This is a genomic window from uncultured Campylobacter sp. (assembly GCF_938002845.1).
In the GTDB taxonomy this organism is placed as follows: domain Bacteria; phylum Campylobacterota; class Campylobacteria; order Campylobacterales; family Campylobacteraceae; genus Campylobacter_B.
Map to the genome: position 1 here is coordinate 1 of NZ_CALKZP010000022.1, position 57,671 is coordinate 57,671.

At 44.4% G+C, this 57,671-nt stretch carries 54 protein-coding genes, 1 other RNA gene, 2 pseudogenes and 1 CRISPR repeat array (1 of these 58 running past the window's edge); of the genes and pseudogenes, 7 read left to right on the forward strand and 50 right to left on the reverse strand.

What is annotated here, in order from left to right; all coding sequences use genetic code 11:
* Window positions 1–248: 248 nt before the first annotated feature.
* From Q0224_RS03115 to Q0224_RS03140, 6 genes and pseudogenes are all read right to left on the reverse strand, one after another.
* A pseudogene (locus tag Q0224_RS03115) lies at window positions 249–374 on the reverse strand (methionine ABC transporter permease); the annotation flags it as partial.
* A 139-nt stretch (window positions 375–513) separates the two neighbouring features.
* A complete protein-coding gene (locus tag Q0224_RS03120) occupies window positions 514–1,026 on the reverse strand; it encodes a pyridoxamine 5'-phosphate oxidase family protein (RefSeq protein WP_297949019.1) in 513 nt (170 codons plus the stop codon).
* Entirely contained in the window at window positions 1,027–2,187 is a 1,161-nt protein-coding gene (ftsZ, locus tag Q0224_RS03125; RefSeq protein WP_040303139.1) for a cell division protein FtsZ, read from the reverse strand.
* A 22-nt stretch (window positions 2,188–2,209) separates the two neighbouring features.
* The gene (gene ftsA, locus Q0224_RS03130; RefSeq protein WP_177389106.1) at window positions 2,210–3,577 is read right to left on the reverse strand and encodes a cell division protein FtsA; all 1,368 of its coding nucleotides are present in this window, start codon (window positions 3,575–3,577) and stop codon (window positions 2,210–2,212) included.
* Entirely contained in the window at window positions 3,570–5,027 is a 1,458-nt protein-coding gene (locus Q0224_RS03135; RefSeq protein ID WP_297949020.1) for a peptidylprolyl isomerase, read from the reverse strand. Before Q0224_RS03135 ends, ftsA begins: the two co-directional genes overlap by 8 nt.
* Window positions 5,028–5,159: 132 nt before the next feature.
* A complete protein-coding gene (locus Q0224_RS03140) occupies window positions 5,160–5,720 on the reverse strand; it encodes a class II aldolase and adducin N-terminal domain-containing protein (protein ID WP_297949025.1) in 561 nt (186 codons plus the stop codon).
* Between the two features lie 64 nt (window positions 5,721–5,784).
* Here Q0224_RS03140 and rsmH point away from each other — a divergent pair, with 64 nt between their 5' ends.
* The 3 genes from rsmH to Q0224_RS03155 all read left to right on the forward strand — a co-directional run bounded on the left by rsmH (window position 5,785) and on the right by Q0224_RS03155 (window position 9,691).
* Window positions 5,785–6,720 carry a 16S rRNA (cytosine(1402)-N(4))-methyltransferase RsmH gene (rsmH, locus tag Q0224_RS03145; protein WP_297949026.1) on the forward strand — a complete coding sequence of 312 codons (936 nt, stop codon included), beginning with the start codon at window positions 5,785–5,787 and terminating at the stop codon, window positions 6,718–6,720.
* A gap of 1,101 nt (window positions 6,721–7,821) precedes the next feature.
* Window positions 7,822–8,631 carry a hypothetical protein gene (locus Q0224_RS10955; protein WP_366939500.1) on the forward strand — a complete coding sequence of 270 codons (810 nt, stop codon included), beginning with the start codon at window positions 7,822–7,824 and terminating at the stop codon, window positions 8,629–8,631.
* Entirely contained in the window at window positions 8,621–9,691 is a 1,071-nt protein-coding gene (locus Q0224_RS03155) for a DNA recombination protein RmuC (protein ID WP_297949028.1), read from the forward strand. Before Q0224_RS10955 ends, Q0224_RS03155 begins: the two co-directional genes overlap by 11 nt.
* A gap of 850 nt (window positions 9,692–10,541) precedes the next feature.
* Here the strand turns inward: Q0224_RS03155 and Q0224_RS03160 are convergent.
* From Q0224_RS03160 to truD, 4 genes are all read right to left on the reverse strand, one after another.
* Complete coding sequence (locus tag Q0224_RS03160) at window positions 10,542–10,784, reverse strand: hypothetical protein (RefSeq protein WP_297949030.1); 243 nt, start codon at window positions 10,782–10,784, stop codon at window positions 10,542–10,544.
* Between the two features lie 862 nt (window positions 10,785–11,646).
* A complete protein-coding gene (locus Q0224_RS03165) occupies window positions 11,647–11,919 on the reverse strand; it encodes a hypothetical protein (RefSeq protein ID WP_297949031.1) in 273 nt (90 codons plus the stop codon).
* A gap of 37 nt (window positions 11,920–11,956) precedes the next feature.
* Window positions 11,957–12,273: RNase P RNA component class A (gene rnpB, locus Q0224_RS03170), an RNA gene on the reverse strand.
* Between the two features lie 461 nt (window positions 12,274–12,734).
* Window positions 12,735–13,847 carry a tRNA pseudouridine(13) synthase TruD gene (truD, locus tag Q0224_RS03175; protein WP_297949032.1) on the reverse strand — a complete coding sequence of 371 codons (1,113 nt, stop codon included), beginning with the start codon at window positions 13,845–13,847 and terminating at the stop codon, window positions 12,735–12,737.
* Between the two features lie 106 nt (window positions 13,848–13,953).
* Here truD and Q0224_RS03180 point away from each other — a divergent pair, with 106 nt between their 5' ends.
* A complete protein-coding gene (locus Q0224_RS03180; protein ID WP_297949034.1) occupies window positions 13,954–14,988 on the forward strand; it encodes a hypothetical protein in 1,035 nt (344 codons plus the stop codon).
* 202 nt (window positions 14,989–15,190) lie between these two features.
* On the opposite strand, the gene Q0224_RS03185 is transcribed toward Q0224_RS03180, so the two are convergent.
* From Q0224_RS03185 to Q0224_RS03220, 8 genes are all read right to left on the reverse strand, one after another.
* Window positions 15,191–15,589, reverse strand: a complete 399-nt coding sequence (locus Q0224_RS03185) for a hypothetical protein (protein WP_297949036.1) — start codon at window positions 15,587–15,589, stop codon at window positions 15,191–15,193.
* A 104-nt stretch (window positions 15,590–15,693) separates the two neighbouring features.
* The gene (locus tag Q0224_RS03190; protein ID WP_297949038.1) at window positions 15,694–16,179 is read right to left on the reverse strand and encodes a hypothetical protein; all 486 of its coding nucleotides are present in this window, start codon (window positions 16,177–16,179) and stop codon (window positions 15,694–15,696) included.
* 321 nt (window positions 16,180–16,500) lie between these two features.
* Window positions 16,501–17,187, reverse strand: a complete 687-nt coding sequence (locus Q0224_RS03195) for a 1-acyl-sn-glycerol-3-phosphate acyltransferase (protein ID WP_297949040.1) — start codon at window positions 17,185–17,187, stop codon at window positions 16,501–16,503.
* Window positions 17,168–18,460, reverse strand: coding sequence for an SH3 domain-containing protein (locus Q0224_RS03200; RefSeq protein WP_297949042.1), 1,293 nt, complete (start codon window positions 18,458–18,460; stop codon window positions 17,168–17,170). Before Q0224_RS03200 ends, Q0224_RS03195 begins: the two co-directional genes overlap by 20 nt.
* The gene (gene purQ, locus Q0224_RS03205; protein ID WP_297949044.1) at window positions 18,454–19,119 is read right to left on the reverse strand and encodes a phosphoribosylformylglycinamidine synthase I; all 666 of its coding nucleotides are present in this window, start codon (window positions 19,117–19,119) and stop codon (window positions 18,454–18,456) included. Before purQ ends, Q0224_RS03200 begins: the two co-directional genes overlap by 7 nt.
* On the reverse strand, window positions 19,116–19,352 hold the full coding sequence (gene purS / locus Q0224_RS03210) for a phosphoribosylformylglycinamidine synthase subunit PurS (protein WP_297949046.1): 237 nt from the start codon (window positions 19,350–19,352) through the stop codon (window positions 19,116–19,118). The genes purQ and purS overlap by 4 nt, the downstream gene beginning before the upstream one ends.
* Before the next feature lie 3 nt (window positions 19,353–19,355).
* The gene (gene purC / locus Q0224_RS03215) at window positions 19,356–20,075 is read right to left on the reverse strand and encodes a phosphoribosylaminoimidazolesuccinocarboxamide synthase (RefSeq protein ID WP_297896375.1); all 720 of its coding nucleotides are present in this window, start codon (window positions 20,073–20,075) and stop codon (window positions 19,356–19,358) included.
* 10 nt (window positions 20,076–20,085) lie between these two features.
* Window positions 20,086–21,375: a S41 family peptidase gene (locus Q0224_RS03220; RefSeq protein ID WP_366939502.1), complete on the reverse strand. Its 1,290-nt coding sequence runs from the start codon at window positions 21,373–21,375 to the stop codon at window positions 20,086–20,088.
* A 216-nt stretch (window positions 21,376–21,591) separates the two neighbouring features.
* Between Q0224_RS03220 and Q0224_RS03225 the strand changes: the two genes are divergently transcribed.
* Window positions 21,592–24,201 carry an AAA family ATPase gene (locus tag Q0224_RS03225; protein WP_297949047.1) on the forward strand — a complete coding sequence of 870 codons (2,610 nt, stop codon included), beginning with the start codon at window positions 21,592–21,594 and terminating at the stop codon, window positions 24,199–24,201.
* Window positions 24,202–24,905: 704 nt separating this feature from the next.
* Here Q0224_RS03225 and Q0224_RS03230 read toward each other — a convergent pair.
* From Q0224_RS03230 to dsbD, 14 genes and pseudogenes are all read right to left on the reverse strand, one after another.
* Window positions 24,906–25,448 carry a hypothetical protein gene (locus Q0224_RS03230; protein ID WP_297949048.1) on the reverse strand — a complete coding sequence of 181 codons (543 nt, stop codon included), beginning with the start codon at window positions 25,446–25,448 and terminating at the stop codon, window positions 24,906–24,908.
* Window positions 25,449–25,646: 198 nt separating this feature from the next.
* Window positions 25,647–26,273 carry a hypothetical protein gene (locus tag Q0224_RS03235; RefSeq protein WP_297949050.1) on the reverse strand — a complete coding sequence of 209 codons (627 nt, stop codon included), beginning with the start codon at window positions 26,271–26,273 and terminating at the stop codon, window positions 25,647–25,649.
* 214 nt (window positions 26,274–26,487) lie between these two features.
* Entirely contained in the window at window positions 26,488–28,308 is a 1,821-nt protein-coding gene (gene mrdA / locus Q0224_RS03240; RefSeq protein WP_297949051.1) for a penicillin-binding protein 2, read from the reverse strand.
* On the reverse strand, window positions 28,305–28,793 hold the full coding sequence (locus tag Q0224_RS03245; protein WP_297949053.1) for a hypothetical protein: 489 nt from the start codon (window positions 28,791–28,793) through the stop codon (window positions 28,305–28,307). Before Q0224_RS03245 ends, mrdA begins: the two co-directional genes overlap by 4 nt.
* Window positions 28,760–29,575, reverse strand: a complete 816-nt coding sequence (locus tag Q0224_RS10960; RefSeq protein ID WP_366939501.1) for a GNAT family N-acetyltransferase — start codon at window positions 29,573–29,575, stop codon at window positions 28,760–28,762. Before Q0224_RS10960 ends, Q0224_RS03245 begins: the two co-directional genes overlap by 34 nt.
* A 712-nt stretch (window positions 29,576–30,287) precedes the next feature.
* Window positions 30,288–30,587: pseudogene (locus tag Q0224_RS10965) on the reverse strand (GTPase); the annotation flags it as partial.
* Window positions 30,584–31,099 (reverse strand): lipopolysaccharide transport periplasmic protein LptA, encoded by a 516-nt coding sequence (gene lptA / locus Q0224_RS03265; RefSeq protein ID WP_297949056.1) that lies wholly within the window; start codon window positions 31,097–31,099, stop codon window positions 30,584–30,586. The gene lptA and the pseudogene Q0224_RS10965, both read right to left, overlap by 4 nt.
* A complete protein-coding gene (gene lptC / locus Q0224_RS03270; RefSeq protein ID WP_297949057.1) occupies window positions 31,063–31,596 on the reverse strand; it encodes an LPS export ABC transporter periplasmic protein LptC in 534 nt (177 codons plus the stop codon). The genes lptA and lptC overlap by 37 nt, the downstream gene beginning before the upstream one ends.
* A 55-nt stretch (window positions 31,597–31,651) precedes the next feature.
* Window positions 31,652–32,140 carry an HAD family hydrolase gene (locus Q0224_RS03275; RefSeq protein ID WP_297949059.1) on the reverse strand — a complete coding sequence of 163 codons (489 nt, stop codon included), beginning with the start codon at window positions 32,138–32,140 and terminating at the stop codon, window positions 31,652–31,654.
* A gap of 86 nt (window positions 32,141–32,226) precedes the next feature.
* Complete coding sequence (locus tag Q0224_RS03280; protein ID WP_297949061.1) at window positions 32,227–33,174, reverse strand: substrate-binding domain-containing protein; 948 nt, start codon at window positions 33,172–33,174, stop codon at window positions 32,227–32,229.
* A gap of 1 nt (window position 33,175) precedes the next feature.
* Complete coding sequence (locus Q0224_RS03285) at window positions 33,176–33,313, reverse strand: hypothetical protein (protein ID WP_297949063.1); 138 nt, start codon at window positions 33,311–33,313, stop codon at window positions 33,176–33,178.
* A gap of 8 nt (window positions 33,314–33,321) precedes the next feature.
* Entirely contained in the window at window positions 33,322–33,747 is a 426-nt protein-coding gene (locus Q0224_RS03290; protein WP_297949064.1) for a hypothetical protein, read from the reverse strand.
* Window positions 33,748–34,001: 254 nt separating this feature from the next.
* Window positions 34,002–34,580, reverse strand: a complete 579-nt coding sequence (hisB, locus tag Q0224_RS03295; RefSeq protein ID WP_297949065.1) for an imidazoleglycerol-phosphate dehydratase HisB — start codon at window positions 34,578–34,580, stop codon at window positions 34,002–34,004.
* Window positions 34,581–34,630: 50 nt separating this feature from the next.
* On the reverse strand, window positions 34,631–36,604 hold the full coding sequence (gene dsbD / locus Q0224_RS03300) for a protein-disulfide reductase DsbD (protein ID WP_297949066.1): 1,974 nt from the start codon (window positions 36,602–36,604) through the stop codon (window positions 34,631–34,633).
* A 108-nt stretch (window positions 36,605–36,712) separates the two neighbouring features.
* On the opposite strand from dsbD, the gene ppk2 reads away from it, so the two are divergent.
* Complete coding sequence (ppk2, locus tag Q0224_RS03305; RefSeq protein WP_297949068.1) at window positions 36,713–37,615, forward strand: polyphosphate kinase 2; 903 nt, start codon at window positions 36,713–36,715, stop codon at window positions 37,613–37,615.
* Between the two features lie 127 nt (window positions 37,616–37,742).
* Window positions 37,743–38,688: direct repeats of the CRISPR family, unit length 29 nt; unit sequence GTTTCAATTCCCAACGGGATGGAATTCTA.
* A gap of 384 nt (window positions 38,689–39,072) precedes the next feature.
* On the opposite strand, the gene cas1 is transcribed toward ppk2, so the two are convergent.
* The 18 genes from cas1 to Q0224_RS03395 all read right to left on the reverse strand — a co-directional run bounded on the left by cas1 (window position 39,073) and on the right by Q0224_RS03395 (window position 56,407).
* Complete coding sequence (gene cas1, locus Q0224_RS03310; protein ID WP_297949069.1) at window positions 39,073–40,071, reverse strand: CRISPR-associated endonuclease Cas1; 999 nt, start codon at window positions 40,069–40,071, stop codon at window positions 39,073–39,075.
* Window positions 40,072–40,087: 16 nt separating this feature from the next.
* A complete protein-coding gene (gene cas2, locus Q0224_RS03315) occupies window positions 40,088–40,366 on the reverse strand; it encodes a CRISPR-associated endonuclease Cas2 (RefSeq protein ID WP_291937660.1) in 279 nt (92 codons plus the stop codon).
* An 8-nt stretch (window positions 40,367–40,374) separates the two neighbouring features.
* Window positions 40,375–40,872 carry a Dna2/Cas4 domain-containing protein gene (locus tag Q0224_RS03320; RefSeq protein WP_297949070.1) on the reverse strand — a complete coding sequence of 166 codons (498 nt, stop codon included), beginning with the start codon at window positions 40,870–40,872 and terminating at the stop codon, window positions 40,375–40,377.
* The gene (gene cas3 / locus Q0224_RS03325; protein ID WP_297949071.1) at window positions 40,872–42,992 is read right to left on the reverse strand and encodes a CRISPR-associated helicase Cas3'; all 2,121 of its coding nucleotides are present in this window, start codon (window positions 42,990–42,992) and stop codon (window positions 40,872–40,874) included. The genes Q0224_RS03320 and cas3 overlap by 1 nt, the downstream gene beginning before the upstream one ends.
* 46 nt (window positions 42,993–43,038) lie before the next feature.
* On the reverse strand, window positions 43,039–43,752 hold the full coding sequence (cas5, locus tag Q0224_RS03330) for a CRISPR-associated protein Cas5 (RefSeq protein WP_297949072.1): 714 nt from the start codon (window positions 43,750–43,752) through the stop codon (window positions 43,039–43,041).
* A complete protein-coding gene (gene cas7b / locus Q0224_RS03335; protein ID WP_297949074.1) occupies window positions 43,753–44,670 on the reverse strand; it encodes a type I-B CRISPR-associated protein Cas7/Csh2 in 918 nt (305 codons plus the stop codon). It abuts the gene before it with no gap.
* Entirely contained in the window at window positions 44,670–46,463 is a 1,794-nt protein-coding gene (locus Q0224_RS03340; protein ID WP_297949075.1) for a TM1802 family CRISPR-associated protein, read from the reverse strand. Before Q0224_RS03340 ends, cas7b begins: the two co-directional genes overlap by 1 nt.
* A gap of 150 nt (window positions 46,464–46,613) precedes the next feature.
* The gene (locus Q0224_RS03345) at window positions 46,614–47,309 is read right to left on the reverse strand and encodes a CRISPR-associated endoribonuclease Cas6 (RefSeq protein ID WP_297949076.1); all 696 of its coding nucleotides are present in this window, start codon (window positions 47,307–47,309) and stop codon (window positions 46,614–46,616) included.
* Between the two features lie 71 nt (window positions 47,310–47,380).
* A complete protein-coding gene (glyS, locus tag Q0224_RS03350) occupies window positions 47,381–49,408 on the reverse strand; it encodes a glycine--tRNA ligase subunit beta (protein ID WP_297949077.1) in 2,028 nt (675 codons plus the stop codon).
* Window positions 49,392–49,526, reverse strand: a complete 135-nt coding sequence (locus tag Q0224_RS03355) for a hypothetical protein (protein ID WP_291937682.1) — start codon at window positions 49,524–49,526, stop codon at window positions 49,392–49,394. Before Q0224_RS03355 ends, glyS begins: the two co-directional genes overlap by 17 nt.
* Window positions 49,523–50,884 carry an endonuclease/exonuclease/phosphatase family protein gene (locus Q0224_RS03360; protein ID WP_297949078.1) on the reverse strand — a complete coding sequence of 454 codons (1,362 nt, stop codon included), beginning with the start codon at window positions 50,882–50,884 and terminating at the stop codon, window positions 49,523–49,525. The genes Q0224_RS03355 and Q0224_RS03360 overlap by 4 nt, the downstream gene beginning before the upstream one ends.
* Entirely contained in the window at window positions 50,872–51,360 is a 489-nt protein-coding gene (locus Q0224_RS03365; RefSeq protein WP_297949094.1) for a tRNA (cytidine(34)-2'-O)-methyltransferase, read from the reverse strand. The genes Q0224_RS03360 and Q0224_RS03365 overlap by 13 nt, the downstream gene beginning before the upstream one ends.
* Window positions 51,353–52,111 (reverse strand): hypothetical protein, encoded by a 759-nt coding sequence (locus Q0224_RS03370; protein ID WP_297949079.1) that lies wholly within the window; start codon window positions 52,109–52,111, stop codon window positions 51,353–51,355. Before Q0224_RS03370 ends, Q0224_RS03365 begins: the two co-directional genes overlap by 8 nt.
* Before the next feature lie 49 nt (window positions 52,112–52,160).
* The gene (locus Q0224_RS03375; protein WP_297949081.1) at window positions 52,161–53,282 is read right to left on the reverse strand and encodes a CCA tRNA nucleotidyltransferase; all 1,122 of its coding nucleotides are present in this window, start codon (window positions 53,280–53,282) and stop codon (window positions 52,161–52,163) included.
* Window positions 53,242–54,600 carry a hypothetical protein gene (locus Q0224_RS03380; RefSeq protein ID WP_297949082.1) on the reverse strand — a complete coding sequence of 453 codons (1,359 nt, stop codon included), beginning with the start codon at window positions 54,598–54,600 and terminating at the stop codon, window positions 53,242–53,244. Before Q0224_RS03380 ends, Q0224_RS03375 begins: the two co-directional genes overlap by 41 nt.
* Entirely contained in the window at window positions 54,593–54,835 is a 243-nt protein-coding gene (locus Q0224_RS03385; RefSeq protein WP_005869161.1) for a hypothetical protein, read from the reverse strand. The genes Q0224_RS03380 and Q0224_RS03385 overlap by 8 nt, the downstream gene beginning before the upstream one ends.
* 9 nt (window positions 54,836–54,844) lie before the next feature.
* Window positions 54,845–55,915, reverse strand: a complete 1,071-nt coding sequence (leuB, locus tag Q0224_RS03390) for a 3-isopropylmalate dehydrogenase (RefSeq protein WP_297949083.1) — start codon at window positions 55,913–55,915, stop codon at window positions 54,845–54,847.
* A 9-nt stretch (window positions 55,916–55,924) separates the two neighbouring features.
* A complete protein-coding gene (locus Q0224_RS03395; RefSeq protein WP_297949084.1) occupies window positions 55,925–56,407 on the reverse strand; it encodes a 3-isopropylmalate dehydratase small subunit in 483 nt (160 codons plus the stop codon).
* A gap of 407 nt (window positions 56,408–56,814) precedes the next feature.
* Between Q0224_RS03395 and rpoD the strand changes: the two genes are divergently transcribed.
* Window positions 56,815–57,671, forward strand: the 5' end (the start) of a protein-coding gene (gene rpoD / locus Q0224_RS03400; RefSeq protein ID WP_297949086.1) for an RNA polymerase sigma factor RpoD. 1,024 nt of this gene lie beyond the right edge of the window; 857 of the gene's 1,881 nt are visible here — the first part of the coding sequence; its start codon is at window positions 56,815–56,817; its stop codon lies off the right edge, out of view.

Genomic DNA, 57,671 nt, shown 5'->3' on the forward strand with positions numbered 1-57,671 from the left:
CTTAAAATTATAAAATTTTAAAACTGCTTGTCTTAGAATTTATAAGCAAAATTTCACGGCGAGGGTGCAATCTCATGAGCGAAAGCGGAGCCTTGCGAGTAAATGCCGAATCTCGCTAGCAAGTAGTAGAATCTCACAAGCAAACGCAGAATCTCAAGCAAAGATGAAATACTACAGTGAGAGCAGAATTCCACAGCAAAAGTAAAGCATATAAAATTTCATCATAAAATTCCGCCGCCCATATGCCCTTACTTTTTAGTAATTTTATAGAATAAATTTCCTATGCTTTGGATTATCTGCACAAGTACGATCAGGATCACGACGGTGTATGCCATTATATCGGGGCGGAAGCGCTGAAAGCCGTAGCGGATCGCCGCGGTGGTACCGATGCTAGTACCCACAAGAAGCTTTGTAATTTGGCGATACGAAATTTAAAATTAAAATTTATCTAGCATTAAAACTTGAAATTTTAAGAAATCAAGCAATTTAAATTTAGATTTCTTAAATTTAATTCTATAAAATTTTAGCCTTTGCGGTTACGGATTTTATTTTAAGCTCATATACTTTCGTGCGTTTTAGGGATGCTTTAGAGGCGAACTCCACGCGCGACATATAGTTTGGGGTGTATTTTTTGCAAAGTATCCGCAGAGCGTAAATTTTACGCTCGTCATCTAACACTTCGTTTGCTTCGCAAACGGCGATCGCGCTGCGGTACTCCGTCGTATAAACTCTAGAGCCTAAAGCGGCAGCGTCATTTGCGATAGATCGGTATTCTTCGTCGCTTGGGGTAGGAACGCGGTTGTAGCTAACAAAAACCGCCGTTACCGCACGTCCGTTTTGAAAGAGTTTCGCCTTTGTGCCGGCAGGTGCGCCGTGGATATAAATAACGTCTGCATCGCGCACCGGCGAGATAGGCACGCTAAAAATTTCGCCGCTCTCATCTATGCAGCTAAGCGTAGCGTATTCGCTCTCGTCGATGATTTTTAACGCCTCATCTTCGCTTAGCTGCCTATCTCGTCTGCGCATTTAGTCCATCTGGTTGCGTAGGAATGCGGGCTCGTCGAGCTCGTCGTAGGTCTCGTCTCCGTTAAAATCGCCGCTACTTACCTTTTGTCTAGAAAAGATAGAATTTCGACCCATGCTCTCTAAAAGCGCCTTCCTGCGATCCGCTACGTTATCGCTGGCGACCTGCTTTTTTTCCTCGATGCTCCTTTCAAAGCCGGTGGCGATGAGAGTAACCTCGACGCGGTTATTTTCCATCTTAGGATCGGTGGTGGTGCCCCAGGTAACGTCGGCATCCTTATCTACGGTATCTTCGATGATATTCATCGCAGATTCGATCTCAAGCAAGGAGCAATCAGGCGACATCTTAAAATGTACTAACACGCCCATAGCGCCGTGGATGGAGGTATTATCCAAAAGCGGAGATTGGATCGCGCTTTTTAGCGCTTCTTCTGCCGCGCCATCACCTTCGCTAACGCCGATACCCATAAGCGCCAAACCGCGGTGAGTCATTACCTTTTTGACGTCGGCATAATCGACGTTGATATCGCTATCGCCTGATTCTAAGATCACGGAGATCATACCGTTTACGGCTTGGAATAGGACATTATCTACGATTTTAAAGGCATCTTTTAGACCGGTTTTTTTATCGATGATCTTCAATAAATTTTGATTTGGGATAACGATTATGGAATCGCACTCTTTTTTAAGCTCTTCAAGACCCTCTTGTGCTAATCGCATGCGCTTTTTGCCCTCAAAACCGAAAGGGGTGGTAACGACGCCGATAGTTAGCGCTTTTTTCTCTTTCGCAGCTTTTGCAACGATAGGCGCAGCGCCCGTACCAGTACCGCCACCTAGACCGGAGCCCACGAAAACGATGTCGGAGTAGTCCAAGCGGTCTTTAAGATCGTCATAGTTCTCCTCCGCAGCCATCTTAGCAAGCGCTGGATCCATACCGCAGCCAAGGCCTTTGGTGGTGTTTTCGCCTAGTAAAATTCTAGTATTTGCGATCGATTTTTCTAACGCCTGCGCGTCGGTGTTAGCCACCATAAGCTCAACGTCGGTTTTGGTAAATCCTTCGCGGATCATATGATTTATCATGTTGCATCCGCCGCCGCCGACGCCGATAACCTTCATCTTGGCACCGTAGATGCCCTTTCTTTCTTCCATACTATATCCTTTCACGAGTATCTCCTTAGCTTAAAATTTAAAACCAATTTTTCATAGACGACCAAATTTTATTGAAAAAATTCTGTCCGTCTTTTTTGGGAAGTTGGATATTTAGATCCTCCTTCTTAGCCGCACCGCTATCCGCTCTGATGCCCTCTTTTTCTATCGCCTTGCTGACCTCTTTTTCATAATATTCGTTCACGTTTCGTTTCGGAGCCTTGTTTATAACTTCGTCTTTGTAGCGGAGTTTGCCGTTAGAGTCCATCTCGTAAGGGGTAAATTCGCCGAAGCCATACATGCAAAGTCCTAGTGCGCAAGAATTTGAAATATCATCAGCAATCTCGTGTAGACCGCCTACGCTTTTTGCTCTTGCAACCCTAACGGAAGTGTTATCAAAAACTATCGCCGCTAGATCGCGCACGTCATCCAGCTTCGCCATGCCGCCGGTGATCACGATACCTGCGCCTATGCGGTCTTTATAGCCGCTTCTTTCGATCTTATCTGCTATCATATCGAAGGTCTCTTTAACGCGAGCAAGGATTACTTGAGAGATGATCTCAAGGCTTATTATGTGATTTTCCGATTCGCTATCGCCTAAAGCAGGCAATTCAACTTCGCTATTGCCTTGATTAATTAGATCGTTGTAGGTGATCTTTATATTTTCCGCATATGGAAGCGGCGTGTGCAGAGCGCGCGATAGATCGTTAGTAACGTTATTGGAGCCGAACATCACAACATCGTTATAACGTAAGGAATTTCCCAGGTGGATGACTATATCGCATGTAGCGCCGCCCATATCGATCAGTACGACACCTAGCTCCTTTTCGTCTTTGCTAAGCGTAGATATGGAGGATGCGTAGCCTGAAAGGACGATGTTATCGACCTTTACGCCTGCCATCTCGACTGATTTTTTCAAATTCTTAATCGAGCTTTCCGGCGCGATGACGATATGTGTGGATACCTCTAGGCGCGTGCCACTCATACCGAGGGGGTCTTCGATGTGTTCCTGCTCATCGACTCTAAAATCATACGGAAGCACATGCAAGATTACGCTATCACTAGGCACGTTTGCTTGCGCTTCGGCAACCTGCATGGCACGCTTTATTTCATCTAGTCCGATCTCATTTTCCATAGTTATGACGCCGCGAGATTTGACGCTTTTGGCATATGAGCCAGAGATCGATATAATGGCTTTATCATAGCTTCTACCAGCGCCTTTTACTGCTGCTTTCACCGCCTGCTTTATTGAGCCCGCGGCCTGCTCTATGTTTGTTATGACGCCCTTTTTGATACCTAAAGTATCGGCTCCGCCAACGCCTAAGACCGTAAAAATGCCATCATTTTTAGCGATTATCGCGCGAATTTTAGTTGAGCCTATATCTAGACCTAAAATATACTCACTCACTGTCTTTACCTTTAAAATATCTTTCGGTTTTATAGCGCTTTTCTAGCATTTTGGTTAGATCGTCTTGCAGATTGGAATTTAATAACGTGGTTATCCTATCGGCTACGATCGTTTTTTCTTTATCTATCTCTTCGCTGCTACCTAGGCTCTGCTGTGAAATTTTATACACTACGGCTTTGTTATCAAACATCACTATCCCTTCTTTGGCAGGCTTATTAAACATATCAATAAGAAATTTATAAAATTCGTCATCGCTTAGCTTGGTATTGTTTTTACTACTTAGAGATAAGGTGCCGAAATCTTCGCCTTTGAAATTTTTAAGCGCATCTTGGGCTCTTTTTTCAAGTAGCTCTTTACGTTTTTTTGTTTCAAATTCTTTAGAAGCCAAAGACTTAGCTTCTTCGAAGCTCATCTGCCTAGGCTGTTCTACACCGTTTAGTTTAGCAATCAAATATCCGCCCTTGTATTCGAAAGGCTTGATGACATCTCCTGGCTTTGCCACCTCGATCTCAGATACTGGAAAATTGCTAGCCGTAGCAACTATGGTTTCATTAGTATCGATTTTGCCTTTTTTAATATCTGGAAAATCTTTTTTTGCGATTTTTTTAGCTTGATCCATTCGGTAATCTTTTAAGACGTTAGGTTTGGCTTCTGCAAAATCCAATAATTTATCATCCAGGCTTCTATATTCGCCTCTGTGTTCTTCATAAAATTTACTTAGTTCGGTCTCATTCACATCGGCATTGCTAGGCGCCACAAAATATGTTCCTAGAGTATATTTTTTCTCGGTCATAAAATGTGATTTCTCGCCTTCCCAAAATTTCTTTAGCTCGTCGTCATTAAAAGTGACGTTAGCATCGGCGTAGATTATCTCTGCAGAAACCTTATCCTGCATCAGCTGCGATGCTGCAAATGCTTCTACGATCTTAGGGTTAGGCGTTATTTTTAGCGCTTTGCCGAGCTTTTCTAAAGTTAGGACCTTTTGTAGATTGCGCTCAAATTCCTTTTTAGTAAGTCCTGAATTCCTTACGACATTATCGTAAAGTTCCTTACTAAATGCGCCATTTTCTTGGAAATTCGGCGAGTTTAGCACAAATTCCGCCACATCTTTATCACTAGCCTGAATGCCTAAATCTTTAGCAAAATTTAGAAAATACGCTTCGCCGATTAGCTGATCTACTGCGATCTGATCTAGATGCATATTTTTGGCTTGTTCTTGAGTAAATTGCCCATCGCTCATAGCGTTTAATCTATTGTATAACTCGGTTGATTTTATCTTATATTCTTGATTCGTTATTGAAATCTGCCCTACTCTAGCGATTGAGCCTGCGCGGTTAGCGTTCATATCATATGCGCCCCAGCCGACGAAGCCTGCGCCCACGAAGGCTATCGTGCTTATCCAGATCGTCGGTATAAGCGACTTCTTATGCTTTTGCATCCATTCTATCATCTAAATCCTTAAATAGCTAACTAAAGAAATTTTTTGTTAGTAATTATACAGATAAAACCTTATGAAAGGCTGAAAAATAGGCATTTTTGGCGAATTATAACGCGTTAGTAAATGATTTGGTATACATTAATCTTAGCTTAGCAAAAGTAGCTTCGAACTCATTTCTAAAATCGCTATTTTTTTCGCCATTTGCTGCGCGCTCCTTGCATGGGCAAAAACCCCATAGCCTCGGATCACCATTATATCGCTATTTTCATTTATCATATAGTTACAAATTTCATACGGCGCGCGCTCGTGCCAATCGTCGTAGTTCTTAGGATCGTAAATTTCAACGCGCTTAAATTTGCTTACCCCAAAGTAATCTCGTGGCAAAATAAAATCATGCTCCAGCGTATATGCGACAAGATACGGCGGTGTCGCGTAGGTTACGAATTTTGCCTCTTTTATATTTTTGTAGATATTTATATGTATATCGCTATCGATGCTAGCATCCTGCCAGCGGTAGTCTTTTTTTGAAAACAGCGTTATAAAATCATCCCTATCCAGGCTATCGAAAATCGCGTCTTTTTTGTTGATCAAAAATTGATTTTCTTTAATTTTTGCTGAAATCGAGCCGTGAAAGATTCCAAAAAGCCTATCTCTAAACATCGAAAGCGAAATTTTGCGTAAAATTTCATAATAATACTCGTCCATCTCTCGCCTTTGTAAAAAATTTCGCTATTATATAGGATTAGAAATTTCAAAAGGATAAATTTAAGTGCAAGCTCCACATATTCCGGTACTTTTTTCGCAGACGATCGCAGCATTTTCGCAGCTTGAAGACGGCTATGTTATCGACTGCACGCTAGGCTACGGAGGGCACAGCGAAGGCATTTTGACCGCTAATCCGCACCTTAAACTCATCGCTTGCGACAGAGATGCCGAAGCGATAGAATTTTCGCGCGAGCGGCTTGGTAAATTTAAAGATCGCATAGAAATCCACAAAGCAAAATTTAGCGAAATTTTAGAAATTCTGCCCGAGCAAAAGCTCCGCGCAGTTCGTGGGATCTTAGCCGACATTGGCGTTTCGTCGCTTCAGCTAGATAAAAACTGTCGTGGCTTCTCCACTAAAAGCGACGCGCTGGATATGCGAATGGACGAGAGCGCAGCGCTAGATGCGGCGTATGTCGTAAACCGCTACTCACAAGCGGATCTGGCGCGCATTTTCCACGAATATGGCGAGCTAACAAACGCTAACGCAATCGCTGCTAAAATAGCTACTGCACGAGCTAACGCACCGCTAACAAGCGCCAAAGCTTTGGCAAATTTAATCGGAATAAAGCCCGTTAAAGGGCGCAGCATCAGCACGGCTACGCTAGCATTTCAGGCGATCCGCATCGAGGTAAACGACGAGCTTGGCGAGCTAAAACGCCTACTTGATCTCATCGAACAAAAATCGCGCGATTCAATTCTAACTAATGCAACTGTCGCTATAATCTCGTTTCATTCGCTTGAAGATCGTATAGTAAAGGAGCGATTTAAGGCGTGGGAGCGCGATTGCGTCTGTCCTAGAGAATTTATGCGCTGCGAATGCGGCGGCGGGCATTCGTTAGGTAAAATCCTAACCAAAAGCCCTATAACGGCGGATGCGCAGGAACTCGCGCAAAATTCTCGAGCCGCAAGTGCAAAGTTAAGAATTTTTCGACTGAAATGACCGCCTTTGATTGCTATGAATTTTAAATTTTGACGAAATTTTGTAAAATTTACAGATTTTGCAGGCATTAAATTTTAAAATTTTACGGAATTTTGAAATTCAGCTTTCAAAGATTCGCTTTAGAATTTATAATATTTTTCAGTGCTATTTTGAGTACCTAATAGCTAAATTATAAAATTTAGCGAAAAATTTAACGTTGAATTTTACGCTAAATTTAACGTATAATTTTATGAGATTTAACTACTGCATATTTTAAAAACTAAGTAGTAGCATAATACGGAACCTAGCGAAAGTTAAAATTTGGCGCCTAAAGCAAGTGGCGTAATGCCAAATCTAAGTCCTTTGCTTTAACGAAATTTTGTAAGCGAGCAGTAGTTTCATTGACATTTTAGATGATAGAGCTTATCTTGCAAGCGATATCTTTCGCTTAGCGTTTTAAGGCGCATCGAAGACGCAGTAAAAATTTTAAGCGGTTTTTCAGATTATTTGACAAAATTTTATAAATAGTCAATCTCGGTAAAGTGAGCTCGATTTTTACCTGTCAAAATGAATTTCCCAAGTAGGCGGTGCAAATAGGCGAAGACATTAAAATTTCGCTTGCCAAGATAGAATTTTGCAGATAGATAGCGGGTGAGGTAAATGAAATTTCGCCGCAAATGCAAAAACTATCAACGTAAAAATTTTAAACTAGACAGCGGGACTCAGCAGATAACTCTGCTGCTGATATAAATTTTGCAAGCCGGCAGCGTATAAAATGGGTAAAATCAGCATAATTCTGCTCGTTACGGCGGAATTGATCTTTACCTAAATTCCACGAGCCTGCCGCCGGTGCAAAGAGCGAGCAAAATTAACAAAAATAGCCCGTTAAAGTGAAATTTTGCTTTTGCTGGCCGAGATATAATTTTGCGAGTTAAGATAAAATTCCATTTACCGAGGTAAAATTGCAAAGAAAAATTTTGCTCGTAGCTTTGCTTTTAAATTTTACCTGGCTCATTGCTGGGCGCAGGCGAGCTGCGGGTTTCGAGCTGAATTCATCTTGACGCAGGCGCTTTGGCGGCGAGTAAAGATAAGATCGTGGTTTTAAATTTATGGAGATTTAAAATGAACAAATATGAATATTTTGCCGACGACGATGACGGGCACGACTTCGCAGGAACATCTGATTTAGCGGGTATAGAGCTTGCGAAAAGACGAGCTATGGAGGATCTGACGGATGAGGAGCTAGAGGATAAGCTTGCCGCGGATCTTTCCGTAAAACGAAACTACGCGGGCGCAGCGGGCGGTTACGACGATTTTACCGGCTTGGAATTCGAAAGTTCAGGCTTTACAAATACCCAAAACTATCTAAATTCCGAAAGCGGCGGAACAAAATTTAATAAAAGCAACAAAGTCAAATTAAAAGGACGCGACGACGCAAATATTTCAGCCACTCGCGGCAGCGATAATTCCAGCGGAGCGAGCTACGGCGATTTTGCAGGTACCAATTTTGTCGGCAAGGCGGATTACGCGGCGTTTGCAGATGCAAGCTTTACAGGTACACAAAATCAAAATTACGCAGATCTGGGCGCGCATGATTATGCAAGCCTTGCCGCAGGGCGCAGCTATGGCAGTTTTGCTGGCGCACAAGACGAGCTACTACGCAACTACGATGCCGAGAAAAAAAAGGAGAAAAATCTCACGCTTTATCAGCTTTTAGTCGTTTATCTGCTGATCGGATTTGCGTTCTTGCTGACGGTGCCGGCGATTTACATCCGCAACGAAATTTATTACATCAGCCGCGACATCGCCGCGCTTCGCACTAAACACGAGGTTTTGCTTGAGGAAAATCGCGCGCTTAACAACGACATCGAATATCTGCGCTACAAAAATGAAATTTTAGATCCGCAAAGCGTGCAAGAAAATGGGCGCTGATGGGATTTTGCTCGCGGCGTTTGCATTTTTTGCTGCGCTAGTGCTTGCCCTGCTGATCGCGCTCGTGCTACAAAACCGCCGCATAAGCGATGCAAACTCCACGCTTAGCGAGCTTTTAAACGAAAGGCTCACAGCTCAAAGTGCAAGAGCAAGTGCCGAGCTTTTTAAGCTAAATCAAAGCCTAAACGACGGCTTTAACGATAAGCTCTATTATCTTAATAGATCCCTAGGCGAGGGTTTGCAGCGCCAAAATAGCGCGCTTAGCGAGAATTTAAGCTCGCTGGATCGCGGCTTTAAGGACATAGCGGAAAATTTAGCGCGAATGAGCGAGCAAAATAAAACTTCGCTTCAAGTGCGTGATGAAATTGCAAGGCTAAACGCGATTTTAGGCAACGTCAAGCTGCGTGGCAACTTCGGCGAGTACCGATTAGAGAGAATTTTATCGATGATTTACGGGCAAAACGCCGAGTTTTACGAGCTGCAAAAGCACCTACCAAACGGCAAGGTCGCAGACTGCGCGCTACATATCGCAAAAGAAAAAATTCTTTGCATCGACTCAAAATTCCCACTTCAAAGCTATGAAAAGATCATCGCCGCCTCCGCCTCAAACGACGCCGCAGCGCTTGCTAGTGCGGATAAACAGCTAGCTGCCGATATGAAAAAGCACGCCGCAGATATCGCGGAGAAATACATAATACCGCCTCTTAGCACGGAGTTTGCGGTGCTATTTGTGCCCAGTGAGGCGGTTTTCGTCTATGTCTGCGAGAAGCTGCCGCAGGTACTTGAATACTGCGCGCAAATCGGCATTTTTGCGGCATCGCCCACGACGCTGCTGGCGCTTTTAGGCACGATCCGCACCTTCGTAAAAGACGAGGCGCTCGCGCAAAATATAAAATCGGTAAAAGATGAAATTTACGCGCTAAAATCGGACTTTGAGACGCATGCTAAGTATGCGACGGCGCTTCAAACATACGCAGATAAGCTCGCCGCACAAGCGGAGCTTTTAAATAAAAATGCAAAATCTCTAAAAGCCCGCTTTGAGCGTTTTAGCGAGCTGTAAGGTGGGCAAACGTAGCGTACAACACGGCGCTTCGAGCGGCCTTAGCACGCCGTAACGCGGCGGAATTTTGCAGGCAGACGAGTGGCATTCAAATTAAATTTGCACCTCGCCTATTTTGCAAATAAAATTCCCATTTGGGGTAGATAGATAGAATTTAAAACTCAGCTTAATGGATTTGTTACGCGAGCGAGCAGAATTCAAAGGCTGTCTGACGCGCATAAAATTTGATTAACTAAATTTCATGGACGCACGAGCTAATTCAATCCGCCCAAGTATTAAACGCACACCCTCATCACGATGTGGCAAGATCAATCGCTACGCTTTCCGCCCCCAGAAATTCGGCGCTGCTATACCAAAACAAAATTTGACGCCACATTATTGCGTACGTAATTTGCGGTTGCAGGCAAAATTCTACATTTCAGAGGCAGAATTCATGATTCATGAGCGAAATTTCGTATTTTGGCAAAACTTTAAAAAGCGGCTTACAGGCCACTATGAATTTCAAACAGCAGCGCTGCGAGCAGGATTAGCCGTTTGACGCTAAGAAATTTATGGGCATTGCGCGGATATAATTTCATATTTTGACAAAATTTCAAAAAACTATTTGCAAGCGCGCAAAATTAATCCACAGTCCCGAAAGCTCATAAATTTGTATTTTACGGCGACACAGGAACCTCGCGCATTAAATCGTAGCCAAGATCAACATCGCGCTAATACGCGGTGGTGCTTTGGATGGTAAGTGCGAGCGAAAGCAAAAACCGCGGCTACTTGCAAACTCAAACCCTTGCTCCGTATAAACAAGCCAAATAAAATTCTACGCCGAATATTTTTTGTCACCGTTCGTAAAATTTCAACGCAATTTAGCTCGCGAAATTTTATCAGCCGCAGCAAGTGGCGTAAATTTTAAATTTAACTCGCGAAATTTTAAAGTCGTAGCATTTTGAGCAGCTAAATTATCGGCAAAGGCCTTAAACTCTTGCCTATCATAAGGCTTTAGCTTTTGCATTGCAGGCTTGCACGGCTTTCTAAAATTATCGCCGGGCAATTCGGCGTTTATTCGGAGTAAAATTTCAAAAACGGACGCGAATCTCAAAACATACGCCGTATTTAAAAAACAGAAAGATTAGGCGCGCAATCTTACGCGGCGGCAAGATGAAATTTTAAGTTCGACGCGGCGCCAAAACACACAAAATTCTCTTGCGAAATAATAAAATTCTAAGATTTCTCGACAAAGATTAAAGCCATAGCACCGCAAACCCACCGAAAACCTTCGCGCTAAAAACCCAAAAAATCTCGCTGCTATAGTCTCAAAAAACCGCGTATCTTAAAATTCTGCGAGTAAACTGAAATTACCAAGCGCCTTAAAACCGCATGCGCAAGCAAAAAAATCGCACTGCACCTTAAAGCTACCCTAACGATCTCGTTTTACCGCCTTTATATGCCGCGAAAATCGCGTAGCAGGTCAAAACCGAGCAATAGAATTTTAAAGGCTTGATTTTACGATCGATCCAAGCGCCTAGGCGCCAATTCAAATCCACTCGATGAAATATATATTTATATTGAGGCTGCGAGGCTTTGGCAGACACATAAACGGACATAACAGCCAACTCCACGTGACGGAATTTTTAGTGCGACTTTGCAACTTCAAGGCTTCGCGCCGATCCAATTAATAAATTGCATGCCCCTTAACCAATGCAGCGCGAGTATGTGGTGTCGTCATACGATTTACTGCAACCTTGACGCGCCAAACTAAATGCGGGCATGAATAGGCACCACGCTATGCTTCACACCGCGACTTTGCATAGCTAGATCCAAACGTGCGTAATAAATTTTAGATGCTTTTTTGCTTCGCGCAAAATTTTCAATAGTTTTTAGAGATTTTATAAAATTTTGAGCGCTTTGCACCGCTGCGCCGCAGTCATGTTTATACTAAATCACGCTCAATCCGCGCAAGTTTATTTATCGGTCGCGCAATTTTCATTGTAGTAGGCGATGGTGCGCTCGTACTCGTCGTAAGTCTGTATATAATCGTTCGCAACGCTTGGGTTTGCGTATCGATCCTCGACCGCTAAAAGCTCCGCTTCGAGCTCTTTGTAGCGCTCATAAACCTCTGCACAGGCGCGATCGTGAGCGTCGCCTTGCAAGATTATAGATTTATCGGAGCCCGCGCAGCCTCCGAGCCCTAAAACGACGGCGCAAAGCGCGCCGCATAAAATTAAGCTTTTCAAAATTTTTTCCTTATTCCAAGTAAATAAATTCGGCGTAAAAATAGGTGTGGTTATAAGCCGAGTTCCGTTACAGCGGTCATTTATCTAGACCGATTTTTGCAAATCGGTTCAAGCGAACGGTTCGAATATAAGACGAAACCACCCGTTCTTGCTGCAGGTTGGGTTTGCATTGCCGCCCGTGTCTCCACGCGCGCGGTGGGCTCTTACCCCGCCCTTTCACCCTTACCGCTTGCGCGGCGGTTTGCTTTCTGTTGTACTTTCCCTAGGGTTGCCCCCGGCGTCCGTTAGACGCAACCTTGTCTTATCGCAGCTCGGACTTTCCTCTCCTTGCGGAGCGACCGCACGCCACACCCGAGCGCAATTATAGCTTTTTTGGCTTAAATTTCAGGACTCGTGGAATTTAAGGGGTGGAATTTTTGCGTGAGCGCGGGATTTCGGTACGTGATCTGCGCCGCTGCGAAATTTCAGTGCGGCGAAACAGATCGTCGCGAAATAAAATTTTATCTGCGACCGAGCCGAATAAAATTTTAAATTTGAAATTCTATGACTTAGACAAAACGTCGCGCTTCCTGCGATAAAATTTTACGAAATTTCATAAAATTTCATCGCCGCATAAATTTAAACCCACGCAGTCGGTTTTAATATTTCGCAAAATTCTGCGCGGCGCGGCGCGATTTGACGTGGGGCGTGGCGTGGCGCGAGCCCTATTATGCAGCGCGGTGCGATGCGGCGTGACGTAGCGCAAGTGCGGCGTGAACCCTACCCTACGGCACCGTTTGGCGCGGCATGAGCCCTACTTCGCGGCTCGGTTCGGCTCAATCCTCGTCCGTCGCGGCGCCCTCGAATATATCTCGGTGCAAAATTTCTTCCAAAACGACCGTCGCGTAAGAGCCTTTCGGCAGGTAAAAACTGAAGCTAAAATGCGCATTTTGCGCATCGTAGGCGTGCTGTACGCGCTCCATAAAGCTCCACGCAAACCTGCGCGAGCCGTTCATCTGCGCCTCAAACTCGCGGGCAGGCGCGAAAATTTCATCTTCAAATCTGCCGCCAAGCCCGCTAGCTCGCAGCTTTGCTCGCCCCACGATAAGGCCTGCGCTCGTGATTTCTCGCCTCGAAAACCGCTCGCACTCAGCGCCCAGATCGTCGCAGCTAAAAAACGCGCCGTGCGGAAAATGTCCTAAAATCTCGCCCCTTAGCAGCTTAAAAAACTGCGGCTGAGCCGCGATCTCGCGTGCCTCATCTTTGCTTAGTTCGTAAATTTTAGCAAACTCGCCAAGGTTAAATTCAGCCGCAAATTTTGAAATTTCGACCCGCTTGCTGAGCCAGCGGTTGAAAAGCTCGCTCTGATAGGCGCTGATTAGAAAGTCACGCATTTTGGGGTTTTTAAGCCGCCTCTGTCCGCGCAGCACCTCCTCGCCCTGCGCTGCGTTGTCGCCGAACTTACCGAAGCGCTGATAGCCGAAATAGTTCGCAAAGCCCTCGCGCCCTAGCGTATCTAGCGCGGCTGCTAGCTTGACGGCGTCGGGCGGTAGGACCTTTTTTAGGCGGATGAAAAAGTCGTTGCCCTTAAGATGGCCGATTTTAAGCTTGTTTTTGTGCCTTTGCACGCTTAAAATTTTAAGGCTTTCGTGCGAAAATCCGCCCAGCGCGGGTTCAAATTTAGCGAGCATACTAACGTGCTGTGTCGTAAGACCCTGCTTGTCCTTAAGCCCCGCGTAGCCGAACTCGCGCATCTTAGCGCCCGTGTGTTCGCTTAAAATCCGCAACGCCTCGTGCGTGCTGATGCCCTTTTTTTGCAGCAGCAAAATGCAGTGCTCGCCCTCATTGCTAGGCTCGTAAAGCGGCACTTCGCGCACGACGAAATCGCTGGAGTTTTTACTAAAATGCGCATTTATCGGCGCGTGATTTAAGGTGTATAAATTTTTCATAGCCAGCCTTTGCGTTAATATAAGGCTCAATTTTATAAAATTGAGCCTAAAAAACTCATTATTAAGGCAAATTCTAGTATCATTCGACATAAAAAAAGGATGAAAAATGCTAATCAGGCTCTTTCGCTTCGATCCTCGCTGCGACGTCGCAAGCTACTTCAAGCCCTATGTTTATGAAAGCGCACCCTTTGCCGATCTTGCGGCACTGCTTGACGACATCTGCGCGCACGATCCCTATTTTAACGCGCAGGGAGTGGAATTTGTAAAAATCGGGGGTACCACCGTAAGCGTAAAAGAGCCGCTAGATACGCTTATAGCGCACTTTGGAAGCGAGCTAATCATTGCGCCTCTTAGCGAAAAAGAGGCGATTAAAGATCTGCGCTGCGAGCCGCGAGCATTTTTGGATAAATTTAAAGCCTTTGAGAGCATCGCGGACGTCTCTGATTTCGAGTTTTACAAAAGCCTCGCGCCCTATTTTTACTCGACGAAAATCCCCGCATGCTCGCAGGAGTTTTTAGGCAACAGCGCCTTTATCTTCGCGCACCGCCTGATGCAGACGCACCCGAGCGAGCGTATGAGGATTTTGGAGATCATCGAGCCGCAGATGGCGTATTTTACGAAGTGCGACGCCGTGGGGATGGAGTTTGACGACCGCGCGGCATACAGGGCGTTTTGCGATATTTTAAAATTTGAGCCTGCGCGCAGTAATAAAATTTTAAGCGCGCAGAGCATGGCGGAATTTGACGCAGCGGGCGCGAAGCACGATTTTAGAGGCTTTAACGTCGCCGTGTGGTACGACGAGGCTGCGGAGGGGCTCGCTATCAGGTTGGGCGCGCAGATCGTGCACTTTGAATGTGAAGGCGCGCCGCTTGGAGCGCAGATATATGAGCGCGAGCGGGAGTGCGCGCTGCGACTGGGCGGCGAAATTTTATTTGACGCGTTTGATAGCGGAAGCGACTTCTTGCTCCTGAATTCCAAGCTTGCGCTTGATTTTTTAGACGGCAGAAGCGATGAAATCCAAAGGCTTTTCGGCAGAGATCTCGCGGACTTTTATCTAATTGCGACGGATGAGCTCATCGCTCTAGCTCGCGGCGAGAGGCCCGACTTTTCGGCGCGCAAATTAAAGCCGACGCTGATTTAAGCGGACGGGGTTTTAAAATTCCAAAATTTTATCTATTTGGTTGCTTTTGGAATTTCACTACTTTAGCCGCCTTACTGTCCATAATTTTTTAAAAAATTATCCGCAAAATCGTGCTTACGACAAGCCCGAAAATGCTTAAATATACGCTAAGCCCCTTTTTAAAACAAAATTCCGACCGAAATTCTAATACACGCAAGCATTCTCAACCGTGCAGAAAAGTTACGACTTCGTGTTCTTTTGGTAAATTTTCTCTACCGTCAATACCGCGATTACCATATTCCGTTAGAGCTTCCTTTAAAATTTTATAAAGCTCGTCCAATGGAATTCCGTCAATACTAGAATTTATATTTTCTAGCTTATATTTGATAAAAAATGGATTATCGACTAGCATTTTACTTGTGGTTTCGTCATAAATTCGCCTTATATCAAGCTCGATAACATTGCCCTTATAACATAAAATATAAATCTCCTCGCCCGTAAATCCATCTCGTGGATCTGGTAAGCATGGATCGCAAACGAACATAAACCAAATATCTCTCTGCCTATCGACGACCCAATCAAGCTGTGCTCTATAGCTATATCGCTCAAAGGTGTTCTGCAACGATATTTTATTCTATATTTATTCACGATATTTACGACATTATATTTCTCCAAGTCCTCTTTCGAAATATATTCTGCTACAAATACCACTTTATCCCCTTTTCTTTAAATTTTTGATATAAAAGTTACTTGAATATTTTCTTTAGGTATAGAGCTTGTTATAACCTCTCCCCCCTTAAATTCATTTAAAATTTCTTTTAAAATATCCACAATCTCTTGCTTTGGTATATCCCCGATATCGCTTCTTATGGATTCTAGTTCATATATTATTCTAAATGGATTATCCGTATCTTTTTTACCGGTATATTCATTATGTATATTCCTCAGATCGATTTCTATATCTTTACCCTTGTAGTGCAAGATCCATATATCTTCGCCGCTATAGTTCATATCTCTAGGATCTCCGATAGTGATACTACATATTGAAAAAAGCCAAATACCTCTTTCTCGATCTATGCACCAACTTCTTGAATTTAAGTTTGCCCAATCAAGCTCACCCTGATAATACTTATTGCATATCTCATTGCATGGTTTTAGCAAATCGTATTTCTCGACATCCTCTTTTGAAATACGCTCTGTAATAAACGCCATTCTCTCCTCCTTAAGAATTTAAAATTTTAGGCTGCTTGCGGGTTATCGCCTTTTCTCCTTGCGACAAATCGTTTAGCCATTCGCGCGAATGGCTAAATATACGCCAAATTTCATCTTGCCGCACCGCGTAAATTTTAAAATTTCGTCGTCCGCGCGCACGAATAAAATTTTAAAATTCCACGCTGCATAACACGAGCGGACGAAATTTTACAAAATTTTACCGCCGCAAATCAAAGCGCAAATAAACGCGCTAGCGCACAGAAATCGCGCGAACTAACAAAAGTCGCGTTTGAATTTTATCGATAAATTTATGAATCCCGCCTATGCTTCGGCGGTTTCGTTTTCGTCGATTACGGCTTGCATCGTATCTCTGGCGTGCTGTAGCCAATCTTTATCGCTCGTGTCGAGCAGGTCTAGGTAGATGATTTTGACGTGTCCGCTGTGGACGGTGAAATCGTGAGAGTTTGCGATGTGCTGCGTGCCGATGAGTACCACGGGCTGGACGCGCAGACCGAGCTTGCTAACGATCGCTTTGGCACCGCTTTGGAATTGCAAAAGCTGCGTGCCGCGATGTCTAGTACCTTCGGGAAACATCGTGATGACGCGCCCTTCGCTCACGCGCTGCTGCACTTCATGCACGATCCGCACCAGATCGCGCGGATTTGAGCGATCGACTTGGATCATCTTCGGAAGAGTGATGATTTTGCCGATGATAGGGATGTCTGCGATCTCCTTTTTAGCGATCCAGCAGATATCGGCGGGATGGGTCTCTTCAAGCACGACGATATCCATTATACTTTGGTGGTTGGCGATTACTAGCTGCGCGCGCGGATCGGGGGTACCTATGATCTGGATATCGTATCCAATGCCGTAGCGCTGGAAGCGCCCCCAAATGCGGCGGAAGCGACGATGAGAGGAGTTTTTCACCGCCATAGCGATCACGACGCAAACGACGGTAAAAATAAACCAAATCGCGTAAAATAGCGCTCTAATCCTTGCTAAGCTCATCTTTTTTAACCCAGCCGATCTTGTTGCCGCCTAGCATAATTTTGTAAAAATCCTTATTCGTACCCAAAATTTCGACCTTTTCGGGATTTTTAGTCACGTAAAACACGGTGGAGCTTTGCATAGGCAAAATTCTAACCGGGGAATTTTGCGCGATGCTGCCCGTGCCGTATGGCCTTTGCGCGTAGAAATTTACTGCCAAAATCAGCACAGCAAAGATAAGCGGCGTGATATTTTTACTAAGCAGAAACATCACCAAAAGCACGGCAGCTAGCGTGTATATCGCGATCTGCTTATAGGCTTCAAACTTGCTCTCTTTCGGATTTAGACCGATCTGCGTGCTAAGATCCTCGGCGCGCGGATTAAGCTCAAGACCGAAATTTTCAAATTTTTTAGTATTAAGATTAAAATAGCTGAAGTCTAAATTTGTGATATTTTTATCCACGACGGCGAAATAATATCCGCTCTGACTTGCATATGTGCCGCGTACGGAGTCCACACCCTGCTTGATAATGGCTGGATTATCGATGCTAAAAGCGCTGATTGCGCCGTTTCGGATACCAAGATCGAGCGTGAGTAAATTTGAAGCGTCATCGAATTTGGTAGTTTTGTAGTTTTTAAGTTTCAGCTCGTCGGCTACGATATGCGAAAAATTAGGCTTCGTGTCAAGCTTCATAAATTCCGGATTATCAGGCTTGATAGAGCTTTTTTCAAAAAATTCTCCGTTACGCTGCAAAGTCAAAACGAGCTCATTTATCTTATCGCTCTTATCGCTTGCTGCAAACCACAGCGTCGTCTCAAACATCTCGTCACCCTCAATCCACGTAAGATTATCGGCATTAAGCCACTTCATACCATTGGTGCGGCTGATCTCTAGCTTTGGCTTAACGGTGATTTTCTGCCCTAGATACACGGCAAAATCAATCTTAAAAATTTGATTGCAATACACCTTTCTAGGCATCCCGCTGGCTTTTAGCGTAAGCTCTTTAGGCTTAATGTCCTGATAGACCTTATCGTCGGATACGTCCAGATCGACTTCGTTAGTAGGCGCCAAAGCCTTAAGATCGTCGATGCTTAGATTATCCATCGACATAACCTCTTTTTTATTATACTTCAGCATCACCTTGGAATTATCGCGCGTCTGCGGCTCGTCGGGCTTATCCTCAGCTTTTTTCGGCGCGTATTTACTTAGATCATCAAGCGAATCGATCTCAATCTCCGGCGCAGCAAACGCGAGCGTGCAGACACCTAAAATAGTAAGAATTTTTTTTAGCAAATTAAGCCTTTTAGCATTTTCTCTCCGTCCGTGCCGCCCAAAATAGGCTCTATAGCGCGCTCAGGATGCGGCATCAGGCCGAAAATCTTTTTGTTTTTATCGCAAATTCCTGCGATTGCGTCCACTGAGCCGTTCGGATTTAGATCCGCGCCATTTTCGTCGCAATATTTTAACAGCACGCAATCCTCGTCGTATAGCGACTTTAGCGTATCCTCAGGTGCATAATAGTTACCCTCGCCATGTGCGATCGGAATATTTAAAATTTCGCCCTTATCGCAACAGTGCAGAAATTTATTATCGTTTGAAACGACGCGCAAATTGTGAAATTTTGAGATAAAGCTTAAATTTATATTTTTATTCATCGCGCCTGCGAGCAAGCCTAGCTCCAAAAGCATCTGAAAGCCATTACAGATGCCTAAGATATAGCCGCCGCGCGTAGCATGAGCGAGAACCGCCTTCATCACTGGGCTAAATTTAGCAATAGCAGCCGTCCGCAGATAATCTCCGTGGCTAAAGCCGCCGGGAAGCACGATCAGATCGGCGTTTATGTAGGTTTCTTTATGCCAGATTATCTGCGTTTCGCAACCGAGCTTATCAAAGGCGTATTTGGTGTCGCGCTCGCAGTTGGTGCCGGGGAAATTTACGATCGCTACCTTCATATCACGATCTCGTAGTCTTCGATGACGGTGTTTGCCAAAATTTCATCGCACATTCTAGCGACATCGGCATAAATTTTATCCCTATCCTTGCCATCTAGCTCAAGGACGATCTGTTTGGCTACGCGCACATCTCGCACACCGCTAAATCCAAGCGAAGCGAGGGCGTGCAAAACCGCCTTGCCCTGCGGATCGAGCACGCCCTGCTTAAGCCTTACGTTTACGATCACCTTCATCGCTTATCCTAAAATTCTACGCAAGACCTCTTCGTAGGCCACTTTTACGCTACCAAGATCCTGCCTGAATACGTCCTTATCGAGCTTTTTATCGGTCTGTTTGTCCCAAAAGCGGCAGCTATCGGGGCTGATCTCGTCTGCAAGTAGGATATTTCCGTCCTTATCTCTGCCAAGCTCGATTTTGAAATCCACGAGCTTTAAATTTCGCTCGTCGAAAAATTTAATCAAAATTTCATTGATCTTGCGCGCGATCTTTTTGAGCTCGTCAAGCTCGCTTTGGCTCTTTACGGCGCCAAGCAGCAAGCAATGCTCGTCGTTTAGGATCGGATCGCCCAGCTCATCGTCTTTATAGCAAAACTCCACCAGAGCAAACGGAAGCTTCGTGCCCTCTTTGATGCCCAGGCGCTTTGTAAGCGAGCCGGTGGCGATATTACGAGCAATGATCTCAAGAGGGAAAATTTTACATTTTTTCACTAGCTGCTCGGTCGGGCTGATCGTCTCAACAAGCGCGGTAGCGATACCGTGCTTTTTAAGCAGATCAAAAATCAGCGTCGAAATTTTACAATTCAGCGCGCCTTTGCCACTCTCTTCGGCCTTTTTGACGCCGTTAAACGCCGTCAGCGAATCTTTAAATTCCGAGATCAAAAGGTCGTCACTTTCGTTAACCGACCACATCTTTTTGCCCTTGCCTTCGTAGATGAGCTCTTTTTTGGTAGCTTGCATCACACTCTCCTTACTTGATGTTTAGAATTTTTATCGCGTCTATTGCGGTTTTTAACTGGATATCGTTATTAATCTGCTCTGCTGTGATGAAATTTTTCTCATCCTTTTTCTGAGCATCTTTTTTCTTGGTCTCAACCTTGGCTAGCTCGCCTTGCAGGTGCTTTTTAAGATCGGCCTCTTTTAGCGAGAATTCATCCTCGTCGCGGCTCGGCACCTTGCCCGGCGCCACTATGAGATCAGGCGTCACGCCCACCGCTTGGATGGTGCGACCGCTTGAGAGATAGTAACGCGCTATGGTTAGTCGCAGAGCTTCTTTATCCTCTATCGGCAGGATCACCTGCACGCTTCCCTTGCCAAAAGTTTTTTCACCAACCAACACGGCGCGCTTTAGATCCTGAAGCGAGCCGCTTACGATCTCGCTCGCGCTCGCGCTGCCGCCATTAACCAAAACCACAAGCGGTAGATCGGTGATCTTCTTTTTAGGATCGGCGTTATGCGCTTCGGTTTCGTTTTTCGCGCGCCCTTTTTGAGAGACAATAAGACCTTTGCTGACGAATAAATTTACAAGCCCGATCGCTTGATCCAAAAGCCCGCCCGGGTTGTTTCGCAGATCTAAAATAATGCCCTTGGCGTCTTTGTGCTCTTTTATAAATTTGCTCGCGTCTGAAACTACGTGCTGATCGAAATTCGTAACGCGCAGATATAAAATTTTATCATCCTCGATCATCTTGGCATAGACCGATTCTACTTTGATTATATCGCGTATGATCTCGACGTCGAAAGGCTTACTAACACCCTTGCGCACGATCGTTAGAGTGATTTTAGTTTTCGGCTTGCCGCGCATTTTTGAGACCGCATCGTCGATCGTGATGCCGAAAGTCGCGTTGCCGTCGATACGCAAGATCACGTCGTTAGCCTGAATGCCTTTCTTATCGGCAGGAGTCCCCTCGATAGGCGAGATGACGGTCAGAGCGCCGTCTTTCATACCCACCTGAATTCCAAGCCCGCCGAACTCGCCCTCGGTCTGGACTTTCGTGTCGTTAAACGCCTTTTCGTCCATATAGCTTGAGTGCGCGTCGAGGTTATTCATGAGCCCCGAGATCGTCTTATCCACGAGCTCCGAGAAGGTCATCTCATCGACATAATTGTTTTCGACGATCGCAAGCGTTTTGGTAAGCTTAGCTAGTGCCTCCAGACGCGTTTTTTCGCTGTCTGGTTTTTTAGTCGCATTGACCTCTCTGGCTTGTAAATTTCCGGTAAAAAAACTAACGCCTAAAAATAGAGAAAATATGAATCCCAAGCCGAAGAAGAGGTGTTTTTGTCGCAAAGTTTATCCTTGAAAGTAAAATGGAGTGAATTTTATAGAAAATTGGCTAAAAATAAGGTAAATTTCATACGAAATTTGCGCGTTTACAGATAAATTTAAGGCGAAAATTTTAAAATCTCACTAAAAAACCTTGACATAAAGACACTAAAGTTATATAATGCAATCAACTTCAACTTTAGGAGAAAATTTATGAACGAAACTATTGAAATTTTAACCGATAAAATGCGCTCTCTGCTCGAAAGCAGCGTTTCTTTGGCGATCCATTCCAAAAATAGCGAAGTGGGCGTATTGCACATGCTCTGGGCTTTGGTAGCCGACAGCGGCTCGGTGTTAAATCAAATTTTTAATAAATTTAGTATCGAAAAGACCGCAGTCGAGCTTGAGATCAAAAGTGAAATTTCAAATTTGTCGACCAGCTCAAACGTCACGAAGGAAAACGTTCGAATCTCGCGCGAGCTGATGAACTCGCTAGAGCTCGCAAAAGGGCTGATGACGAGCTCGGGCGATAAATTTATCGCCGTAGATACCTGGCTGATCGCAAATTTAAACGCCGATCCGCTAAAGAAAATTCTATCTAAATTTGCAGATCTTAGCGAGATCAAAAAGGAGCTGGAGGCGCTTCGCGGCGGCAAAAGTATCGATTCGCAAACCGCCGACGAGACGCTTGAGGCGCTTAGTAAATTCGGCGTCGATCTCACCGCCAAGGCAATCGCGGGCGAGCTCGATCCGGTCATCGGCCGCGACGAGGTGATCTCGCGAATGATGCAAATTTTAATCCGCAAGACGAAAAATAACCCTATCCTGCTCGGCGAGCCGGGCGTGGGAAAAACCGCAGTCGTCGAGGGTCTTGCGCAGCTAATCGCCAAAAAAGAGGTTCCGCTTAGCCTGCAAAACAAACGTGTCATCGCGCTTGATATGAGTGCGCTGATCGCGGGCGCGAAGTATCGCGGCGAATTTGAAGATAGGCTCAAAGCCGTCATAAACGAGGTCGTAAAAGCCGCGAACGTCGTGCTTTTCATCGATGAAATTCACACCATCGTAGGCGCAGGCGCAAGCGAAGGCTCGATGGATGCCGCAAACATCCTAAAGCCCGCCCTTGCGCGCGGCGAGCTGCACGCTATCGGCGCTACGACGCTGAAAGAGTACCGAAAGTATTTTGAAAAAGACGCCGCGCTTCAGCGCCGTTTCCAGCCCGTAACGGTCGCGGAGCCTAGCGTGAGCGAGGCTACGGCGATCCTGCGCGGCATAAAGGAGCGGCTAGAGGTGCATCACAACGTCACCATCACCGATAGCGCGCTTGTAGCGGCTGCAAGGCTAAGCGACCGCTACATCAGCGATAGGTTCTTGCCCGATAAGGCGATCGATCTCATTGACGAAGCGGCGGCGGAGCTTAAAATGCAGATCGAAAGCGAGCCAAACGAGCTTGCCAAGGCTAAGCGTGACATCCTCACGCTTCAGGTCGAAAAGGAAGCCCTTAAGATGGAGGATGACGGCAAAAACGACGAGAGGCTCGCGCAGATCGATAAAGAGATCGAAAATTTAACCGAGCAGAAAAATGCGCTTCAGGCTAAATTCGAAAATGAAAAGTCCGTATTCGGCGGCATCAGTGAGGCTAAAAAAGCAATCGACAGCCTCAAAAACGAAGCGAGCTTAGCAAGACGCAACGGTGATCTTAGCAAGGCTGCCGAGATCGAATACGGCAAGATCCCCGCCGCGCAGGCGAAGGTTAAGGAGCTTGAGGCGAAGTGGGACGCGATGAAAGAAAACGGCGTGCTTTTGCGAAACCGCGTGGACGAGGAAAGCGTGGCTGAAATTTTAAGCAAGTGGACGGGCATCTCGGTAAGCAAAATGCTCTCCTCCGAAAAGGAAAAATTCCTCCACATCGAGGAGCACTTAAAAGAAAGCGTCGTGGGGCAGGATGAGGCGCTGCACTCTATCGCTCGCGCCGTCAAGCGCAATAAAGCGGGGCTCGTAAACGAAAACCGCCCGATCGGAAGCTTTTTGTTTTTAGGCCCTACCGGCGTCGGCAAGACCGAGAGCGCGAAGAGTTTAGCTAGGTTTTTATTCGACGATGAGCGGGCGATGATCCGCTTTGATATGAGCGAGTATATGGAAAAACACAGCGTCTCGCGCTTGCTTGGCGCGCCTCCGGGATATGTGGGCTATGATGAGGGCGGGCAGCTTACCGAAGCGGTGCGCAGAAAGCCCTACTCCGTGCTGCTTTTTGACGAGATCGAAAAGGCGCACAAGGACGTTTTTAACATCCTGCTTGGAATTTTAGACGACGGGCGCGCGACCGATAACAAGGGCGTTACGGTCGATTTCAAAAATACGATCATCATCCTAACGAGCAATATCGGCTCAGCTAAGATTATGGAGCTTGACGCCAAAAATGCGGACAAGCCGCGCGAGATCGCGCTTGCCGAGCGAGAGGAGGCGGTAAAGAGCGAGCTGAAGAATTATTTCAAGCCCGAATTTATCAACCGCCTGGACGATATCGTGATCTTCAACGCCCTAAGCGAGGACGATCTTATAAAAATCGTGGGCATTATGTTTAAAAGCCTGCAAAAAACGCTAGCAAATCGCGGCATTAACGCAAGCCTAAGCGAAAATGCCAAAAAGCTCATCGCCTCGGCGGGCTTTGATATCGAATACGGCGCAAGACCGCTACGAAGGGCGCTCTACGATCTGGTGGAGGATAAGATCGCCGATATGATCCTAAGCGACGAGATCAAAACGGGCGATCGGATCGAAATCGGCGCGCGTGACGGCGAGATCGAGATAAAGAGAGTGAAGTAAAATCGGGCGGAATTTATCCTGTAGGGTAAATTCCGCGCTTTGGTGGAGTAAATTTGGCGAGGTAAATCTAATACTTTATTAATTAATATAAATTGAGCGGGTAATCTATCCCCTTGGGAATTGAAACCGATGCAAAGGAAAGGGAGAGGGCTAGACAAAGCGCGTAGAATTCCATCCCGTTGGGAATTGAAACAGCTCAACTATCGCGTCAAGTCTATTGAAGATCGGGTAGAATTCCATCCCGTTGGGAATTGAAATGCTGTATTTGAGATTTCATATTTTTCTCTCCTGTAGGAGCATTTAATAGAATTTATCGAGCCGAATCCTGCTCGATAAAATTTTTACCAAATAAAATTCTGGACTTGAAATTTTAAAATTTTATCGAGCAAGGCTCCGCATCTCAGAGCTTAGAATTTCAAATTTAAGAAACAGTGACTTTGAGCTGCAGGATTCAAAAGCGCAAGGATTTTAGATCATAAAATTTTGAAAGGTCGATAGGATTAGAATTTTAAAATTCGAAGTCAATGATCGAAATTTCGGACTTCGAAACTTAAAATTTTAAATCTGAGGCGGGAGCGAATTTAAGATCGTTTCAAAATTTGCCCCTTTTAAATTTCCATTTCTCAAGCTCTATTCATAAAATTTTACGTATTAATTTACGCAAAATTTATCCAAACAAAAACGATCTCATAAGCTTATCCGCATTAAATTTTATCACCTCTTTTTAGAATAAAAACCGCCACGGACGCAATTATTAGTGATGATAAAGCGCTTATCATCATTATATTAAAATTAAAATTTGAGCGATCAAACAGATGTCCCAACCAAGTCAAATCGGCTTTTGCTAGGATTATCACAGCTAGCGAATAAGTATAAAATAGACTTATAAAAAATGCAGATGCGCCGGATATTTTATCCAGTAGAATAAAAGCCTTTATTTTAGAAAATACGAAGCAGCAGATGATTAGAGGCAAAATTACCGTCGCGCAAAATAGATACAATACCATAGCGCCGAAAATATCGCTTTCACTATCGCTCGCCTCTTCGTGCCACGTTAGTTCAAAAGCTTTCATAACGATAGAAAACGGATTCGCGATATCGTAACCGCTATACTCCGCCAAAAAAACCGCGTCTATGCTGGCAAATATAACGCCCAAACAATCTATTGTAAAAAAGAGTAAGGCGATCCAGAATAAAATTCTCACCCCTTTTAGCTCAAAACATTTTTTAATGAACTCTTTTATCACCCTAGCCCCTAATTTATAGCTTTTAAGATCAATTTGACTTTTATATCGCGTTTCATTTCGGTACTTTTAAAAACACTTTGTCGTAATTTATCATCAAAATTTAAGCTTTGGCTGCTGTCGTCTATCTTGCCCGTTGCGATCGTAAGCTAAAATTTTAATTCTACTTATTCACCTAATTTGATACCGTTAAAATTAGAATTATTTTTTATCCTTATCAAAAAATTTTGAATTGTAGTTAGTTAAAGATATCATCAAGGTTCGCTTATTGAAAGGAACTTTACCGAATCTATCAACAAGTGATTTATTCTGTTTTACTGATATCATAGTACCGTTATCATCAAAAATATAGTATTTTTTTATCCCTAAGAAATTTAAGCATTGAAAGATAATTATAAATATAAAGTTTATGATGATAGCCATTGCAAGATTTGTTATATACGTAAATTTATCCATCAAAGTTTTACTATCAAGTTTTGCAGTTTCTCCAAAACATGGAAAGTATGAATACGTTATCTTTGTATGCTCCGTAAGCTGGATTTTTAGAACCTTAAAATTCCCCGCGAAATCCACATAATCGCATTCTATTATTTTTTCAAAAATTCTAATTTGTAAGTCATTTACCAGCATACCTTTTAGCATTGCAAAATCTCCAAAAATCGTTTTGAAAAATATAAATATGCAAAGCGCTAGCTCTCCTTTTCTCAAAATACTGCTAAAGAAACTTTCAATAGGAAAAATAGATCTAATGGCGAACACTAATGCGAATATCAGGAAAAAAATTGCTACTGTTAATCTACTTTTTAGCAAATAGTCGTTCTTTATCACTATCGGCTCTTTGTCGTAATCTCGCATAGAATTTCCCCATTTTTATAAAAAGATATTTTGGCGTATTCTACCGCCTTATTCTTATGGTGCATTTAAAATTTAAAATCGCTTTGCCCTACCCAATTTTATGGTATTTTGCCGCTCTAAATTTTAAAATTTCAAGTCCGCGAAGGACGAGTAGAATTCTAAAATTTTATAATTTTAAAATTCCATCTTACTTCGTCTTCTTTGCGCTGTCTTTGCTAGTCGTTGCATTTGCGTCGATGTAGCCCATCTGAGCGAGCTTTTCGTAGATTTGCATGATGACGGGACCTGCCGCGCTTCCGCCGCCGCCTCCGTGTTCTACGAGCACGGTTACGGCGTATTGCGGCTTGTCATACGGCCCGAAGCTCGTCATCCAGGCGTGCGAGCGGTGGAAGTAGTCCATATCGGCCTCTTTCATTCGCTTTTTGGTGGTCTGCGAGATGCCTACGACCTGCGCGGTTCCCGTCTTGACCGCTAGAGGCACTACTGCGGTATGGATAAGCTTGTAGGCGGTGCCTCCGTCGGGGTTGTTGCCGACCTCATACATCCCGCGTCGTACGAGGGGCAGCTGCGCCTTTTCTTTCGGCGTGAAAAGCTCGGTAGGGGCAAATTCCACCGGCTTGCCGTCGATGCTTTTTAAAAAATGCGGCGTGATAGCCTTGCCCGAGGCGATCTGCGCGGTGTTTTTCGCCACCTGCATAGGGGTGACGAGCACGTCGCCCTGGCCGATCGAGGCATTGACCGTCTCACCCTGATACCACGCGCGCTTAAATTTCTGCATTTTCCAGGCCTTATTAGGCATCGTGCCTACAAACTCATTGGGTAGATCGACGCCCGTTTTGCTACCGAAACCCAGACGCTGCAGATACGCGGACATATAGTCGATCCCCACCAGCAGCGAGCCTTCGTAAAAATACACGTCGCAGCTGCCCTTGATCGCCTCTACTAGGCTCACGCGGCCGTGACCCCAGCTCTTCCAGCAGCGGAATTTTCGCCCCCCTAGCTCTATCGTGCCGCTGCAAAACACGCTCCAGTTCTCGTTGATCTTGCCGCTGTTTAAAAAGCTCATCCCTACAGCCATCTTAATGACCGAACCGGGCGGATAGAGGCCATTTACGAGCTTATTCGTAAACGGATGGCGCGGGTCTTTTATCAGCTCGTCCCACTGCGTCTGCGAAATTCCGCCCACGAAGGTGTTAAGATCGTACTCTGGGAAGCTGCCCGCCGCGATGATAGCGCCGTCGCGCAGATCCATCACGATCGCTACGCCGTCCTTGTCTTTAAAAATTTCCTCGAGGTATTTTTGCAGCTCAAGATCGATGGTAAGGGAGATTTCGCTGCTGCTGGGCTCCTGCATCGAGATCTCCTCTACGACCTGATTTAGCGCCGTAACCTTCGTCTTGCGCTCGCCCTTGCTGCCCTGCAAAAGCTCGTTATAATACCCCTCGACGCCGCTTCTGCCGTTGTATCCGGTAAGCGCGCTTAGAGGGTTGTTTTGGATATCTTTTTTATTGGCGCGGCCTACGTAGCCGATGATATGAGAAGCAAGCGCGCCGTAAGGATAAAAGCGCTGCGAAGCGGGCGAAATTTTAATATTTTCGTGCAGGCTTAGGCTTGCAAAATGCTGTATCGTGACGTTGTAGTCCAAAAACGGTACGACTTCGATAAAGTCTTGGTTGTAAGCGGAATTTGCGTCCTTGTAGCTCTTGCTCATCGCAGTGACGTTGAGATCTTTGAAGTAGCGCGAGATGTTATTTAGCTCGCTTTGCAGCGCGGCGTCTTTTAGGTGCGGCGCGATCGATAGCGAAAAGCCGAGATTATTTATCGCGAGCGGGCGGCCTTTGGCGTCTAAAATTTGACCGCGCACCGGCGGGATGTATTCGGTAGAGATGACGTTGTTTTTAGCGACCTGCTCGTAGAATTCGTTTGATTTGATCGAAAGATAATAGATTCTCACCAAAAGCATGCTAAAAAATAGTATCACAAATACGAATACAAACTTTAGCCTCATACCAGCCGCCCCTTAAAAAAGAGCAAAGCAAGCAAAATTTCAATCACGATGTAATTTAAATACTCGCCGCTTAGGGGCAGATACTCGCTCTTTTTGATCGCAGAAATCGCGTTGCTCGTGACAAAGACCAAAACATAGCTGATCATCACGTAAAAGCAGATCAAAAAATTTCTAAATTTAATATATTTAAATGAGTTTTCATAGACCACGAAATAAAATATACAATACGCGATAGCCACGCTAAATAGGTTAAATCCGTGGATCTGCTCGGCGCAAAACAGATAAAAAATAGAGAAAAACCAGGTAAAGCCGAACTTTTTAAATTTCACGTCGTTTTCGTATTTTTGCACCACCATCGCCGTGAAAAAAAATCCGATCAGCGGCGGCAAGCCTCTATACACTGCACTTAGAAGCAGGTAGAAAAGAACTCCCGCGCTAAAAAGCGTGTCCGCTATAAGGTATAGATAAGTGCGATTTCGTTGCATACCGGAAACTTTTTGCATTTAATACAATCGGCCCAAATTTTTTGCGCGGGCAGCTCGTCCTTTGGGATTTCGGTAAACCCCAGCCGCTCGAAAAATTCCTTTTGATAGGTGAGCGTAAATACGCTTTTTAGCCCGTAAAATCTCGCTTCACCGAGCAGCTCGTTTACGATAGCTCTGGCAATGCCCCGCCTGCGAAACTGCGGAGCGACGATGAGCGAGCGCACCTCGGCAAGATCGGCGTTAAAAATTTTAAGCGAAGCAAAGCCCGCTAAAATTTCGGCTTCTTTTAGACACTGCGATTCGTGGGGCTGCGAACGTTCGGTTTGAGAAATGCCCGCGCTTTGCGAATATTCGCTCCGTAAAATTTGCTCTTTGCCCGCTTGCGCGCGACCCATTTGAGATACAGCTTGCAGCGCGCTATTTCGTGGCGCGCTATTTTGCGGCGTAGCTCGTTGCGGCGCAAAAATACCCGCGGCATTTTCGGCGGAATTTTCAGAAGTAATTTCGGCAAAATTTTCGGCGGAGCTTTGGATTAAATTTAAATCGGCATTGCATGCTAAATTTAAATCAGAATTCTCGGCTAAATTTAAATCGGAATTTTCTTTAGAATCAAAGCTCGTATCCGCCTTAGAATCGCAGCCGAACGCCAGCACGTATGAGCGGATATTGGCAGCTATCTCATCGCTTTCAAGCGGCAAGATCACGCCGTTTTGAACCTCCTCTTTTACGAGCTCCTGCATACGCGAAATGTCGCAAAGGCGCGCCTTTTTTAGCCGTATCATCTAAAATTTTCCCTAATCTTTGCGCGATCTTGGCGGCGCATTTTATATCCGCTGAATTTAATTATTTTGAAATTCTGCGCCGCAAAATTTAACGTATTTAAATTTAGAAATTTCATAATCCAAACGCCCCGCGTACGATGATCTCGCGCGCTTTTTGCAGCCCGCCGCCCTTTAGCGTAGAGACTAAAACCGCCTGCGGATCGTGCCTCAAAAGCTTTGCGCGCTCGCTTTGATTGAGCTTGTCGGCTTTGGTATAGAGCCTCACGACCTTTTGATCGCCGCGCAGAAAACTAGCGAGATAGTTTTGCAAATTTTTATCTATCGTAAGATCAAACTGCCTCGCGTCGATGAGATGGACGAAAAGCTTGATATTTAGGCGCTCTTTGATGAACTCGTCGAGATTTTTTTGCCAGATATAATGCAGTTTTTTAGAGACCTTAGCGTACCCAAACCCCGGCAGATCCACGAAGATCAAAGAGATATTTTCCCCCAAGCTCGCAAGATCCGAAAAGGCGGGGTTGCCCGCTAAGCTTAGCGCGGATCTGCCTGTAAAATTTAATTCGGAGCTTTGCGCGGAATTCGGCGCGAAACCCGCCGCAGGATCTGTCTCGCGATCCGATCTAAAATCCGCCGAAGCGCTTTTTAAATTTAAAACGCAAACTTGCTTTAAATTTCGCTCAGACGCCGCAGCCTCCGCGTGATCTTGCGCGCAATTTGCAGCCGAGCTTAAAGCCTCTTTGCTTGCTAGATCAAGCGGCGTTTCATTTTGCGAGCCGTCCGAGTCTGCGGCAAGCTTTTGTTTAAATTTAACTTCAAAGAAATTTATCAGCTGCGTTTTGCCCGGCGTCGAGCTTGATTTGGCTAGATTTTTGCGCCCGGTAAGCGCGTTTATCAGGCTGCTTTTGCCGACGTTGGAACGCCCCAAAAACGCCACTTCGCTCATCGCAAACTCGGGCGCACCCGCGATATTTGCGGCGGAAGTGATAAACTGCGCGCTGCTAGGATAGATCATTTGTTTTGATCTTCTACCTGAAAGATCAGACGCACGGGCTTTTTCTCGCCGCCGCCGCTTTTTACTTCGTAGGTGCCTTTTTGGCGATTTACGATGATCTTATCGCCGTAAACCTCCTTTTTAGTCTCGGCCTCGTGCAGATAGGCGTTGTTTTCGAGCGTGTAAGCCTCGATGGTCGGATCGTAGGTCAGCACGCCGCCCTTGCCGTCGTAATGCTTTTGATTGAGTAAAATTTTAAAATTTGCATTTCCCGTCGCGACGTATTTGGTAGGCTGGCGCTTGGCGTCGAAGTAGATCGTCACTTTATCAGAATTTAGCGTATCATAAGCGCCCTTTTTGATGCGAACGTTGCCTGTCAGCACGCTGATCTGCTTGATCTCGTCGGCGAAAAAATTATCCGCCGTGACCTCGACCTGCTCCTGCGCGGCGCTAAGAGTAGTCGCGCCAAAGCCCGCAATTAGCGCGGCTGCGAGTATTAGTTTGTAGAGTTTTGATCTTTTATTAAATACCATGCGTGGATTCCTTTTGAGTTTGTTTGTTTGGTTTTAGTATAGTAGCTGATGCTTGCGCCCGTGATGCGGTCGCCGCCTTGGCGCAACACGTACGGCACGTCGGAGCGGACGATCTTGCTGCTCGTATCGTAGATGATCTCTTGCGCAGTGTAATCAAAGCCTCTGCTATTTACATAGTGCGCGTCGCCGTTAAATTTTATCAGCTCGCCTGCGCGCGTCGCGGTCTTTGAAACCAAAGTGTGATTTAGATCCGCGCTAATCTCCTCGGCTTTAAAATTTACAAACTCGTCGCGATCCTTATAGCGAGTGCCGCTGTCCGCGGTAAATTTAGCATCCACGCGCTCGCCGATTTGATAATCGACGATCTTTTTCATCTCCATATTCGCAATGCTTAGATCCTGCCTAAACATATCGCTAAAATACGGCGTCTGCACGCTTAGAAACACCATCGCGACGCAAAAGATCGCAATCGCGACGTAGAAAATTTTTATCACCATCGCTAGGCTCCTTTTGATCTACGCAGAATTTTGCCCCTCGCGCACGCTTGCGAAACTACAGCCATTTGCTATTCCACTCTTCGCGCATGCCGTTTTTATCGACGAGCATTTCGATCATCTCGCGCACCGCGCCGCAGCCGCCGTTTTTGCTTAGCGTGACGTTCGCTTTTAGCGAGCTTAGCGCATCGGCGGGCTTAAAGCTGATCGCGACCGCATTTAAAAGCTTCGCGTCGTTTATATCATCGCCGATCGCAGCGGCCTCATCGAAGCTTAGGTTTAAATTTTTTAAAATTTGCTCCGCCCTTGAGAGCTTGTCTTTTTCGCCTTGAAAGAGCGTATCGATCTTCAGCTCGCGCGCGCGGTTTGCGACGATTTGCGAGCTTTTGCCGGTGATGATCGCGACCTTTAGCCCCAGCCGCTGCCACTCCTGGATGCCGAACCCGTCTTTTACGTTAAATTTCTTCATCTCTTCGCCGCCGTTTGAATGATACAGCCCGCCGTCGCTAAGGCAGCCGTCTACGTCTAAAAATATGATCTTTATCACTTCGTTTTCCGTTTTTTGAAATTTTGTGATTTTAACGAAATTTGGCTGAATTTTTAGCAAACGGCGTATAAATTTAAGCCGCGATCTTAGCCCTTAATCGGCACGTAGCCGCTATTTTCGATGATACTTTGCCCCTGCGGCGAAAGGATCCAATCTATCAAGATGCGGATATTTTCGTTTTTGTTGTTTTCATCGTAAACCGCGTAAATTTCGGCTACGAGCGGATATTTGCGGCTAGCGATATTTTCTTTATTCGGATACGCGCCGTTTAGGCTAAGCATCTTCACGCCGCCGTTTTGCACGATCCCCTCGACGTAATAGCGAAACGAAAAGCCGATCGCGCTACCGAAAAAGCCCGTGATCTTGCGCTTAGGCTGCGTCTCGCCCATAAATTTTAAAAACGCGCTCTGGCTGCCGCTACCCGCGTTTCGCTGCACGGCATCTATTCGCATGCGCTCGCCGCCCAGCTGCGACCAGTCGCTATATTGCCCCGAATAAATTCCTCGCACCTGATCCACGGTTAAATTAGATACTTTGTTATTCGCATTTACGATAAAGACGAACGCCTCCAGCCCGATCGGCACAAAGCGCAAGTTCGCTCCTTTTTCGCGCGCATAATCGAGCTGCTGCTTCGAAGGTGCGGCGACGAAAATGAGATCCACCTCGCCGTCGCTTATGGCCTTGTAGGCGCCTCGGGTATTGCTAAATTTAAGCCTGCTAGCATTGGTAAAATTTTGCCCGTCAAATTCCACGCTGTCCTTCGGATAGTTCGCCGCTACGAATGCCGAAAATACCGGATATAGCGCGGCTGCGCCGTCGATTATCGGCAGATCGCCGCTAAGTTTTAAGCTAGAACTAACACGCACGATCTGCGAGTCCTGCTCAAACGGCAGAAATTTATGCAGCTCGATCGATTTAGCCTGCATCTCGGCGCTGCTTTGATTTACGTATCGCTTCACGACGAGGCTGTAAAACGCAAAATCGAAAGCCGCCAAGCTAAGCAGCAGCAAAATGACGATAGATCTGCGCTTCATCTTAGTTGCCGTTCGCGATATAGGAGATGATCGAGCATTTGCTATGCAGATACAGTGCCGCTGCGACTAGTGCGCAAACGCTGATCGCCCACGCCGTAAATATTACGGCGATCGTTTTTTGAAAAATTTCATCGCTCATTTTGCGCCTCACATATGCGCAAGCGCGCTATTAAGCAGCCATAAAAAGCCCATTAGGACAGCTAAAAAAGTTATGAACGAAAAAGCAGAGAGAATCAGCAAATTTCTAATTCTTCTACGGCGCTCAGCCGTGCTTTTAGCAGATCTAATAAATTTTACTAAACTTACAATTAGCCAAATGAGCGAAACTACCGGTAGCCCGGTAAAAACCAAGGTAAGTATAGAAAAAGGATCGAATAGCCACTGAGAATATATGAGTGGAGCAAAAGCGCATGCAAACACAACCACCGAAATAATTAGAAATTTTTTATCTCTTTTATGGCGCTCCGGATCGTCTTTTGATCTGATAAATTTAATCAAACACACGATAAGCCAAACAAAGCAGATCAAAAACAGCACATTTAAAATCTCCATAAGCGATCCGAAATTATTCATTTTTTACCTTTAAATTTTAATATGCAAAGCGGCGGTTTAGCGCTTCGGCAGTGCGAAATTTCATATAGCATAGTTCGCGGTTTTCGCGGCGGACGCAAATGCACCGCCAGCGGTCTTAATAAAGCGGCGTGCTTTGCTCGAGCAATGGCGAAATTTTGCAAATTTCAAGCAGCGGCGAGAGTAAAATTTCAAACGCCGATAAAATTACAAAACCGCGAATTGCCAATTTTGTTAAATTTAGCGCGCATTTATCGCTATAAAACGCCCTTGGTGCTAGGCACGCCGGCGCGCTCGTTGATACTTATCGCGCGACGGAATGCGACGGCAAACGCCTTAAACGCGGCCTCTGCGACGTGATGTAGATTTTCGCCGCGGATCTGGCATAGATGCAGCGTTAAATTTGCGTTGAAAGCCAGAGCGCGGAAAAATTCCTCCACGAGCTCGGCATCGAATTCGCCGATCTTGCCGCGCTTTAGGCTCGGACAATCAAATACCAAAAACGCGCGGTTGGAAAAATCAAGCGCGGCGCTTACGGCGGCTTCATCCATCACGACGACGCTATCGCCGAAGCGCTCGATGTTTTGCGCGGGATAGATCGCCTCTTTGATCGCGCTTCCGAGCACGATGCCGCAGTCCTCGACGCTGTGGTGAAAATCGACCTGTAAATCGCCCTCGCAGCGCAGGTTCAGATCAATCCACGCGTGCTTGGCAAATGCACTAAGCATATGATCGAAAAAACCGATGCCCGTTTGTATCTGCGCCGCGCCGCGCCCGTAAAGCTCAAAATCCAGCGAGATGTCCGTTTCTCGCGTCGTTCTGTTTTTACTTATCATCGCCAAATTCCTTCGAAGTGAAATTTAGCTGAAAATCTAGCGAAATTTCACTAAATTTGGGTTAAAATTTCAGCTAATTGTTCGGAATTTACGCTGCCGATCTGGCGCAGGTTCGCAATCTCGGCGCCCTCTTTAAAAAATAGAATCGTAGGCGGGCCGAATACGTTGAAATGCGCTTTTATCGCTCTGTTTTGCTCGCTATCTTCGCTAAGATCGATCTTTAAGAGGCTAAATTTATCAAGAGCGCCAGCAAGAGCGGGATCTGCAAACGCTCGCTCGCTCTGCTCGCAATTTTTACACCAGCTAGCCCAAAAATCCACTATCATGGGCTTTTTGGAATTTTCTATTTCGCCCTGTAGCTGTGCAAGATCGCGCACAAACGAAAAATGCACGCCGCCAAAATTTTGAGTGCTAGAAATTTCGCCCGCTTGCAAGCTCTCGCCGCCCAAGCCGCCGCTGGAATATCTCGTGCTTTGCGGGATTAGATTACCAAGCGGTCTGGAAAAATCTTTCGCGCCGCTGGCAAAGCCCGCGAGTAGCAGCGCCGAATATAGCGCGATCACAAGAGCCAAAGCGCGCTTTATCCCGCCCGCGCCGCCGTCAAATAGCCCCAAAAATCCTGCGAAGATCGCGCCCAAAACCGCATAAATCAGCAGGCTTAAATTTTCGCCGATGAGCGTGCGCGAAATCCACACTGCCGTAAAAAGCAACAAAAAGCCGAAAATTTTAGGCACCGCCTCCATCCAAGCTCCGGGTCTAGGCAGTGCGCCGCCGAGCCCCACCACAAGCAGTAGCGCGCCGCTTCCGAGCCCCAGCGCAAAAAGAGCCGCCGCGCCCAGCAAGACGTTGCCGCTGCCCGCAATATAAACGAGCGCGCCCGCAAGCGGAGCGGAGATGCACGGCGATACGACGAGCGCCGAGATAAGCCCCATCGAAAAAACTCCGATCAGGCCGCCAGCATTTTCGCTTTTGCTATTTAAGAAGCTTTGAAAGTGCGCAGGCAAGCGGATCTCATAAAATCCAAACATAGAAAACGCGAGCGCGGCGAATATGAGCGAGGTTAGGATCAGCGCGAGCGGAGTTTGTAGCAGGCCTTGTAAATTTTGCCCAAAAACCGCCACGAATGCCCCTAAAATCGCATACGAGCTCGCCATCCCGAAAATATACGCGAGGCTTACGGCTAGGCTTTTTTTCGCGCTCGGCTTCGAGGAAGTTTTCGCCACGATGATCGACGAGAGGATCGGGATAAGCGGATAGACGCAAGGGCTTAGCGAAAGCAGCACGCCGTAACCAAAAAACAGCGCGATCGCCGCGATGAAGCTTTTGCTGCCAAGAACGTTTAAAATTTTATCCTGTTCGGAGATGGGATTTGCGCCGCGAGAAGTTTTTTGCGCGGAGGTTTCGTCGGAATTTACCGCAGCGCTTTCCGCCGAGCTTGCCGCGGAATTTCCCGCTGCGTGCGAGTTTGCCAAGGAATTTGCCTCTGTGCCCGAAGCAACGGCATTGCTTTTAAAATTTACAGCCCCGCCTTGTGCGCTGTATGCGGCAGAAATCTGCGCGGAATTTGCGCCGCTTCGGTATCTTTTCAGCTCGGAGTTTGAAATTTTACTGATCTCATAGCCCTCCACCACGCGCTTGAAGCTAAAGCCGAACTGCTGCGGCTGGTAGCAAAAGCCCGACTTCGTGCAGCCCAAAAAATCGCCGTTAAGTACGAAATCATCGCTGTCTGCGGCATTTGCAAGTACGAGGCCTAAAGGCACGGCGATGCTAAATTTGCCCTCGTAAATTTTATAATCCTTGTATTCGGTCGCGGCGGGCAGATTTATTAAATTCGTCACCTCCGCACTGCCGATGAAAATTTTTATCTCGTTTTGATAGAGATAGACCCCGTCCGCGATATCAAAGCTTAACGTTATGCCATCGCTTTGCGCCGCCACGTTAAGCTTGAACGCATCGGAGGGTTTCAGGGGCTCGGCGCCCAAGCCTAAAAGAAAAAACGCTGCCAAAATCAGTGATCTGATCAAATTCTATCCTTTGAAATTTTTTCCTACATTCTAACGTAATAAGTATGAATTTATAGTGTAATCTAAAGAACTTTTTTGTAAAATTCCTTAAAATTTTTAGGAGGCGATATGAGCAAAGAGATCAAAACCGAAACAGGCGAAATAGCACTGAAAGAGATAGAATTTAAAAGCTCAAAGTACGAAAAAATCTCGTTCAAAGACTACGAAACCCTGCTGCAAAGATATCAGATCGAGCTTTTGAAGCTGCAAAAATTCGTAAAAGAAAAAGGCTTAAAAATTTTGATTTTGATGGAGGGGCGCGACGCGGCGGGCAAAGGTGGCACGATCAAGCGTTTAACCGAGCATCTAAATCCGCGCGGATGCCGCATCGTAGCGCTCGAAAAGCCGAGCAACGTAGAAAAGACGCAGTGGTACTTCCAGCGCTACGTCGCGCACCTACCCAGCGGCGGCGAGATCGCGATATTCGACCGTAGCTGGTACAACCGCGCGATGGTCGAGCCGGTGATGGGCTTTTGCACCCACGCCGAACATAAAGATTTCCTGCGCCAAGTGCCTAAATTTGAGGAGCTTTTGGTAAGTGCGGGGATAATTTTGTTTAAATTTTACTTTTCGGTCTCCAAAGAGGAGCAAAAAAGGCGCTTCGAATCGCGCCGCACCGACCCGCTGAAGCAGTATAAACTCTCGCCGGTGGATGCAAGATCGCAGGAGCTGTGGAATCAATACACGCTCGCAAAATACTCGATGCTGCTCGCTTCAAATACCGAGTTTGCGCCGTGGACGATCCTTGATAGCAATGACAAAAAGATCGCGCGACTAAACGCCTTCCGCTGCATCCTCTCGCGCATAGACTATCCCGAAAAGATCGACGCAAAGGAGCTTGCGGTGGATCCAAACCTCGTGCGAAACGGCGCCAGAGAGATAGTCCTAATGGAGGATAGCCAAAAAAGCGAGGCTTGGCGCAAGCTGGAAAGCCCCTCTCGCAAGAGTAAAAAGGATAAGAAAAAGGGTTGAATCTTGCCAATGAAGATTACCCGCTAATAGTTGCTAGGGAGGCTTGCTAGGAATTGCTCATTAGGAATTCTATCTAATGGGATGGAATTATGCACAACGCCACGGGCTACGCGATGAAGTATATCACGTTTCAATTCCTAGTGGAATAGAATAATTCTACCTCGTCGCTTGCTTTTCTCTGCGGCTGTCGTCCATAGTTTCAATTCCCAACGGGATGGAATTCTACAGATAAATGGGCAAGAGGAGTTGAAGCGTATCAAAGTTTCAATTCCCAACGGGATGGAATTCTACTCAGGAGTTTACGGCTGACCGAAGACGAAGCCCGAAGTTTCAATTCCCAACGGGATGGAATTCTACTTTACAAATACATTGCACCCCTGCAATGCTTAAGGAAATTTCAATTCCCAACGGGATGGAATTCTACACAAGCTGCGATTATAGCGAGCTTTACGAAGCACAGTTTCAATTCCCAACGGGATGGAATTCTACTGTGATAGAATTTTGTAAGTTCTCATCCTCTACAAGTTTCAATTCCCAACGGGATGGAATTCTACAAAAGGATTCTTTTTATGCCCAATCGGGTTCATCCACGTTTCAATTCCCAACGGGATGGAATTCTACTTAAGGAGCGCGAATATCCAGAGGTGCAACTCGCGTTTCAATTCCCAACGGGATGGAATTCTACTATTTTCAGAGAGCCAAATAAATGGGTATTATTCTGTTTCAATTCCCAACGGGATGGAATTCTATCAAGATACTTCGCCGCAGTGCGAGCCTGCGCATGTTTCAATTCCCAACGGGATGGAATTCTACTGTATCGCCAGACCCCGCGACTGGTCGAGGACTACAGTTTCAATTCCCAACGGGATGGAATTCTACCGTTTCTCTTTCATTGGGACCGAGCACTTCCTTGCGTTTCAATTCCCAACGGGATGGAATTCTACGATATCGGTATAAAACGCCGCTTGGATGTGATAGTGTTTCAATTCCCAACGGGATGGAATTCTACTACTCGTGCGCGGCGTAAGGGTGTTTTGAGTGTCGTTTCAATTCCCAACGGGATGGAATTCTACAGCACGAATTTTGCCATTTTTCTAGGTAGAAAGTGTTAGGAGTATATATTTTTATGCCTTAAAATGGACTAAATTTAAAAAAGCGCCGATTGCTCAATGCCCAAGATTTCGGCATTTCAAAATCTTAAAAGCAACTTTATCGCTATCTATATGTATCGTGAGTGCAAATGTTAAAATCTCAATATAAGATATTCAAAAATCGAAGTGTGAATAAAAAGCTGAAATTTTAAAAGCATATGCGTTTTTAAAGCCAATTCGTTCGCCGTTCCGTGCTTCAGATCAAATTTATTTCAAAAGCACATACATCTTAAGAGGGCGTAATCTATAGGCACAAGCGATTCTAGTCAAAATTTCAAAAGCACGAATGAGCTTAAACCCCCCAACCTACCGCCATACCAACCCATCGTAAGGCACACCTTCACAGACGTATTTTTTAATCTGATTTGCCTCGCGACGGATAATTTGACGCCAGGTTAAGCTCTGTCCCGCTACGTTCGCGCAAGATGATAGTTTCTCAATCATTTTTAGCTCGATTTTTTGCACCGCTTCTCGACCGAATCGAATACGCCCCGCATCCGTTTCAAAATCTTTTGCCGCAATCTCGCGTTTATTTAACATTCCAAAAATTAATCTATCGCCTAAAATAGGCTTAAAAATCTCTGCAAGATCTAGATGCAGACTTAGCGCACGGCAGTTTGGCTCGTGTAAAAAGCCGATGCGCGGATCAAGCTCGGTTTTGTAAATTTCGCTGAGGCAGACGTTATAAATACGCGTATTTACATAGCTAATGAGGGCATTAATTTTATCTGCCGGCGGGCGTTTGGAGCGCGTCGTAAATTTAAAACTGCGCTGATCCTCGATGATTTCGTTCCAGGCCGCGAAATACTGCTTGGCAAAGCCGCCTTCCACCGCCATTACCGCTGCTATGTCGCAGGCGCGCGCTAGAGCATCCAGATGCGGCGCAGTATCGAGCGAGACGCCATAAGCCTTGCAATTAATGGCTGCATTTAAGATGCGAACGCGAGTAATCTCGCGAGCGATAAAAAGGCGCTTAGAAAGATCATCGAAAGCCCGCAACTGCGCCAAAAGTACAAAGCCGCTTTTGTTTACAGAATTTGAAGTGTTCGGGAAAAAACTGCCGCGGAAGCTCTGATAGGCGCTAAAAATATGCAGCAAAATGTTATTATCAGCCAAAAACGCCATAGCATAAGTATCAAGCTCCACTCGCGCCAAAATATAAATTTCATCAATTGCGTTAATCGGCAAAATTTTACTAGTTAAAATTCCGCCCTCGTCGTTAAATTTATCGAAATATAGATTATTATCTTTGCGGCGCAATCGGCCGGGGCTCAAAATAAAATGCGTGCGATCCGATTTTTGCATACTTTATCCTTAAATTTTAGCTGAAAATCGCTTCGTTTTTATCGCGTCCGATGACTAGGCGCTGTGAATATTTGAGCGAATTAAAAGTATAAATTACTACCGAATCAAGCTTGCTGGCGCATTCTTTTTGCAAAATCGCCATTAATTTTTTAAGATCGCTCGCTCTGATTTCGCCTTCGAAAACGCTGAATTGCACGCGAGGCAGAAATTTCTCGACCGCCTTTCGGACGCGCGCAGCGTTATTTTTCTCCTTTTCGTCGCTGCTTGAAATATCGTAAAATAAAATAGCGTACATTCTATCTCCTAAATGCAATAATCACGATAAGCGCAACTCTCGCAAATCTTTTGCGGGCTAAATTTAGGCGGCTTTGGCTCGTTTACAAGGGCGGCGATGCTGTTTAGAATTGTTTCGATTTTAGTGAAATTTTCGGCATTATCCTCAATGGCTATGACGGTTTTGCCGCTAATTAATTTGCCTTTCACCTCTTTTAAATTTAAGCCTGTTTTTAAAAGATAGATATAAAAAAGTAGCTGCATCTTGCCTGCTTCTGGATTTTTTAGGCTCTTTTTATATTCGGTGATGAGATAATGCCCGCGCTGCTTGGAAAGCTTATCAAATTTCAAATTTGAAAATGCAAATTCCTGCAAACCGTTCTCTTTGATATCCGCTAGTGCCTTGCCCATCAGCATGTTTTCATCCTCCTGATTGGCGTGAATATTGTGTGCATAAAGCCACGCCTCACGCTTGCAGGTGATGTAATAATTCACAAGCGTGCCGGTAATTTGGTCTTTGCAAAACATTAGTCGAAAAACTCATTCTTGAGATTTAATGCGGCATCCTTTTTAATCCCGAAATTATTATTGTACGAAGTATCGCCGAATGGTAAATAATAGACATCTTTTAGCCCATCAACACGCTTTATATTTAAACGCTTTGCATCAAATTCTGTGATATTTACACCAAATCTATTAATTTTCTTAATAGTATTCGTAAATATATCTTTCTTATTAAATTTATCCATATCAAGCCTATTGATTTCAAAAATTTCATTTTGAAATTCTTTAATATAATCTTCTTTTGGCTCAATTATTACTAAAATGTTAAGCCTATCATCCATCGCCTCGCTAATCTTTTCGTTTATATCGTAAAATCCGAGCTCTCGCATCTGTTCCGCCAAAAATAAGCTCTCTAGGCTTTGCTTTATGGCGCTGAAATACCTAGTGGAAATATCTAAAATTTCGCTTTCGATGATATCTCTTTGCTTTAGAATTTTTACCAAAATAGTATCGCTAATACGTTTTAAATCACCGTAAATGAGATCGGAATAGTCGCAAATATCGTTAAATACGTATAATTCTCCCAGAGCTGTGAAATTTCTATTTATACGACCGGCAGTTTGGACAATCGAGCTAATGGGTGCTATCTCTCTAAATCCGACATCAAAATCCAAATCCACGCCAGCTTCGATAGACTGCGTAGAAATTAGCAAGATCGGATCACCGTGCCCACTTTTATTTTTAGCAATCGCGTCTTTTATATTTTCGATATTTTTTCGTTTGTGATCGTCGCACATATATCCGTTTAGGCAAAAAACTTTAAATTCGTCGTAAAATTCCAAAAATAGCTCTTGCGCTTTTTTAATGGTATTTACGACGACTAGTGTATTTTTGCCTTTTGCCGATTGTTTAATCTTATCTTTTAAAGCACTCTCATTGCCATCAAAGCACTTTAAAACGTATCTATTTTGATCTTTGAAATAATCTAAATTTGAAATTTCTTTAAATTTAGTCGTATCAACAATAGGCATCGTGGCGGACATAAAGATAAAAATGCAGCCAAATTTCTCCGCCATCATCTCGCAAAGTTTCATAAAATCTGCCCTAAACTTATACGGTACCGCCTGCGCCTCATCGATTATTATTGCACTATTTTTTAATCGGTTAAATTTTACGCTATCTTTATTTTTGTTTCCAAAGAGTGCAAATATAAATTGATATAGCGTAGTTACGTTAATATCTCCGCTAAAGGAATCCATCAAAAATTTAACTTTAGAATAGCGATCTTGTGGGGTGCTTTCATCTATCGTAGTTTTGTGATGAATTTTATGAATTAATATATTTTTATCGTCTTTGAAAATCTCTTTTATCTCATCATAAACTTGATCTATGATAGCCGTAAACGGCAGCACGTAAATAATACGTTCTTTATTAAATTTAGCGGCAAAATTTAGCGCAGTCAAAGTCTTGCCGTAGCCTGTAGGCGCGGTTAAAGTAAAAAGATTATGATCTACATCGAAATTATTTAAAACGAATTTTCTAAACTCACTTCTTTTCGCATTTGACTTACGATTTTCCAGAGCTTTGATATATTTTTCGATCGTATTAGAATTCGCCGGTTTAGAAACAGGAATTCTTTGATTAAAAATAGCTTCATATTTATCACTATAAATAAGCGACGAAAATATGTCTTTGAAATTTAAAAAGTCATCGTAATCAAACTTCTTTTTCGCAAATTTGAAATATTCTCTTAAATGTTTAGCTTTAATTAAAAGCTCATTTTTATCCCTTTTAATATCTTTGTAAATTTCTAAACCTAAAGCTTTATCTACGACTTCATCCCAAAAGCCTAGCTCTTTCGAGCTCTCAAAATATTTGCCGAAATTTTTATTTTGCGTTGCAAGCTCACAAAAATTTTCTACATTTCCGTGGTGTGATACGATGGATAAAAACCCAAAAGCCGTATCTAGCTCATTAAATTCTGAATTTAGTAAAAATATGTAAGCAGATAATAAAGCATGATTTTTATCTGCAATTTTTTCGGTAGGATTTTTGATATAAATTTGAAAATTAGTTTTTAGCTTAGCTATATCGTGATAAATTTTAATGCATTGTAAAAGCCTACTATCCGTTTCAGCAAGCATATTTGTTATATGCTTTATTAGCGGTTTATTAGGATGCGATAGCAGCTCACTTTGCAAAGTAGACCTTGTAGTCATTTATTTGATAAATATTTCCTCTATTCTTTGCTTTGATTTGACTATTGCCGCTTAGCTTGATAACGAAATCTTTAAAATCCTTAAAAATTCGATCCTCTTCGCATCCGCAAGCCATTCTGGCCGCAGTAAGTCTGATATCAAAGCTTTGTGCATCAAATATAAAATCGTCCATTAAAACGAACGTATCTATAAAACTTTCCTTTTCATGCACCAATTCACAATTTTTTATCTCGATATATTTAAAATCCGCTATACAAAAATTTATACCTAAATATGGTGTAAAGGAGCATCTATGAGCTTTTAAGCTGTTAATTATATTTTCTTTATAAGAAGCGTTTAAAGCACTTAAATCAACGAATATGACATATCTAGGATCTTTTATTAGCTCTTTATAAAACTGCTTTTTCTCACTAGAATCTTGGTAGCCTTGTTCGATATGCATACTTGACGATAGAGCAAATTTTATACCGTTAAAAATCATAGTTTTTTTGCGAAATTGCGAACTTAAAATAACGCTATAACCTATATCGTTAAATTTAAAATAATTCATTTCACCTATAATCGCCCCCAAAAACCCCATTACGGCAGTCTTTGGCGGCACCGGGTATGTAAGAGACGAGTAGATAGTAGCCGGATGAGAAAAATGCGCATAATCTCCCGATAGCTCAAAAGCTATTATATCCATTTAAAATCCTATTTTTATCCAATTACTATCAAATTGTGATCTGTTATTTTGCTCGAAGTCAAAATCGCTCATATACTCTATTTTTTCGATCTCTTGCGCGTATCTGGTAAGTTTAGCTTTCAATCTAGAAAAATCAATCGTAAAATCATTTATACTTCTTATCTCCACATCTTCTTTGCTACTATTTATAGCCACACAGTTATTTAAATCTCCAGCGAAAGTATCATTTTTATATGTAATTACTAGCATAAATCTAGGCATTTGACCCATTTTCGTGCGAGTAATTAAATTTTTAGTCCCGCTCCAGAGCGCGCCTAAAATCACTTTTACATCATCTTCACTTAAATTTGTAATCTTTGCACTATGATTATCCACTATTCCGTAAGTTGCAAACATTGCATAATTTAAAAAATCTTCTTCTCTAAACGTTTTATTTGCCTTATCGCTACCGCTTGCAAATGCGCCGGTGCCTTTTATATGCTCTACCGCAACTCTATGAAGCGATCTGCTCATTCTAAACTGAATGGGTCCAACAAATTGAATTCCGGCTGTTTTTATGCCTTCTTTTTTCATCTCGTCTTTATCCGATATCGGCAAAACTCCACCAAATGCGCGAATATCGATAAATTTAGATAAAATTTCTTTTTCTATCTCGATTTTTTCTTGCTTTACATTAATTACTTCACGTATTGCGCTTTTGCAATCTAAGATATTTTCATCTCTTTTATACTCTTTAATGAAAATCGCACTTTCGTCTTTTTTCATAATTTCATCTCTAATTGTTCGCTTTATACGTACATCAGTAACTTCTGCTATACCCGTCTCATCGTCTATCCTAGGAGCGTTATCTCTTAGCATATCGCCGTTTGGATTAAAATTTTCGCCGTCCCAAAGAAATAGAATTTCCTTCTTTTTCATTACTCGTCTCCTTGAGTGTTATCTTTAATATATTTCGTAAAATCACTTCCGCCCATAGCAAAAGCCAGAGTTACATAAGCGCTCTTAATCCGCTTTTGAGATAAAAACGCACTTGGTAAAATTCCAATCAAAATATCGCGCATGATTTCTATATTAGCGCTTCTTTTTCCTCGCGATACATTGGAGAGTTTTTTATTGGTTTCATCGCACTTGGTCCAAATCCGTTCTAAAAGCTCTTTTGTAATTACTCCGGCATTATTCAGCCATTTTTCAAATGAACTATTTTTGCTAATAGCAAATTGGCGATTTATCAACCCTGCAGACATCATTCCTAGCAAATATGCACTCTGCAATACTTCATTATCTTTTAGAAATTCACTATTTTTCAAAATCGAGCTTATTAGCTCTTTTTTATCGCTTAAGCCTTGCAAATTAACCTCCCTTGCAAATGATATTTTTTCATTTAAAGCACCTATTTCATTAAAGAAATTTTGATATTTTTCGATACTTTTTATACTTCTATTTTGATATGTCTTAACGCAATTAAAATAAAATCCCCACTCTATTTTTGACGCATAACTAGAGTTAATATTGCCTTTATAAATCAAAGCAGCATATTTTTCCATCATATCATCTAAATTCATCCTGTTTTGCGATAATAAAAAATTCATAATGTCGATGTTTTTAAGAAATAAATTTTGCATGTAAATAGTATCGTCTTGTTGATCTTTACTATCTTTTCGCCTAATCGCCCTAATGTTATATCTACCCATTAAATCGGAAATTTTAGAAATATAAGACGGCAATACATCATCTATTTGCAATAATACATTAACCGCAGCATTGCTTTTTTTATAAAATAAAATTGTATTTAGCACGGGCATATTTGCTTGCGCTTTAGCTACGGATTCCAACTCGTAATTAATACTTTCTTCGATATTTTGTATGCTTTGCATATCTTTTTTCTTTTCGCTCGGATCTTTTAAAATTTCCACTATTTTTTCTAATAAATTTGCATCATTTACCATTAACGTTGGTAAGACCGCCATTTTATCCCCGTAAAAATTAAAAGATAATTCCTTATCAATTGCCATAAAACCGTTTTTAACCACATTTGCATTAGCACTATTTAGAGGTAGTAATCTAACTTTAATGTCTTGTAAAGCAGTCGGTAACTCATTTACGGAACAAAACGCCAAATTCGCATCTCCACCGATACCCATACTATTTGTAAGCATATCATAACCATAAATTTTGGCAGTTTTACCATTATCGCTATCGCTTAAATGACTCGTAAAAATACTTTTAAAATACGCTGAAATCGGTCTACCCTCCCAAGATAATGCAAAAAAAGTAGCTACTTTCATGCCCTTTTTCTTAGGCTCTTCTTGTAGAGCTACAATTTCACTTAAAATATCATCAAAAAAGCTCTCGTTTAAGCCAGATAAATCCGTTAATATTTTATCATTTTTGATATCGACAGGATTGAAGCAAGAAAGCATATTTTTTATAGCTTTTAAAATCCCTTTTATAAATTTAGGCGTATCGTTTTTTACGGCTTTGCTAATGAATTGGACATTAGGGAACAAATTGCCAGAATTCGCGCCTATGCCAAATCTACAAACTATTAAATCATCTCTTGAAATATTGTTATTTACTGATATTTCTTTGCTTTTAATATCGCAAAGATAAATTTTAATAGCATCATATTCATAGCTCTTGTTGTTAATTTTAGTTTTTTGTTTATCATAAATCTCGCCGATACTAGAAAAAATTTTAACTATATCGCCCAAAATTTATCCTTTCTAAAATTTAGCGCAATTATATCTAAATTAAAATCAATATGTCAATAGTTACTATAATTTAATATAAAGTTTGATTTTTTAAAAATTTTATTATAGAATTGCTATAAAGCAAGCAAATATTCTTTTAGAATTTGAAATCTATACTTTAATATAGTCTTGCTTTACAACCTCCAAAACCCCTACTCCGTAGTTCATGCACCCACTTCCAGCGCCCGTGCCAAGGATCAAATTTATTAGTTCAGCCCTAGCTACAATTTTCCATCTTGCTTGCCACGCATATACCGGCTCGCGGTTGTTTCCGTAATAGAATTTCACAGATTCACCCGGCTTTTGCCACAATAAATTTAACTCCATTTCGCCATCATATTTTCGCCCCATAATCGTTTCAAATCGCTGTAAAATATTCGTCTTCATCATCTCTAAATGCCTGCTATCTTGCGGCTGCAAATAGACTTTATGCCCCAAAAGCCCGCTTACTGCGCACGCCACGTAGCCTTGCATAATAGCTTCGTTCTCGCAAATTTTATGATTTTTTGCTTCGACGGTAGTTTGCGTAAATAGAATTTCACCCAAGCTTAGCCCGTCTTTTAGTATTGCTAGTGCGATTTTACGTTCAAACTCCGGTTCGCATGAAGCAAATCGCACGCGCAAGTCCTCTCCTCGCAAGATAAAATCAAACACCGTGCGTTTAAAAATTTTACCGCTTGATTCGTGTCTATATCCTACGTGCTCTGAAGCCGGCAGATAGCGATAAAGAAAGCCCTGAATCAGCTGCGAGAGAGATTTTGTGATTTTTAGATTTTTAGTTGGTAATTTTGCGTTGATGATTAGCATTTGCGCTCCTTTGCGCGGTAAAATTCTGCCCAAGATTCGTGCAACCTTGGGCGAATGAGCTCTAAGCGGAATTAAAATCCTATCTCTTTGATATCGGCAAACTGCAAAAACGCGCGATAAATTTGCCCGATATTTGCGATACGATTTGCGCGTATCGCGGCATCCTGGACGTTTATCATCACATTATCGAAAAAATTATCAATCACGTCTTTAAGCCCAAATAGCGAGCGCAGATACCCACTCACGTCGTTTTCGTTGAGCTTAATCGCCCTGAACGCCACATTTAGCGCGCGCTCAGCATCGTGTTCGAATAGGCTTTCATCCACCACGCCAATTTTTTCGTCCTTGATGATATTGGCTAGGCGCTTAAAGGTCGCAAAATTTTCCCCGAAATCCGCTGCTGCTGCGATCTCGCCCAGAGCTTTTATAGCCTTGCTTAGTCGTAATAGATCGTTTTCGCCGCTTGCGATGCACGCCTTGATCACAGACGGATTTATCTCGTCAAAAATTCCGTATAACCTATATTTTATAAAATCCAGCAGCTTAGAAATGTCAAATTTCTTATAATTTGGCGCTAGCTTCTGCGCCAGCGTATTCGCATCAAAACTTAATCCTTGATTTAGTAAAATTTTAATTAGCCCCGTAGCTGCGCGGCGAAGCGCATACGGATCTTTATTGCCGCTTGGAACTTTATTGATGCTAAAAAGCCCCAGGAGCGTTTCAAATTTCATCGCTACAGCAATTATGCTACTAAATACACCGCTTGGCAGCTCGCTATCCTCGCCGCTAGGCAGATATTGCTCGCGTATCGCGCGGCATACATGATCTGCCAGTCCAGCATGTGCGGCATAGTAACTACCCATAATGCCTTGAAGCTCGCTAAATTCACCCACCATCGTACTGCTAAGATCTGCTTTACTAAACATTACGGCATTTTCCACATCCCGCGCAAAATCCTTTTTGCCGATCTCCGCCTCAATCTGCGTAGCATAATCCGCGCTCAGTGCCTTTGCTACCGCTAGCTCGCGCACTTGCTTATCATAAACTGAGCCAAGAGCTTGCATATAGGAGATTTGCTTAAGTTTTTCAGGGCTAAATTCCGCTTGCAAATCGCTTTTCCAAAAAAACATAGCATCGCTTAGGCGCGCGCGTAAAACTTTTTCATTGCCGCGTATCACTAGCTCGTCATCATCGGTGATCGCATTGCTAACGACAACGAAGTGATTGCTTAAGTTTTTACCCTCGAAAACTGGAAAATAGCGCTGATTCTCCTTCATCGAAGTGATAATGACCTCTTTTGGCACGCTTAAAAAATCTCGTTCAAAGCTGCCTAGCAGCGCCGTCGGATACTCAGTGATAGCCGTTACTTCATCTAGCAACGCAGGATCGACCTCGATCTTAAAGCCATGCTTTTTCTCGAGCTTTGCAAACTCGCTTAGAATTTTATCTTTTCTTTTTTGCTCGCTTAAAATTACGCCGTTACGCTCCAGCAGTGCGAAATAATCCGCAGCGTCTTTAAATTTTATCTTTTCATAGCCAAATTTTCGGTGCGGAAAAAATGCAGCCGCGCTTCGCACGCCATAAATTTCAAAATCTACGTTTTGACCGCCCAAAACGCAGGCTATGCTTCTTATCGGACGGATAAACTCAAACTTGCCGCTACCCCAGCGCATCGCGCGTCCAAAATTTAGCGATCGTAAAAACTCCTCTATCATTTCGCCTAGGATTTCACGACTATCACGCCCTTTTTGCACCGCAGCGTGGTAGAGCACCTCTTTGCCGCCTATCTGCCGAAATTCCAGCTCGTTTTCACTTATGCCGCATTTTTTAGCAAAACTTAGCGCTGCAGGGCTCCACGCACCGTCTTTGAGCGCGACGGATTTTGGCGCGCCCGTGCTTACGATCTGCGCATCATCGCCGCGTTGCGGAAAATCCTCGTGAAATAGCACAAATCTACGCGGGCTAAATTCGAAGCGAAAGTCGCTATTTATGCGGTTAGCCTCAAGCACCGCGCGCCATTTTGGCGCGATATTCGCACGCTCTTTTAAAAACGGGATCGCAGGCAGCTCCTCGACCCCAATCTCAATGAGTAGTTCCATCTTTATCCTTTTTTCGTTGATTTCGTTTTTCGTTTTTCTCCATCATTTCGCGGTTAAATCCTACGATCATAAATATCATAAAAAGCACGAAAAGTGCGGTTATAACGGCGTGTATCATTCTACTATAAATTCCTTTTGCCCTTTATAAATCGTAAAATAGGCATTTTTAAATTCTAAATTTTTGCCGTTTTGTACAGGAGCGCTTTTGCGAAAAATTCTAAACTCGCCCGCGCTTTTTAGATCAATTATGCCGTCTTCAACGTCGCCTTTAATCGCGCTTATCACATCTCCTGCGCGCAGCTGCCGCACCGATGCGCTAGGTAAAACGTATGGTGCAATAGAGCCTACGTTGCCGCTTCTAGCTACGATCTCAAAATCGTCGATCTCAAAGCTTTGTTTGTAAAATTTCGTCTTTTTTACTAGCAGATCAAGTTTGTCGCCTAGCTGCAGCCCGCTGCCGCCATAGACAAAAACTCCGCTCCCATCTTGGGAGATCGCAAAGCCATGGCGGTTTGTAAAGCTCACGACTACGCCTTTTATCAGCATAGGCTCGCTTATAATGCGCCCGTAAAGCTCCTCTATCGTGACGGCCTTTGCGGAACTAGCGGTATTTTTAGCTAAAAATTCTTGCTTTTTCGGCATAGATTTTAAAGCGCCTTCGTCGGTCAGAATGAAGCTAATCGGGAAATGATCGGAAGCGGTAGAGAATTTAGCAACCGCGAAGCTGTCCTTTTTATATCCCGGCTCGCTACTAAAAAAATCGTCGCTAAGCAAGATATGATCGAGCACCGCGCCACTTTCATGAGATTCACAAGAGCCAAAATGCTTTAACTGCGAGCAGGGATGTAGCGCCCACAAATCGCTAAATCCGTCGCGCTCGATAAGCTCGTTTAGCAAGGAATTTCGCCCGAAATTCGTATTAAAATCTCCCGCTACGATAGCGCGTTGGTGCCCTTGCAAAACCTCGCGTAAAAAGGCGAAATTTCGCCTGCGCTCGCTTAGCGGATTGCGTGCAGAGAGCATATGTACGACATAAAAGCTAAAATCAGTGCCGCCAAGCACAAAATCAGCGCGCAAAATATCTCGTGTTTTAAGCTCTGTCGGGCGGTAAGTTTTTTGAAATTTTATCGGTATGCGCGACATCACCGCCACGCCCGCAGGTGCAGTCTGCGCGCGCGAAAAAGCGTAGAATTTATAGCCCGCCTTCTGCGCAAGCGCTTTTAGCACCGCTTCATTTTCGATCTCTTGCAGCCCCAAAATATCGGCATTAAGCGCGCTTATCTCGTCCGCTACCGCTTGCAGCTTGCGCTCGTATTTTTGCTCGCTCCAGCCTCCGCGCCCGATCTCAAAGTCCGCGTACTCCGTGCCGTCGTTTACGCCGTCGAATAAATTTTGCACGTTAAACGATGCGATCTTCAGCTCCGCCGCACTCGCGCCGCAGAAAAACATCGCAAAAAGTAGCGCTAAAACTCGCAAACTGCGCTCCTAAAGTCGAATTTATCGATGTTTTGGCGGATCGCTTCGTAGGTTACGATGCCCACGCTAGTGGCTAAATTTAAACTGCGCCCCGCCCCACTCATCGGGATCGTGATGCAGTTTTCGCGGTTTGTGCGCATGATCTCAAGCGGCAGCCCATGCCCTTCAGAGCCGAAAATCAAAAAATCGCCCGGCTTGAATTTCGCCTCGTAGTAGAGCTTGTTCGTCTTCGTCGTCGCAAAAAAGAAGCGCTGCTTAAATTTCTCGTTCGCCGCCATAAACTCGTCCCAATTTTCCCAAATTTTAAGATCCAAATTTGCCCAATAATCAAGCCCAGCTCGGCGCAGATGCTTATCGTCGATTACAAATCCGAGCGGCTTAATCAGATGCAAAGGACACCCCGCATTGACGCACATACGCCCGATGGAGCCCGTGTTTGTGTGGATTTGCGGATATACTAACACGATATTAAACATCAAAAATCACCGATTTTGCATGAGCAGAATTTTGCGATTTAAAATTCCGCGAGGCAAAGTTTTGAGATTTAGAATTTTGCAAAGCCAAATTACGCGGCTTGGAATTTTGCGCAGTAAAGCCTTGCAAATTTAAATGGGCAAAATTCCATAATTTGAAATTCTGTGAAATAAAATTTAGGTTCATGATTTTGCGACGCTGCAGTACGTCAGATCTCTCCTTGTAGTAACACGGCTCTTGCGTTTTTCTGCGGTGCGGCGCGAGAGCTGCTCCCATGGCACAGGATGCGCGATAAAGCTCGCTAAATTTTGCTTTAATGCGTTTAATATGACGCAGGCTGTGAGATTTTGTGCCAAGATGCCCTAATCTGCAAAATTTCATCTCGCTGTAATGCGAGCCGTGAAATTCCGTCTCGCTGCTGCACGGCTCGTATAATTTCTCGCCGCAGCGATGTGATCTGCGAAATTCTCTCGATCCATAAAACTTCGCCTCGTGGATTTTCTCCATGTGGCGGCACGACGGATGGAATTTTAATATGTAAAATTCCGCGTCGTGAAATCCTACCGAGCTAAGCTTTGCGCTATGAAATATTACGCCGCAAAAATTTAAATTTCGCTCGCCGCAAAAGATAAAATCTTGCACAGCAAAAATCACGAGATTTCGCCTGCGATCAAAGCAAAAAACGCACTCTTGCAAAGACGCAGCATTCTTGCAAAACGCGTAAATTTCGTCGCGACGATAGAATTTTTTCATAAAACTAGCTCCTAAATAAAACGGCGATTTTACAAAAATCTCTCTAAATTTACGCTTTTAAAGCCGCCACAAACGCCCTAATCTCCGCTTCTTGCAACCTCTCGATCTCCTTGCCGATCGCAGCGCCACGCAGGTTGCGAGCGACATCCGCAGCGCAAACCAAGCTTTTAAATTTCTTATCCCAAATCCCAAGCCGCTTTGATGCTTGCACCCTACCTTTACAATACAGCCCGAGCCACTGCTTAAGCGGCATTTTTAGAGCGATTTTGCATAGTCGCTCGTCGCTTACCCGCTTAAAAAACGGCTCGCTAAGTAGCCTTTTATAAAGAGAATTTAGCCCTAAATTCTTTAAAATTTTATCTTTATCTAATCCTAAAAAATTCAAAAACGCATATAAAAAAAACATTTCATTTCTCACGAAAGATTCGCCGTGCTCTATGAATTTTATCAGTCGCTCGTGCGTGCGCGGATCAATCCGCAATCCAAAAACCCGCTCATAAAGCCCCAGCTCTTGCATTAGCATCATCCCATATCGGTGCGCGGGTGCACGAAAAAATTTAATCAGCTCCGCTTTAATGCGCTCGCGACTAAGATCGCTAACGTCGATACTACGCATAAGCTCTAAGGTGCGAGGCTCGGCGCGAAGCTCAAATCTCGCGGCAAACTGCACCGCACGATACACGCGCAAGCTATCCTCCACGAAAGTGTGCGGATCAACCACTCGCAAAATACGCGCGCGCAGATCCGCAAGCCCGCCGTAAAAATCGAGCACTTTGCCGCTTATAGCGTCTACCATCATCGCATTGATCGTAAAATCGCGCCGTCTGCTAGCCTCATGTTCGTCCGTAGCCAAAGCGACGCTAAAGCCCTTGTGTCCGATGCCCGTCTTACTCTCGATGCGCGGAAGCGAGATATCAAAATTTTTATATTTATAGACGAAGTAACTCTTGCCGACGCCCTGTGCGCCGAAGTCCTGCATAATTTGCTCGAAACGGCGCGGTCCCACATCGTAAAGCTCCACATCCACATCAGCACTCGCCCGCCCCAAAAAATGATCGCGCACGCAGCCGCCTACTAGATATATGCGTGAGCTAAATTTTTTAAGATAATCTAAAAGCGCGATGAAATCGTCATTTTGATAGATTTTCAAGTCGGTTTTCGATACTTGCAAGCAAAAATTCCATAAATTTTAAATTTAACTCCACGCGCGCGTTCAAATCACCCCGATCAAAAGCGTTCAGCCCCTCAAAAAGCACTAAAATTCGCTCTTTTATCGCGCTCAAAAACTCCGCCTCGCTTGAAATTTTAAAATCTGCATTTGCGAGATATTTTGATTTGTCACCCGCTTGTCTCGCGGCCCCAAGATGTCGCGCTTCCTCGGGCTGGTGCAGGGCGGAATTTAGAGCACCATAAGAGGCAAAACTTTCCGCTTGCATATCCTGTGCGGCAGAATTGCGAAGCTGCGGCGTGGCGAGCTCATCGTCTCGCACCCTATGCGTCGTAAAATTCTGTGACTGCGAAACGAAATTTTGCTGCTGCGCGGCAACTTTGCGGATCTCTAGTGCGGCGGAATTTTGAGCTTGAAGCGACGAAAAATCCTGCTTTTTAAAATGCGCCGCACCGAAATAATCGTCAACTTCGTTTTCTTTGAAATCAGAGCCAGGCCCAAAATCGTCATTGCTTAGCTCCTTAAAATGCGCGCCTAAAATACGAGGCGTCAAATCTTGCTCGCTTTGAGAGTCGTCATCCGTAGAATTTAGCGCTAATTCAAAATCTTTACTTTTGGCAGAGCTTTGCGCCATGTTTGCGTCCCTGCTTTGCGGCGAAGCAAACCCATTCATATCGCTACCTAAACTATCGTAAATTTCACCTGCGATGCCTGATAAATCACGCAAGCTTTCGTCAAATTTTGCGGCGGAGCTTTTTAAAATTTCATCGTTTGCAAAGGTTGAATTTGTGGGATTTTTGCTACTTGCAGAAATGGAATTTATAAAATTTCCTCCATTTAAAGAGACGGAAACCACGGAATTTTCACTGCTTGTAAGATCAGAGTTTTTAAAATTCTCCTCGCTGGAAAAAGTAAAATTTTCATCTTTTGCGGCAGATTTTTTTAAAGTAGCGTCCGCTGCAAATTCCGTGCTGCTAAGCGCAGAGCTCTTGCGTGTCAGGGCTTTTGAACGATCTAGGGCGGAATTTAAAGCGTCCGATGAAACAAAGCGCGAAGTGGAATTTTTAGTATCTAAGGAAGTGAAATTTTGCGCGTTTGATGAAGCGATATCCGGTGCAGATGTGGAATTTAAGGCGCCAGATGCAATGGGATCTGGCGCAAAAGAAGCGGGGCCTAAAGCATCCTGCGAAGCCTGCGCTTCTGCTTCAGCGCCGTTTGCATTCACAGCCCCCTCTTGCTGCGCCGCCAAATCTTGCGCGCGCTTTTGCGCTTTCATCTCATTTACTGCTTCGATGATATCTTCTAGTTCATTTTCATACATCAATTAGCCACCTCTTAAATTCTGCTTGTTTACGCGCATCGACGCTCAAAAAGCGCTCCAGCATCGCCATATTGACGCCCGAGCTTACCCGATGATTCAAATTTAGCCGTGCAAAAAGCACAGCCGCATCGCCATCTTGCGGATTATCGCGTAAAATACCGCGGCAAATCCGCATTGCGCCGTAGATATCGCCTTTTTTCTCAAGCTCCATAGCGTATGCTAGTGCGCCATTCAAAGCTGGCTCCTAAGCCTTAGCCGCGTAATCTGCGATGATCGAGCCGATCTCTGCGGTCGAGCAAATTTCTTTGGCGTCGTACTGCGCGATATCCTTGGTGCGGTATCCGTCGCGAAGCACGGCGCGCACGGCAAGCTCGATCGCGGCTGCGGCCTCATTTTCGCCGAATGCGTATTTTAACATCATCGCAGCGCTTAAGATCGTAGCGATCGGGTTTGCAATCCCCTGCCCCGCAATATCCGGCGCGCTGCCGTGAATCGGCTCGTAAATTCCTACCTTGCCGCCAATGCTCGCACTCGGAAGCAACCCGATCGAGCCGCAGATCATACTCGCTTCGTCGCTTAAAATATCGCCGAATAAATTCTCCGTCAAAATCACATCAAACTGCGCTGGCGCCCGCACTAGCTGCATCGCGGCGTTATCGACGTACATAAACTCTAAATTTATCCCAGCATAGTTTTTCGCTAGCTCGCTTACGACTTCGCGCCACAGCTGGCTTGTTTCAAGCACGTTGGCCTTATCCACGAGCGTTATCTTTTTGTTTCGCAAAAGCGCAGCCTCAAACGCGACCTTAGCCACGCGCTCGATCTCAGAGACGTTGTAGCACATCGTATTTAGCGCATCCTTTTCGTTTTTAACGCGCGGCTGCCCGAAATAAATCCCGCCCGTAAGCTCGCGCACCACCATTATATCGACGCCTTTGATGATCTCAGGCTTTAGCGTCGAAGCATTTATCAACTCATCAAAAATCATCGCGGGACGCAAATTTGCAAACGCTCCAAGCTCCTTGCGAATTTTTAGCAGTCCGCTTTCGGGGCGCAGTTCGCGCGGCAAGCTATCCCATTTAGCGCCGCCGATCGCACCGAAAAGTACCGCGTCGCTTGATTTAGCGGCATTTAGCGTCTCATCCGGAAGCGGAACGCCCATAATGTCAATCGCCGCGCCGCCCATCAAGCGATAGTCAAAATTTAGCTCAAAATTAAATTTATGGCTTACGGCGTCTAGCACTTTGATCGCCTCTTCGATGATCTCAGGGCCGATTCCGTCGCCTTTTATCACGCATACGTCATATTTTTTCATCCAAATTCCTTACAAGTTTATCTTTGTTTTTGCGTAATTTATCGCTCCGCCCGCATCGAGAAGCTTTTGCATAAACTCGGGGATTGCAGCGAATTTATACTGCGTTTTTTGAGTTAAATTTTTAATTACGCCGCCCTTTAGATCGATGCTAAGCTCGTCGCCCTGCGAGATCTTATCCGTCTCGTCGCATTCGAGGATCAAAAAGCCGGTGTTGAAGCTGTTTCGATAAAAAATCCTAGCGAAATTCTTTGCGATCACGCATGAAATTCCTGCGGCCTTAAGCGCCATTGGTGCGTGCTCGCGCGAGCTGCCGCAGCCGAAATTTTTCCCCGCTACGATGATGTCGCCGCGAGCAATTTTGGACGAAAAATCCTTGTCCGCATCCTCCATAATGTGCGTCGCAAGCACCGCTGCGTCGGAGGTATTTAGGTAACGCGCCGCGATAATAATGTCGGTGTCGATATCATCGCCGAATTTCCATACTTTTGCCATATTTCCGCCTTAAATTTTAAAATAGATGCGCGATTTTACCGACAAATTTATTAAAATCCGCTCAATCGCTCCGATATGAGGGCGGAATTCCTCGTTTGAAATTTAGGGCTAAATTTAAACGCAAAGCCGCAGAAATAGAAAGTGCGGAAGCGTTAAATTTTAAAGCGACAGCGCAAAGGAAACGGAATTTCGGCTCGTCGGTTTTACGTCTTGCGAACGCAGAATTTTAGCGAGCAGTCTTAAATTTAGCTAAAAATATAACCTAAATTTTAAAATTTAGCCTAGTTTCTAGAATTTCAAAAATTATTGAATTTAGATAGTTTGCACCGCATATAAGCAAAAATAAAGAGCGTTTCGGTATAATCCAATTTTCCAAAACCAAATACACAACGACACAAGGAGATTTTATGGCGAGCCCAAAAGACGCCTTAACGCCCATCGAGCAGTTCTTCGACGAAAATCAGAAAAGCTACATCACCTACGAAAGACTGATAAAATTTTTCGACAAAGCCCCCACCGCAACGGCCGTTAAGAAGGTCGAAGCGCTTACGAAAAAATTCGATGTCGAGCTGATCTCCGCCGCAGAAATCTCCAAAATCAAAAATTTAGAGGACGCAAAACTCAAAGAAGCCACGCAAAAAAAGCTGCTGGACGAGGGCTGGGACGAGGAGTTTGACCTATCCAGCGACGTCGAGCTTTTGGAGTGGAGCCGTTCGGACAGCCCGGTGCGGATGTATCTTCGCGAAATGGGACAGATCCCGCTGCTGACGAAAGAAGAAGAGATCGAGATCAGCAAAAAAATCGAGCTCGGCGAGGATATCATCATCGACGCGTTTTGCTCGGTGCCATACTTAATAGACTTCATTTTAGACTATAAAGAGCCGCTTATCAACCGCGAGCGCCGCGTAAAGGAGCTTTTCAAAAGCTTTGACGACAGCGACGAAGAGGGTGAAGAGGAGGACGAAGAGGAACTATCGGAGGAGGATTACGACGACGAGGAGGACGAGGAGAGCGCGGACGAGGCGAAGCAAAAGCGATCCAAAAAGAACGATAAGCGCGCTCTAAAGGTCATCGAAAGCTTCAAGGCTCTTGAAAAAGCAAAAAAAGACTGGATGAAATTTGCCGAGAAAAACGCCGAAGCGATTAAGCAGAGCAAAGGAATTTTATCTAAGCTGAACTTGGCGTTTAAAAAGAAAATTTTAAAAGAAAAGCTCATGGATCTGGGCCCAACTAGCAAGCTCATCACCGAGATCGTAAAATCGAT

Coding starts and splice junctions, on each gene's coding strand:
- cas5 (WP_297949072.1), bottom strand. CDS start 43,752: ATGGATATAATAGCTTTTGAGCTATCGGGAGATTATGCGCATTTTTCT.
- cas1 (WP_297949069.1), bottom strand. CDS start 40,071: ATGCAAAAATCGGATCGCACGCATTTTATTTTGAGCCCCGGCCGATTG.
- Q0224_RS03370 (WP_297949079.1), bottom strand. CDS start 52,111: ATGAAAAAATTCTATCGTCGCGACGAAATTTACGCGTTTTGCAAGAAT.
- purQ (WP_297949044.1), bottom strand. CDS start 19,119: ATGAAGGTAGCGATCGTAAATTTCCCCGGCACCAACTGCGAGCGCGAC.
- cas2 (WP_291937660.1), bottom strand. CDS start 40,366: ATGTACGCTATTTTATTTTACGATATTTCAAGCAGCGACGAAAAGGAG.
- Q0224_RS03320 (WP_297949070.1), bottom strand. CDS start 40,872: ATGTTTTGCAAAGACCAAATTACCGGCACGCTTGTGAATTATTACATC.
- Q0224_RS03120 (WP_297949019.1), bottom strand. CDS start 1,026: ATGCGCAGACGAGATAGGCAGCTAAGCGAAGATGAGGCGTTAAAAATC.
- Q0224_RS03195 (WP_297949040.1), bottom strand. CDS start 17,187: ATGAGCTTAGCAAGGATTAGAGCGCTATTTTACGCGATTTGGTTTATT.
- Q0224_RS03155 (WP_297949028.1), top strand. CDS start 8,621: ATGGGCGCTGATGGGATTTTGCTCGCGGCGTTTGCATTTTTTGCTGCG.
- Q0224_RS10960 (WP_366939501.1), bottom strand. CDS start 29,575: ATGATACGGCTAAAAAAGGCGCGCCTTTGCGACATTTCGCGTATGCAG.
- cas7b (WP_297949074.1), bottom strand. CDS start 44,670: ATGAAAAAGAAGGAAATTCTATTTCTTTGGGACGGCGAAAATTTTAAT.
- Q0224_RS03355 (WP_291937682.1), bottom strand. CDS start 49,526: ATGATACACGCCGTTATAACCGCACTTTTCGTGCTTTTTATGATATTT.
- Q0224_RS03285 (WP_297949063.1), bottom strand. CDS start 33,313: ATGAGCGATGAAATTTTTCAAAAAACGATCGCCGTAATATTTACGGCG.
- Q0224_RS03290 (WP_297949064.1), bottom strand. CDS start 33,747: ATGAATAATTTCGGATCGCTTATGGAGATTTTAAATGTGCTGTTTTTG.
- purS (WP_297949046.1), bottom strand. CDS start 19,352: ATGAAGGTGATCGTAAACGTAAGGCTTAAGCAGGGCGTGCTCGATCCG.
- Q0224_RS10955 (WP_366939500.1), top strand. CDS start 7,822: ATGAACAAATATGAATATTTTGCCGACGACGATGACGGGCACGACTTC.
- lptA (WP_297949056.1), bottom strand. CDS start 31,099: ATGGTATTTAATAAAAGATCAAAACTCTACAAACTAATACTCGCAGCC.
- Q0224_RS03365 (WP_297949094.1), bottom strand. CDS start 51,360: ATGTTTAATATCGTGTTAGTATATCCGCAAATCCACACAAACACGGGC.
- Q0224_RS03180 (WP_297949034.1), top strand. CDS start 13,954: ATGCTAATCAGGCTCTTTCGCTTCGATCCTCGCTGCGACGTCGCAAGC.
- purC (WP_297896375.1), bottom strand. CDS start 20,075: ATGCAAGCTACCAAAAAAGAGCTCATCTACGAAGGCAAGGGCAAAAAG.
- lptC (WP_297949057.1), bottom strand. CDS start 31,596: ATGGTGATAAAAATTTTCTACGTCGCGATTGCGATCTTTTGCGTCGCG.
- glyS (WP_297949077.1), bottom strand. CDS start 49,408: ATGGAACTACTCATTGAGATTGGGGTCGAGGAGCTGCCTGCGATCCCG.
- hisB (WP_297949065.1), bottom strand. CDS start 34,580: ATGATAAGTAAAAACAGAACGACGCGAGAAACGGACATCTCGCTGGAT.
- truD (WP_297949032.1), bottom strand. CDS start 13,847: ATGAAAAATTTATACACCTTAAATCACGCGCCGATAAATGCGCATTTT.
- Q0224_RS03225 (WP_297949047.1), top strand. CDS start 21,592: ATGAACGAAACTATTGAAATTTTAACCGATAAAATGCGCTCTCTGCTC.
- mrdA (WP_297949051.1), bottom strand. CDS start 28,308: ATGAGGCTAAAGTTTGTATTCGTATTTGTGATACTATTTTTTAGCATG.
- leuB (WP_297949083.1), bottom strand. CDS start 55,915: ATGAAAAAATATGACGTATGCGTGATAAAAGGCGACGGAATCGGCCCT.
- Q0224_RS03395 (WP_297949084.1), bottom strand. CDS start 56,407: ATGGCAAAAGTATGGAAATTCGGCGATGATATCGACACCGACATTATT.
- Q0224_RS03345 (WP_297949076.1), bottom strand. CDS start 47,309: ATGCTAATCATCAACGCAAAATTACCAACTAAAAATCTAAAAATCACA.
- cas3 (WP_297949071.1), bottom strand. CDS start 42,992: ATGCTTGCTGAAACGGATAGTAGGCTTTTACAATGCATTAAAATTTAT.
- Q0224_RS03380 (WP_297949082.1), bottom strand. CDS start 54,600: ATGTATGAAAATGAACTAGAAGATATCATCGAAGCAGTAAATGAGATG.
- Q0224_RS03190 (WP_297949038.1), bottom strand. CDS start 16,179: ATGGCGTTTATTACAGAGCGTATTTCAAAAGAGGATGTCGAGAAATAC.
- Q0224_RS03140 (WP_297949025.1), bottom strand. CDS start 5,720: ATGGACGAGTATTATTATGAAATTTTACGCAAAATTTCGCTTTCGATG.
- ppk2 (WP_297949068.1), top strand. CDS start 36,713: ATGAGCAAAGAGATCAAAACCGAAACAGGCGAAATAGCACTGAAAGAG.
- Q0224_RS03135 (WP_297949020.1), bottom strand. CDS start 5,027: ATGATAGAATGGATGCAAAAGCATAAGAAGTCGCTTATACCGACGATC.
- Q0224_RS03245 (WP_297949053.1), bottom strand. CDS start 28,793: ATGCAACGAAATCGCACTTATCTATACCTTATAGCGGACACGCTTTTT.
- Q0224_RS03280 (WP_297949061.1), bottom strand. CDS start 33,174: ATGAAGCGCAGATCTATCGTCATTTTGCTGCTGCTTAGCTTGGCGGCT.